The sequence below is a fragment of the Thioclava kandeliae genome (assembly GCF_040297545.1).
Lineage (GTDB): Bacteria > Pseudomonadota > Alphaproteobacteria > Rhodobacterales > Rhodobacteraceae > Thioclava > Thioclava kandeliae.
Genome location: NZ_JAYWLC010000004.1, coordinates 1 through 57,671 on the forward strand (window position 1 = coordinate 1; position 57,671 = coordinate 57,671).

Below are 57,671 nucleotides of genomic sequence, written 5' to 3' on the forward strand. Positions count from 1 at the left end.
GGTCATTACCGCTATACCCACCGCATCTATGGCCATTTCATGCAGGAGCATATGCCCGAAGCCTAACGCGGGCTGTTTCTGGCCGGCGACGGTGTCAGCTGGACGCCCGATAGCCCCGGACCGGGGGAAATTCTATCCGCTCTATGGGCCCATACCCGTTGCAGAACAAGCGCCGCCAGTCATCGGAGTGAGCTATGACAGCTGAGTTTTCGTCATGGGGTGCCACGGCTAAACCGCATTCCAGTCAGGTTGAACATTTGCCAAGCTCGCGCGCAGGGCCAAAGACCCCAGTTGCAAAAGGCCGGATCATCTAACCAAGAGAGAGAAGGACATCCCATAACATCCCCGCTCGCAACCGCCCTTGGCCCGAGCATCGCCTTGGCTGGCATGGGCCGCGCCGAGACACGGGATAGACCGGTGGCCTATCCCGGGATATCTTATCAGACCCAGAATGGCGTCAGCTTTGCCGAGGATGTGCCCCCCGCATCGGCGGCGATCCCTCGATCAATATTCATGCTAAGGGCTCGCTCTTCAAAGACGACGGGATCAAACCTGCGGTGCAACCGGTCGAGCCACGGATCGGTGGGCGTCTCCGCTCGATCCATACCGAAGGCGCGAAATGCCGCGCCCGTAACATGACCACTGCGCGGGTGGCCGATATGTCCCGGACCTGCGGCTGCGACAAGGCCAAAGAGCTGTCGGGCGGCCTCGTGATCGGCCGTCCGTCGCGGAAGAAGGGCTATGGAGGCCGATCTGCTACTCTCTTCCGCCCGATGCGTGCCCTTGCAGGCCGGAGCGTTTTCGCGACAAGGAGGAGCCAGAGTTTCCCTGAGGTCGACCATGCCCCCGGCCCGGGGCAGAAGCAGGAGAGCAGCTTGATACGACGGGGTCTCGACCTGCTCTATTCGACCGCCACTCCCGGTGTCCCTGTCGCTCTGATCGCCATCTTATGTCTGATCGTTGCGCAGGTGGTCTGCCTCTGGCTGGGGCCGGTGTTTTTGCGATCCGCACAATATGCGGCTCATGCCATGGCGGCCGCCTCGCGGATGGCGCTGGCAGATATGTTCTGGCGAACCGTGCATGTCCGCGTCATCAAGGGGATCAGGACATACCGTCCGCTGCGCCGCAGCTCCGAGATCCGGGTCTCTGCGATGACCGTAGTCTTGGCGCTGTTCTTTGCAGGATATGCGATCCAGGCGCCGCTTTCGAGCCACAATATCCACGATATCTCGCAGGGGCAGGACCGCGCGCCGCTCGGGATCTTGAAGATTGCAATGGTGGCGGGCGCGCCCATTCTGTCGGCGGCGATGCTGGGCACGGTCGGCAGGAGGTCTCCATGCGCGAAACCTCGGCCCTCGGCCCTGCGGTTCCCCGCCATCGCCCCGATCCCGATGGGTGCCGGCTTCCTGACGCTTGCGATGGGCTTTACCGGCGCGCCCGAGGCACTGGCGCAGATTACGGCATTGGAGGGGGGCATCCTCTTGCTGCAAGGGTGGACGCAGTATGGTCCGGGCTATATTGCCTGCACGAGGCATCCGATATGTGCCATCATGATCGCGATGCTCGCCAGTCTCGCGCTCTTGCCCGAGCACGCCACATCGCGACCCACTCTTAGAAAGGGCGAGCCATGATCCTTCTTACTTGGTTGGGCCGACATGCGCGGGCCCTGCTCTTTACGGGGTTCTGTGTCATCCCGTTCCTGCCCGTCTCGCCCGAGGCCCTGCGGCCTGTGCTGGCGCCTCTGGTCATCTCGGTTACGGCGCTCGGTATCATGCGCCAGCCCTTTACCCGCGTCGAGATTGCGCGGGTCTTTGGGTGGATGGCGGTGCTGCGCGGCGTGCTGTTTCTGGCGACAAGCCAGCTGGGGTTGGCGCTGCTCTTCCGGCTCACGGGGCTGTGGGTGGCGTGGCCGTTGGCCATCGCCCTGCCGGTTGCGGCCTTCTGCGCTGCCCCGCCGCTCAGTTCCGCGCCGAACCTCGCGCTGATGCTGCGCTACGACTTTCCGCAGGCATTGCGGATCACGCTGCTGGGTACGCTTCTGGCTCCGCTCACCATGCCGCTCAGCCTCTGGCTTTCGGGGCTCGACTTTACCGGCTCCATCAGCGAGGTCGCCCTGCGTCTTCTGGGAATGCTGGCCGGTGGCATCGCGCTTGGCGCCGCCCTTCAGGCATGGCTCGGCATGGAACGCATCCGGCAGGGAGCAGATGCGCTTAACGGGATTGCCGCGCTGTTCATGTTGGCCTTCCTGATCCCGCTGATTGGCGGGATGGCGCATCTGGTCGCGCAGGACCCTGCGCGTGCCGCGATCTATCTGGCGCTGGCACTGATCCTGAATATCGGCGGCAATCTGGCGCTGCGCTGGGTCGCAGGACAGCTGAGCGGCGGGGGCCGCGCGCTTGGTCTGGTCTTTGGCAACCGCAATACGGGACTGGTTCTGGCGGCCCTGCCCTTCGACCCGCATCTGGCGCTTTTTGTGGCCGCGATGCAGGCCCCGATCTATCTGGGACCGGCGGTCTTTTCCCATTTCGAACGCAGGCCGACGCCCGGCGAGATCTCGGAGGTCTCCTGAGCCTCGATACCCGTTTCCACGGATCATGGGAGGATGCGGGCAATCCCCGAAGCCACCATCTGCCCGCTGGCGCAAAGGTGGTGGGGGCTGCGGTTGCTCGCGACGATTGGTCGGGCAATCGCGCGGCTAGAGCGTCACCCAGGTTGCATCCTGCGCGGAAGAGGTGACGCAGGCGGTAATGAAGCGCATCCCTGCGAGCCCTTCCTCAAGCCCGGGGAGCAGCCCGAGATCGCGGCTGCCATGGCGCGCGGCGCGGATCGCGGTGGCGGCTTCCGTATAGAGATTGGCAAATCCCTCGAGATAGCCTTCGGGATGGCCGCCCGGTACGCGGCTGATCGCCCGTGCCGCAGCGGTGGCACCGGCGCCGCCCCGCGTCAGCAGACGCTTGGGCTGGCCGTAGGGGGTGAACCAGAGCCGGTCAGGCTCTTCCTGCGACCAGTCGAGCCCGCCCGCATCGCCATAGATCTTCAGGCTTAATCCGTTCTCGTGGCCAACCGCCACCTGACTGCACCAGAGCATCCCCCGCACCCCACCCGCAAACCGCAGCAGGACATGGCCGTTATCATCCACCGCCCGTCCGGGCACGAAAGCCTGCAGGTCAGCGGCGAGCCGCTCTACCGGCAGACCGGAAACGAAACAGGCGAGGTTATGGGCATGGGTGCCGATATCGCCGACCGCGCCGCCAAGCCCCGCCCGGGCCGGATCTCCGCGCCACTCGGCCTGTTTGCTGTCGCCCGCCCGGGCCAGCCAGTCCTGCGCGTAATGCACCTGCACGACCCGCAGCGCCCCCAATTCTCCGGCCGCGATCATCTCCCTTGCCTGCCGGATCATCGGATAGGCGGTGTAGTTATGGGTCAGGATGAACAGGGCCTGCGAGGCCCGCACGGCCCGCTCGAGCGCCTGCGCCTGTTCCATCGTCGCCGTCAGCGGCTTGTCGCAGATCACATGGATGCCACGCTCCAGAAAGGCTGCCGCGGCAGGCCCGTGCACATGGTTGGGCGTGACGATCGCCACCGCCTCGATGCCGTCTTCGCGGGCGGCCTCCGCCTCGGCCATCTCCGCATAGGAGCCATAGCAGCGCTCTGCCGCCAGCCCCAGCGCCCGCCCGCTCGCGCGGGATTTCTCGGGGGTGGAGGAGAGCGCACCGGCCACCAGATCGAACGCTCCGTCAAGCCATGCCGCATGGCGGTGCACCCGACCGATATTGGCATCGATCCCGCCGCCGACCATTCCCAGCCTGATCCGCTCCATCATGCAAGCCCCAGCATCTTGGCATTGGCGGCCTCATCAAGGCCCGCCGCTGCGAAATCGTCGAATGCGCGTTCGGTCACGCGGATGATATGGTCTTTCACGAATTGCGCTCCCTCGCGCGCCCCATCCTCGGGGTGTTTCAGGCAGCATTCCCATTCGACCACGGCCCAGCCCTCGAAATCCATCGCGGCCAGTCGCGAGAAGATGGCCCCGAAATCCACCTGACCGTCGCCCGGACTGCGGAAACGCCCCGCGCGGTCGAGCCAGGACTGGAAGCCGCCATAGATACCTTGACGGCCGGTCGGGTTGAATTCGGCATCCTTGATATGGACCATGCGGATCCGGTCGCGATAGATATCCAGATATTGTAGATAATCGAGACATTGCAGCACGAAATGCGAGGGATCATAGAGCAGGCAGGCGCGCTTATGCCCGCCCACACGCTCGAGAAACATCTCGTAGCTGGCCCCGTCATGAAGGTCCTCGCCCGGATGGATCTCGTAGCAGACATCCACGCCACACTCCTCGGCATGATCGAGGATGGGACGCCAGCGTGCAGCCAGCTCATCGAAGGCGCGCTCGATCAGTCCTGCGGGACGTTGCGGCCACGGATAGAGATAGGGCCATGCCAGCGCCCCCGAAAAAGTGGCCATCGCTGTCAGCCCGAGATGTCTCGAGGCGGTCAGGGTTTTCATCACCTGATCGACGGCCCATGCCTGACGCGCGCGGGAGTTGCCGCGCAGCGGCACCGGCGCAAAACCGTTAAAGGCCAGATCATAGGCTGGATGCACCGCCACCAGCTGGCCCTGGATATGCGCGGACAGTTCGGTGACTGTCACGCCATTTTCTTCGGCCTGTCCTTTCCAGTCGTCGCAATAGGTCCGGCTGGTTGCGGCAAGATCGAGATCGATCAGCCCCGCCTCGCCGCTGGGCACCTGCACGCCGTGATAGCCGGTCTGCGCAGCCCAGTTGGTGATGGCTGGCCAGTCGTTGAAGGGCGCATGCGACCCTACGAATTGTGCCAGAAAGAGGCCGGGCCCCTTGATCGTTTTCATGACTTCCGTCTCCTGTTCGGGGGCAGGCCCTGGCCGCGTTCTATAACCGTCAGGATGCCCCTGATCGCAGGCGCCGTGAACCTTGCTCGAGCATGCCGGCCGGCACCTGATGCGGGTCCCCGTATGGGACCATAAAGCGCAGCCCCGCGAGTGAAACAGAAAACCCGCCATTTGAAACGCGAGGTTATTTCATCTGCCGTCACAATTTTTCTCATTTGCGGTTCGGGGCTCTCGGGGCCGATCCTAAGGGCATCGCTACAAGATGCCCCGACAAACGGGGCCGATCCTTCCGGCCCGCCCTCCCTTCGCCGGACCACTGACCAAGTTCCATCAGGAGAACCAGATGCCCCATAAGGATTGCACCAAAGGCCACGGTGCCGCCGGACCGTCTCCCGCAGCCTCCGGTACAAAAGGGATCTCGCGCCGCGCCCTGCTGAAAACGGGCGCCGCTGCCGCCGTGGCCACGGGCTTCCCCGCGCCCATGATCTGGGCGCAGAATATCAAGGACATCACGATCACCCATATCGGCCAGTCCTACTCCACCATCCCCGAGATCGGCGCGCGCGCGAACGAGGAGTTGGGCTTCAGGGTCGAGATGCAGACCGCGCCGGATCAGACGACCCATATCAACCGGCTGCTCACCCAGCCCAATTCGGTCGATGTGACCGATATGCCCAATACCAACCTGAAATATTTTCAGGGCCGTGGCGTGCTGATGCCGGTGAAGACCTCGGATTACAAATGGTTCGACAAGACCATTCCGCTGCTGACCACGGGCAAATACCCCGATGGCACCTCCGCCACGATGGAGGGGATGGCGCCGATCAAGACCCAGTATTGGGCCACGCAGGACGCCAAAGACTATTCGCTGGCCCCCACCGAATGGCTGGTCGGCGTGCCGATGTATTACAATGCCGATACGCTGGGCGTCCGTCCCGATCTGATCGGGCGTCCGGTCGATAGCTGGGCGGAGTTGCTCAATCCCGAATTTGCCGGAAAGGTCGCGCTGCAGGATGGCACCGCCACCGGCATTGCCGATAGCGCCATGGCGCTTCAGGCGCTCGGCGAGATCGACTATGCCGATAAGGGCAATATGACCAGGGCCGAGATCGATGCCACGATCAAGAAACTGATCGACTACAAGAAATCCGGCCAGTTCCGCTCGTTCTGGACCAATTTCGACCAGTCGGTGCAGCTGATGGCCTCTGGTGAGGTGGTGCTGCAATCGATGTGGTCGCCCGCCGTGACCGAGGTGCGCACCCGCGGCATCGATTGTAAATATAACGGCATGAAGGAAGGCTATCGCGGCTGGTATATCATGATGACCGCCATGAGCCATCTGGACGGGCTCAAGCGCGATTGCGCGATCGAATATATGAACTGGGTCAATTCCGGCTGGGCGGGGGCGTTCATCTCGCGGCAGGGCTTCTACAACTCGGTGCCCGAGAATGTGAAAGCCTTCATGTCCGAGAACGAATATGGCTACTGGTACGAGGGCAAACCGGCGACCGAAGACATCCTCAACCCGTTCGGCAAGGTCATGGAGAAGGCCGGTATCACCCGTGATGGCGGCTCGCTCTGGGACCGGATGGGCAATATAGGCATCTGGAACACGGTGATGGACGAGGATCGTTACCTGACCCGCCAGTGGCAGAGCTTCCTCGCCGCCTGAGGCCTCGACAGCGGCGCGCAGGCCCCCCGCGCGCCCTGCGCCCTAGGTTCTGCCTCGGGCGCTCCTCGGGCCCTGCCTCGGGAATGTCTTTTGTAAATGCGCCTCATCGCCCCGCCACGGGACGATGCGTCTCCAAGCCAGAAGAGGCAGAGCCCTGCCATGTTTTCCAGTCCCCGTCTCCCCCGCATCCTCCCCTCGCGCGGGCTCTCGCCGAAGCTTGTCTCCGTGTTGCAGGTCACGCCGATGGCGCTCGTCTATATCACCCTCGTGCTGGTGCCACTCGGGCTGATCTTCGTGGTCAGCTTCCTCGATTACAATTTCGCGCAGGTCTTCCCCGAACTCTATCTCGAGACATGGATCGATACGCTGACCTCCGATCTGACGTTGTCGCTCTATCTCAAGACCTTCAAATTCCTGATCATCGTCTGGTGTATCTGTGCGCCGCTGGGCTTCGCGATCGCCTATTTCCTAGCCTATCACATCCGCACCAACTGGGTCCGCACCCTGCTGGTGGCGGCCATCGCCATCCCGTTCTGGACCTCGGGGCCGATCCGCATGGTGTCCTGGGTGCCGCTTCTGGGCCGTGAGGGTCTGGTGAACCAGGCGCTGATGGGGCTGGGCCTTGTGGACCAGCCGGTGAGCTGGCTGATGTATTCGGAATTTGCCGTGATCGTGGCCTATGTCCAGATGCTCACCATGCCGATGATCGCGACCTCGCTCAACTCCATGGCCAAGATCAAACCTTCGGTCATTCAGGCCGCCGAGGATGCCGGTGCCTCTGAATGGCAGATCGTGCGCGATGTGATCTTCCCGCTGGTGCGGCCCGGCCTTGCCATCGGGACGGTGATTATTGTGACCGCCGTGATGGGCGATGTGTTCATGGTCAAATATATGGGCGGCAGTCAGGTGAACACGGTGGGCATGTCGATCATCACCGATCTCAACGCCTTCATGTATCCGCCCGCTGCGGCCAAATCGGTGCTGCTACTGTTCGTGGTGCTGACCATCGTTCTGGCTCTGCTGCGCTTTGCCGATATCCGCAAGGAGCTGCGCCAATGACCCGACGCAGCAGACCGCTCTCCTTCTATATTCTGGGCGCGCTGACCGTCCTCTTCATCGCCTATGTCTACGCGCCGATGGCCTGCCTCTATATCCTGTCCTTCCAGGGGCCCGATGGCGGCATGTCCTTCCCGATGGTGGGCTGGTCGCTTGACTGGTTCCGTATGCTGTTCTCGGGCTCGGGTCAGGGGCTTGGCGATATCCCCACCGCGTTCGAGCGCTCGATCCGGCTGGCCGTCTGTGTGGGCGCGCTGACACTCGTGATTTCGGTCACCGCGGGACTGGCCTATCGGCGCCGCTTTCCGGGGGCGAATTTCGTCTTCTATTCGGCGATTGCCTCAATGGTCCTTCCAGGCATCTTCATCGGTTTCGGGATCGCGTTATCCTTCAACATGCTGGGCTGGCAGAGCAACTGGTTTACCTCCGGTATTGGCGCGCAGCTGACATGGACCCTGCCCTTCGGCCTGCTGATCATGTTCATCATCCTTGGCCGCTTCAACACCAGCTACGAGGAGGCCGCGACCGATCTGGGCGCGAGCGCGCGCCAGCGCTTCCAATGGGTGATCCTGCCGATCATCCTTCCCGGTGTGATCGGGATCGGCATGGCGGGTTTCACCTCATCCTATGAGGAGACCATGCGCACCTCGCTCAATGTCGGCACGGGAAACACCCTGCCGATGGAAGTCATGGGCCTTCTCAACGCTGCCTCCACGCCGGTGCTGTTCGCGATCGGCACGATGACGACACTGGTCTCCTTCTCCCTGATCATCATCTCGCTGCTTGTGATGTCGCATATTGCAAAACGCCGTAGCATGAGGAAACCCCTATGAGCCTTGCGCATGATCTCACCCCCGCCCGTCGTCCCGCACCCGCGCTCCGGCAGGTGACACAGGGCCATCGTTTCGACGCGGAGCTTGTGGCCGTCACCAAGCGATACGGCCATGGCGCACCGGCGGTCGATGCGATCTCGCTACGGATCCCGCGCGCCTCCTATTGCTGCCTTCTCGGTCCCTCGGGTTGCGGAAAATCCACCACGCTGCGGATGCTGGCGGGCCATGAGGAGGTTAGTGATGGCGCGATCCTCATCCATGGCGCCGAAATCACCAAGGCGGCCCCCGTGGCACGCGGAACCTCCATGATGTTTCAGGATTATGCGCTCTTTCCGCATCTGACGGCACTCGATAATGTGGCCTTCTCGCTCAAGGTGCAGGGCGTTTCCAAGCTGGAACGTCGCGCCCGCGCGCGGGAGTATCTGCAGCTTGTGCAGATGGACCATCTCGCCGACCGTCTGCCCAACCAGATGTCGGGCGGCCAGCAGCAGCGGGTGGCGCTCGCGCGCTCGCTGATTACACGCCCCAAGGTTCTGCTCCTCGACGAGCCACTCTCCGCGCTCGACCCGTTCCTGCGTATCCGGATGCGGGCCGAGTTGAAACGGATCCAGAAGGAACTGGGCATTTCCTTCATCCATGTCACCCATAGTCAGGACGAGGCGCTGGCACTGGCCGATCTGGTCGTGGTGATGAACAATGCGGTCATTATGCAGGCTGGCACCGCCCGAGAGGTATTCGAGACCCCGCAAAACGCTTTTGTCGCCAAGTTTCTGGGCGGGCACAATGTGGTGGAGACCGCGACGGGTCGGGCCTCGGTAAGGGCGGATCAATGCGTCATCGGTAAACGCGCTGGTATGCGCGCGCTCGACGGCAAGGTCGCGATGATCGAGTATCAGGGCACATCGGTGCGCATCACCCTCGAGGCTGCGGGCCATGACGATCTGACCGCGCTGGTCCCGACAGCCGTCTATTTCGACCATGCGCTCGAACTGGGCAGCGCCTGCACCCTCTCGTGGAATGCGGCAGACGAACATCCGCTTCAGGGCTGAACGGACGAGGGGCATATCAGTCGATGTGCCCCTCGTCAGGCATGAAGTGGTCCGGACCGCTCAGGCGACCCTGGCCAGTTCTTTGGATCGGACCTTTTCGGTGATCCATGTCCGGAATTGCACCAGCGGCTCGCTCTCCATCTGCTTCCACGAGGCATTGAGATAATAGGGCGAACGGATGTGATAGGGGTCGGCCACGGGCACGAGCCGTCCCTTCTCGAGCGCATCGGCGATCAGCAGCGAGCGGCCCAGAATAACCCCAAGCCCCGCGCTTGCCGCCTCCATCGCCGTGCCTGCCTGATTGAAGCGCGACCCGTGGGCGACACCTTTGCGGCTGATGCCGAAATCGGCAAGGTAGCGCGCCCAGTCCGGATAGGTCCCGTCCATGCCGCCCGTTGCGCGATCGACATGGGCCAGCGGTGCACTTTGCAATATGGTGCGGCTGTCATTGCCAAATCGCGCGGCAAGCTCGGGCGAGCAGACGGGAATGATCTCTTCTTCGAGCAACGGCTCGCTATGGCAGTCAAGCTGGCTCAACCAGTTGACAATCCGCAGATCGCTTTCCTGCTCCTCGGCCTCCTTGCGGGTGAGGAAGGTTTTGATCGTCACATCCACCTCCTCCGATTGCCGTGTGAATTCCGACAGGATCGGGATCAGCCAGAAGGTGGCCACCGAGGTCGAGGCCGAGACCGTCAAACGGCGGCGCTCGTCATAATCGGAGGCCTCCAGCGCGAGGATGGCGTCATTGATCAGATCGAGCCCGCGACCGATACGGTGCACATTGGCGCGCGCCTCGGTCGTGAGTTCGATCCGGCTGTTCTTGCGGATGAAGAGCCGCACCTGCAGGAACTCCTCGAGCTGGCGGATCTGGTGGCTGACGGCGGTGGGCGTCACGCACAGCTCGTCTGCAGCCTTCACAACGGAGGAATTGCGAGCGGTCGCCTCGAAGGCCCGGATCGCGTTGAGTGGAATTCTTTTGCGCATATTGATCACCTCAATGACGTTTCCCTCTCCTGCATTAGGCGCCCGTTTCGGGCCTCGGTAAAGCCTGCCGCCGCGCCTGTGGGCGGCCTTTGCGCCCGTAGTCCGGACTATGCCCGCAATCCGGCAGAATAGTCGGAAATCGCATGATTTTTTGGCCTTTTATGGGCGGGGTCAGGCGCGTTTTCGGGCCTGTCCCAGGGGGCTGTCGCACAGCCCTTTCCGGCCGCGGGCAGAGGCTTTCGCAGGCGGGAGGGGCCAGTATGGAAAAGGGCGCCCGGAGGCGCCCTCTTGCATGTCGGTCCTGCGGCTCATGCGGCGCCGCGGGTTTCGGCGGCGGCCGCCCGATCCAGCCTGTAGGATCCCGGCATCCGGTTCTCGATAAAGGCCCAGCGGTCGCGGATCTTTGTCTGCTGCGCCATATCCACCTCGGCCAACACGACCTCGTCTCCCATGGTCGCGGCTTGCGCCACGATCACTCCGTCAGGGCCGCAGATGAAGCTCGCGCCGATGAAGGTGGTGCCGTTCTCCTCGCCGGCTTTGCCGCAGGCAATGGTCCATGTCGCGTTGGAATAGGCGCCACCGGTGATTGCCAGCTGGCTGGCATGGCGCGCGGCCTCGAGCGTGCCGCCATTCATCACCGGCGTATTATACGAACAGCAGAAAAGTTCGGCCCCGTTCAGCAGAAGGCTCCGCCAGCTCTCGGGAAACCGCCTGTCATAGCAGATCAGCCCGCCCGCCGCACAGCGCGCCCCGCCCCGAAGTTCCAGCGGATAGGCCGGAAAGCCCAGATCGCCCGGCTGGAAATAGCGCTTCTCGAGGATGGTGATCTCCTTCTCCGGATCGGGGTCCAACTGGCCGGGGATATGCACCTTGCGGAACACGCCCTTGGTGGCACCATCCGGTCCGAGGAAACTCATGGAGTTATAGAGCCCGTTCTTCGTGGGCTCCTGATGCGATACGACGATGGCCAATTCCGTCTCGCGCGCCTTTTGCCCGATCCGGCCCATCGCAGCAGTGACGGATCGGACATCGTCCCATTCGGAGATGTCCTGCACCTTTGCCGCGAAATAGGGCGAGAGGGCCAGCTCGGGCAGGACCGCAATCTCGGCGCCCTGCTCTGCCGCGGCGCCCATGAGCGACAGGATACGCCCGACCGTCTCGTCGAGCGTGGCACTTGCGGGACCCATCTGCAGGGCTGCGGCCTTGAACGTGGTCATGGCAGGCCTCAGGCCGATTTTCTCAGCGCGTCGGGCCCCGCGATGATCTCCATCGCCGAGGTCTCGTCGATCACATCGCAGATCTTGAACTGCATGTCGAACAGGGCTGCGGCATGGCTCATCTCGATCCGGTCGAAGACGCCCTCCTCGATCACCTGCATCTTGTAGCCCATCGCCTCGCCATCCACGCAGGTGGCGCGCACGCAGCCGGAGGTGGAGTTGCCGACAACCAGGAAACCGTCGATGCCCTTCTCCTGCGCGATCAGGTGCAGATTGGTGAAGGCAAAGCAGGACGGCGTCTGTTTCTCGACGAGGATGTCGCCTTCGACCATCGCTACCTCGGCCGGAATCTCGGAGCGGAAATCGGTTGCGGCAAATGTCCCGCTTTCGGCGCGTGCCATGCCGGTATAGCCGTGGAAGACATGTTTGGAGTAGATTACCGGCATGCCGGATGCGCGCGCCGCCGCCAGCAGACGTTGCTGCACCGGAATGGATTTCCACGCATGCGGGCCGCACGCGCCGGGGAAGCGGTCGATCTGCTCGTGGATCGGACGGTCCTCGCCGATTGCGGTCACCTGCATGTCGATCACAAGCAACGCATTGACTTTGCCCGGCCCGTGCGGCTGGCGTAGATTATGGCGCGCGGCGAGAAGTTTCCTGTCATCCTCGGTCAGAAAATTTTCCCAGACCTTGTTCATGTCGCTCTCCTTTTCGGGCCCCTCAACGGGCATTGCACAAAGCCTAGGCGCGGCGCGACCCGGACAGATAGTGCGGATTTCTGTTCCGCGGGCTGAGAAACACTCAGCCCGTGGCCTGCTGGTCTGTCGGGCGGGCCTCCGAGGGGCTCATCGGCGGGGCTGCCAGCTCCGGCATGAGAAAACCTTGCGCCGTGCCAAAGTTTAACTCCTTTGACCCGGTGGGCGGTTGGGCGGATCTAGATCCTATGACCCATCCAGATCCCCATGCGGTGCCGACACGATCGGAACGTCACCGTATCGCCATTGCCTGTACCGTCTCGCTTGTCTTTCTTATGCAGGGCATCGACACGACGATCCTGACCGTCGCAATTCCCGGAATTGCCGCCGACCTGCAGCGCTCGCCATTGTCGCTGCATCTTCTGGTAAGCGCCTATCTGCTGGCGCTTGCGGTGTTCATGCCGGTGGCCAGCTGGTTCTCCGACCGGCTCGGGCCGAGGCGGTTGTTCTGCCTGTCCGTGCTGATCTTCATGGCGGGCTCGGTCCTGACCGCCTTCATGCCCACGCTCGGGCTGATGATCCCGTGCCGGATGCTTCAGGGGTTCGGCGGGGCGCTCATGACACCTGTGGGGCGGCTGATCGTGCTGCGGGCCTTCGGGCCCGGGCGCACGATCGATGCGATGACATGGCTTGCGATCCCGACGATGGTCGGGCCGCTCATCGGGCCGCTTTTGGGGGCGGTGCTTGTCGAGATGTTCGACTGGCGGCTCCTGTTTGTGGTGAACACGCCGCTTGCCATCGCGGCCATTCTCGGCGTGCTCCGGCTCGTTCCGCCTTTGCCTGCTGTTGCCGCAGGCCGCTTCGACACGCGTGGCTTCCTGCTGGCGGGGCTCGCGCTGGTGACCTTCCAGCTGGCCATCGAGGCGCTCGGGCTGTGGGGCGGGATCGGTCTAACGCTATTGCCGGTCTCCGCTCTCGTGTTCTGGGTCTATACCCGCCATGCGCGGACGCGCGAGAAACCGGCGCTCGATATTTCCCTCTTCCACTTCGAGAATTTCCGCATCGGTGTGCTTGCGGGCGGCCTGGGCCGCGCGGGGCTGAACGCGATGGCGTTCCTGCTGCCGCTTTTCCTGCAGCTCGGTCTGGGCTTCCGTCCGCTGCAGGCGGGGCTGATCTCGGCGCTCGCGGCCTTCAGTTCTCTGGCCTCGAAGCCGGTGCTCAAACATGTGATCCGCAGGCTGGGGTTCCGTCGCACTCTGGTGGCGCTGACAGTCGCGGGTAGTCTCTCTCTGGCCGCCTATGCCACCGTCAGCACCGGCTGGCCGGTCATGGCGCTGGTGGGCATGTCCTTCCTCGCGGGGGCGGTGCGCATCCTTTATTTCAACTCGGTGCAATCGATCACCTTCACCGGACTTCCCGCAGAGCGGCTGTCTTCGGCCACCGCGACAGCAGGTGTCATCCAGCAGCTCTGCATGGGGCTCGGGATCTCGCTCTCCGCCGCCCTTCTGAGCGCGCTTCAGGGAGAGGCCGCGGAGGTGGGTATGCGCGATTTCAACCATGCCTTCCTGATCATGGCCGTGCTGCCGCTGCTGTCACTGCCATTGCTGATGACACGCGCGGGGGGCAGGCAGGAGCCCGCCGCAGCGCCGCTGAGAAAAACTAACCCCGAGAAGGAGAACAAGTCGATTGGCGCGATTGCGCGATCGATAGAGACTACGACCAAGGCCGGTGAGCGCGCCCCCGAGCGTGCCTCCGATACGGCCGCCTGACGCCGGACAACGCGTGCCGGCCCATCCGACACAGAGCGAAAGGACCCTCCCCATGACCCAGATCGGTGTCTTCCTTCCCATCGGCGGCAAAGGCTGGCTGATTTCCACCACCTCGCCCGCCACGCGCCCCAGCTTCGATTTCAATAAGGCGATCGCGCAAAGGGCCGAGCATTTCGGTCTGGACTTCGCGCTCTCCATGATCAAGTTCCGCGGCTATAACGGGCCGTCACGCTACTGGAACGAGGCGCTGGAGAGTTTCACCATGATGTCGGGCATCGCGGCGGTGACGCAGAGGATCAACCTCTTTGCCTCCTGCGCGATGCTGACCCTGCCGCCCGCGATTACCGCGCGGATGGCCGTGACGATGGACAGTATCGCTCCGGGCCGTGTGGGGGTGAATATGGTCACCGGCTGGCAGCCCAAGGAATATTCGCAGATGGGACTGGAGCTGACCCCCGAGCATTTCTCGCGCCGCTATGATTATGCGGGGGAATATGTGCAGGTCATGCAGGAGCTGTGGGCCACCGGTCGGTCAGATTTCAAAGGCGATTTCTTCCAGATGGATGATTGCGTCCTCGAGCCGCTGCCGACCAATAATCGCATCCCCATCGTAGGGGCGGGCCAATCCGAGGCCGGCATGGATTTCGTGGCCAAATATGGCGATTACAATTTCGTGGGCTCGGGTGGCGATCTGAACAATACCACCGCCTCGCGTGACACCGTGGCCCGCGTGAATGCCGCAGCCCAGCGTCATGGCCGCGATACCGGAGCCTTCCTGCTGCTGATGATCATCGCCGACCGCACCGAGAAGCTCGCCTTCGACAAATGGGAGCTCTACAAACAGGGCACCGATATCGAGGCGCTGCAATGGCAGGCCTCGCAGGCCGGCCAAGACAAGGTCGCCAAGGACGGCTCGACGGCAGCCGCGCTCGTGCGCGCCATCGACAACCCGCAACCCACCGGCATGCTCAAGCTCATCGGCTCCTACGAGCAGGTGGCCGCGATGCTGGACGAGATCGCCAGCGTACCGGGCCTCAAGGGGATCATGCTGACCTTCGACGATTTCATCATCGGGATGGAACAGTTCGGACAGTATATCCAGCCCCTGATGAAGACCCGCAATGGCGCCGCGCGCAAAGCGTCTTTCGCCGCCTGATCTTTGCCCTTGCTACGAGACCGCGTAACCGCCGGAGCCTTTGCCCGGCGGTTACGCCTTTCGGCGCAAGATCCTAAGCGGCGCCTTACAGGAGTATTCCATGAAAGATCTCTCGTTTTCCTTGCCTTCGGCCACTGAGATCCGTCACCAGATCCGTTCAGGTCAACGCACAGCGCTTGAAATTACCCGCGCCTGTCTTGGCCGGATCGCGCAGCGTGATCCGATGGTGAGAGCATGGATCAGCCTCAATCCCGAGGCCGAGGCACAGGCTGCGGCGATTACCGCAGATGACCCGCGCCCTCTGGCGGGGGTTCCGGTGGCGGTGAAGGATATGATCGAGACGCGCGATCTGCCCACGACCCATAACTCGCCGCTCTATGGCGGCTTCCGCCCTGCTGCCGATGCGCCCTGTGTCGAGCTGTTGCGGGCCGCAGGCGCGATTATTCTGGGCAAGACCGACACCACCGAATTTGGCGCCTGTGGGCGCGATGCGATGACCGCAAATCCCTTTGATCCCGCGCGCACCCCGGGCGGCTCCTCGGCTGGCACCGCCGCCGCGGTCGCCGATTTCCATGTGCCGCTGGGACTTGGCACGCAGACCGGAGGTAGCACGATCCGTCCTGCCGCGTTTTGTGGCATCCCAGCGCTCAAACCCTCTTGGGGGCTTATCTCGACCGAAGGAGTCAAACGCTATGCGGTGAGCTTCGATACGGTCGGTCTGTTTGCCCGCGAGATCACCGATCTGGTGCTTCTGGCCGATGTCTACAATCTTCCCGAGGCCGCGCCGTTGCGCGAAGGCCGGTTGAGGCTCGGCCTATGCCCCACCCCCTATGCCGATCAACTGGCCCCCGAGATGCGCGCGGTGCTTGATGGTCTGGCCAAAGATCTGGCACCGGTTGCCGATATCACTCCCTTCGACCTTCCGGCAGACATGGCGGAGCTGGATGCGTTGCACCGCTCTGTGCAGCATTGCGAGGGCGCATCGGCCTTTCTCAATCTGGCCCGCGCGCGTGGCACGCTTCTGCATGACGATTTCCACGCCCGGGTCGACTTGCGCGAGGGGTTTACCCAGCGCCAGAATTTCGAGGCCTATGATGCGCTGGCCCGTCACCGGATGACGGTCGAGACGATGCTCGAGGAGGTCGATTTCATCATCGCGCCCTCTGCGCCGGGCTTCGCCCCGCTCGGGCGCGGTGCGGGCAATCCGCGGTTCAACGCGCTCTGGACCGCGCTGCAGCTTCCGGTCCTGAACCTGCCCGTATCGGGTCAGACCTTGCCGCTTGGTGTGTCGCTGATCGCAAGGCGCGCCGATGACCGGCGTCTTCTGGAGGCTGCGCCGAAACTGCTTCCCTATCTGTGAAAGACGGGCCTGGGGCCGCGCCCGGTAAAGGCGCGGCCTGTCTGCTGTCAGTTGGCCTCCGCCAGTTCCGGCTCGGCCCGAAGGCTGTTGCTCGACTGCGCGAGATGGCGACAGGCACGCACGGTCTGGGCCATGATGGTCAGCGTGGTGCCGGTCACGCCCGAGCCGCAGAAGGTGCTGGCATCGGTCACCAGCACGTTGGGGGCCTCCCAGAGCTGGCCCATCGGGTTCACCACCGAGCTTGCAGGATCTGTCCCCATCCGCGCCCCGCCGGTTTCATGGATGGCCGCCCCCATGACCATGACATCCTTGAAATAGCGCCGGAAGAGGAAACGCGACAGGGGACCTGCCTCCGGATAGGCGCCCTTGCCCCATTCGCGAATGCGCTTGGCCGAGCCCAGAAACTGCACCTCGCCGCCCGCGCCGTTGATCGTCTCGAGGAAGAATGCCTCCTGCCGCTCTAAAAGCGCCTCGTCCTCGGCGGACATGCGGCAGACGATATGCGCCCCCGCCAGCCCCCAGCGATCTTTGACCTTGGGATCGAGCGTCACGCGGTTCCGGGCATTTGGTTGCATCTGACCGAAGCCGAAGAATAGCAGTTTCGCCGGATCATCGGCCCCCACGGGCGAGCGTCCGATACCGCCCTGGAAATCGAACTGGCCACGGGTTTTCGGATCACCGGAGGAACGGGTGATGAAGATCCCGCCTTGGGGCTCATAGAAGGCGTCCTTGGGCAGGCTGTCATCGCCCGTCCACTGCCCTTTCACCGGCGCGTAGTGGCCCATCGCGAGCATCGGCAGCTGGTCCATGAAATAGCGCCCGAGCTGATCATGGCGGTTGCCGAGCCCCGAATGCCAGAGCAGGCGGATACTCTCGATCGGCGAGGCGCTGATCACGATATGTGCGGCCTCGAGCACCAGCACCTCACCCGTGCGCGTGTCGGTGATCTCGACCCCCGTGGCGAGACCGTTCTCGGTCAGTACACGGCGGGCGACCGAGTTCCAGCGGATGGTCAGCAGGCCCGTGGCCTTGGCGGCCGCCAGAGGCGCGAAGACGCGCTCGGGCGTGGGCGCGACCGAGCGCCAGCTGATGATCTCGCGTTCGGGCCATTTGGCCTTCACACGCGCCTTGAAATCGATCTCGGCGGGGCTCATCTTCGCGGGGCCCTTCATGATGCCATCGGGGTTCTGGGGCAGGCCATCGATATCGCCATAGATCCCCAGAAGGCGTTCGACCTCGTCGTAATAGGGCGCCATATCGGCATAGCTGACGGGCCAGTCGCAGCCTTTGCCGGTGACCGATTTCGCCTTGAAATCGTCATCCGACCAGCGCATCAGCACCCGCCCGAATGTATGAGTGCGCCCACCTGCCTGACGGCCGCGGATCCACACGAAAGGCGCGTCCTTGGGGGTGGTATAGGGGTTGTCGCGGTCATTCACATAGAAGCGCGCGAGCATGCCGCGAAAGAAAGCCGCTTTGGCCTGCACACCCTGCCCGCCCAGCGTGGCGCGGGCGCGCTCCATGATGTTGATGGGCGGCACAGGCTTTTTCTTGGCGGGGTCGAACTCGGATCTGGTGACCTCGCGCCCCGCCTCCAGCAGGAGGACCCGCAGGCCCTGAGCGGTCAGCTCATGGGCGGCAAAACTTCCCGAGGCGCCCGAACCTACGACGATGGCATCATAGGGACGGCTCATGCGTGCACCCCTTCGGCGATGCGCTTGAGCCCATGGGCCGAGCGCGTGGCAAAGCGCCGCCAGTCCGAGGGCTGGTCATGCTCGACAATCATCAGCTGCGAACCGGCCGCGACACAGGCCTCCCAGAGGGGCTGCCAGTCCATCACGCCAGATCCGAAATCGGCAAAGCCCTTCTCGTCGAGCGCCTCGCCCTCGGGGGCGATATCCTTCACATGCACGGCAGGAATGCGCCCCGCATAGCGTTTGATCCACGCCATCGGGTCCGCGCCGCCCACGACCATCCATGCCAGATCGGGCTCGAAAGGGACACTCTCGCCCAGAAGATGCTCGATCGGATAGCTGCCATCTTCCAGAGGCACCATCTCGAACTCGTGGTTGTGATAGGCGAATGTCAGGCCGCGCGCCTTCATATCCTCGGTATGGGCGGCAAGCCTCTCGCCAAGCGCGCGCCATCCTTGAGAGGTCGTCGGGCGATCCTCGGGGTTGATATAGGGCACCACCACCAGCCACATGCCGTAAAGTTTGGCGATCCGTTCCACCAGATCGGGATCGGTGTCGAAGATATCGAGTGTGAAATGGCCGGTTTTGGCGGTCAGCCCGTGGTCCCTGATCGCCTGCGCCGCCTGCGCGACCTCGGCCATATCCTCGGGGGGACCGAAGAAGAACGGCTGCACATCGGTATAGCCAAGCTCTTTCAGAAGCATCAGTTGCTCATCGAAGCTCTCCGCCTCGCGCGAGGAGAAGAGTTGGAATGACATATCACCATTGGGAAACATAAGAAGTCCTTTCGCGGATCAGCCGATCCGGAGTTCGGTTTCGGGATCAAAGAGATGGGCGCGCAGGGGGTCGGGCAGCACTTTCAGGGTCGCGCCCTCGGCATCCGCCACACGCTCGCGGAAGACGCCGGTGATGGCGGTGCCGCCCATCGCCAGAAAGACCATCGTTTCCGAGCCGGTGGGCTCGACCAGCTTCACCCCGCAGGGGATGCCGGTATCCGACAGCACCATATGTTCGGGGCGGAAACCGTAGATGACCGGCCTGCCTTGGGCGACCGTGCAGCCCGCGGCAAGCGGCAGCACGATGCCGTCTTCGCTCACAAAGATCGGGGTGCCCTCGCGGTGCTCGACCCGGCCCTTTACGAAATTCATCGAGGGCGAGCCGATGAAAGCCGCCACGAACATATTGGCGGGCGCATCATAGAGGTTGAGCGGCGTGTCGCATTGTTCGACCAGCCCGTCACGCATGACCACGATCTTGTCGGCCATGGTCATCGCCTCGACCTGATCATGGGTGACATAGATCGTCGTCGTCTTCAGACGGTGCTGGAGCGCCTTGATCTCGGAGCGCATCTCGACGCGCAGCTTGGCATCGAGATTGGACAGCGGCTCATCGAACAGGAACACCTGCGGGTTGCGCACGATGGCGCGGCCCATGGCCACCCGCTGGCGCTGCCCGCCCGAGAGCTGGCGGGGATAGCGGCCAAGCATAGGTCCGAGGCCGAGGATCTCGGCCGCCTTGCCAATCCGCGCGGCCCGATCCGATTTCGACAGTTTCGCCAGTTTCAGCGCGAATCCCATATTCTCGGCCACGGTCATATGCGGATAAAGCGCATAGCTCTGGAACACCATGGCGATGTCACGGTCGCGCGCGACCACATCATTGACGACGCGAGGCCCGATAGCCACCTCGCCGCCCGAGATCTCCTCGAGCCCCGCGATCATGCGTAACAGGGTGGATTTGCCACAGCCCGAGGGGCCGACCAGCACGACAAACTCGCCGTCCTCGATCTCGATATCGACGCCATGGATCACCTGCTGGGTGCCATAGGTCTTTGTGACGTCGCGAATGGTTACAGTGGACATATCAGTCTCCTTCATGCAGGCGCGGGGCGCTCAGCCCTTCACAGCGCCGCCAAGAATGCCGCGGACGAAATATCGCTGGGCGGACAGGATGAGGATCAGCGGCACGAGCACCGACAGGAAGGTGGCGGCCATCAGCGGCCCCTGCCCCTGTGTCGTCTGCCCGACCAGCCCTGCGAGGTTTACGGTGATCGGCGGTGACATCGCCGAGCCGCCCATGAACAGAAGCGGGATCAGGAGGTCGTTCCAGCTCCACAGGAAGGCCATGATCCCTAGCGAGGCCATGATCGGGCGCGAGAGCGGCAGCACGATGGAGATGAAGGTGCGCAGTTCGGTCGCGCCGTCGAGGCTGGCACTTTCGTAAAGATCGCGCGGGATGGACGCGATGAAGCCGCGCATCAGGAAAATGCCGAAGGGCAGCGTGAAGCCCACCTGATAGAGCCAGATCCCGGGGATGGTTCCCGAAAGGCTGACGCTATTGTAGAATTTCAGAAGCGGGACCAGCGTAATCTGCGGCGGTGTGACCAGCAGCGCCACGAGGATCAGCGATAGAGTGGTGCGGCCCGCGAAATTCATCCGTACCAAAGCATAGGCGCCGATCACCGATAAAAGCACCGTCAGCACCGTTGTCGGGATCGCGATGGCCACCGAGGTTGCGAGGCTTGCGCCCACATTCAGCTGGTCGATGGCCATGGCGTAATTCTGCGCGCTCAGCAAAGGCCGCACGAAGGCCATCCACCAGCCCGAGGTCGCGGTATCGGCCTGCGGGCGGACCGAGCTGACAAAGAGCGCCAGCACCGGCATGAACCAGAATATGAGAAAACCGATGATCAGCACGTGGAGCGCCAGACTTTTCAGCTGCCGGGTCCGGCGCGCGGCCTGTCCCTGCACACGGCTTTCGGAGAGGTGGTCGATCTCGGGTGTGGCCATGCTCATCGGGCGGCCTCCGCTTTGAACTGGAAGATATTGATGAAGGCGATGGGCAGCGCGCAGAACAGCAAGATCACTGCGATCGCGCTGGCATGGCCGAGGTCATTGACCGAGAACAACTCGTAATAGAGCCGGTTGGCGATGACATCGGTGCCGAAATTGCCGTTCGTCATGACATAGACAATGTCGAAGACCTTCAGCGCCGCGATGATCATGGTGGTGAAGACCACAAGGATCGAGGGCAGGATATTGGGCAGGATGATCGAGAAGAAGATCCGCACTTCGCCCGCCCCATCGAGCCGCGCGGCCTCGACCATATCGGTGCCGATATTCTTGATCGCCGCCGATAGGATCAGCGTGGCGATCCCGAGTTGCAGCCAGACCGCAATGAAGATCAGCGCGAGATTGTTGACCACGGGCTGGATCAGCCATGGCACAGGCGCGATCCCGAAGAGTTTCAGCACCGCATTGAACGTGCCGATCTGCGCCATCATCGCGGGCTGGTAGGAATACATCTGCGTCCAGATCACCGCACCGGCGGTGAAGGAGATCGCGGTGGGCAGGATGACGACGGTCATCGCCAGCGGCTCGTAGGAGATCTTGTCGAACAGGACCGCACTGAGCAGCGCCAGCACCAGCACCGCCAGCGGAAAGCCGATAAGCCAAATCACGTTGTTCCAGACCACATCGACCATCTCGCCCGAAAAAGCCCAGACATAATTGGCCCCGCCTACCCATTCGGTGCCGCGCGCGCCCTTGAGCGAGGTAATGAGCGTCACGATCACCGGATAGACGAGGATCAGCAGCACCAGAAGGATCGGCAACGAGAGCCAGACCCAGGGGCGCAACCCGCGGCCCGTGCGCATGGGCAGTATCGACAGGATCGCCTCGCCCATGCCGAGCCCCGCATAGACGAGGACCGGCAGGCCGATCGCCCCTATGGCGATCAGCAGGGGGATATAGGACAGGCTCTCCATCACTCGACGGTCGCCTGAACCGATTGCAGAAGGCTATCGAGCTTCTTGGGGTTCTGCATATAGCCCACGACCGCCTTGTAATAGGCCGAGGAGGTGGCCGGCGCGTTCAGCGTGTTGGGGCCTGCGACGAATTCCACATCGGGATTGGCGAAGAATTTTTGGGCGACCTCATGCAGGGTCACACTGGAATAGGCATCGACAGGCACGTTTTTGTTTGCCACAGGCCAGCGGTTTTGCGAGGCCAGATAGCTCTGCGCCGCATCGGAGGCCATGAATTCGAGGAAGGCGCGGGTTGTGGGTGTGTCGGTCAGGCCGACCGAGATCGAGGCCTGATAGAGCTCGTAATTGGCGAAGGCCGGATCGGCGGCGGGCACACGGAAGAAATCGATATTCTCGCCCGGTTTGGCGGTTTCACCGATCAGCCCCGGCACCCATGCGGCCCAGAGCGCCAGCTGGCAGGTGGGCGGCGTGGAGGTCAGGCCGTTATAGCCCACCGAGATCGGGGTCGAAATCGCGCCGATCGGTCCACCGGAGAGATGATCGGCCGCGCCAATGGTGCGCCCGAATTCCTCGAACGCCCCTTTGACCTCCGGCGAGGTCCAGGCCAGCTCGCCCTTGCCCCATTGGGCATAGAGTTCGGGGCCATAGGTCTTGAGGAAAATATTGTCGACCATCTGCGCGCCCGGAAAGCCCGACGAGCCTCCCGCGCCTTGCGCCGCACACCAGACCGGATTGCCCTTGGCGGCCTCCCCGTCGGCCCAGTCCGAGAGCGCCTGCCAGCTTTCGGGCGGGTTCGGACCGGTATAGGTCTCGGGATTATACCAGACCATGAAGGTGTTCATATGCTGGAAAATCCCGAAGGTCTTGCCCTCATAGGTGGCGGTATCGAGGAGCATCGAATTGTAATTCGCCAACAGCTCGTCACCCATGAAAGATGACAGATCGAGTGTCACGCCCTCCTTAGCGTAGTTCAGTGCGGCCCCCAGAGCGATGTCGGCGACATCCGGTGGATTGCCGGCCTGAACGCGGCTTTGCACCACGGTGGCCGTATCGGGCGATCCGGTATAGCGCACATCAACGCCCGTGCCTGCCTTGAAGGCATCATAGACGGTCTGCAGCGTCTGGCCCTCGGCACCCGAGGCCTGCCCGATCATTTCAAGACTGCCGGCAAGATCCTTGCCCGCGGCGATCTTTTTGGCCTCGGCGACGGCGGCATCGTAATAGGGATTGTCCTGGGCAAAAGCGGGAGCGATGCCGGTCAGGACCAGCAGCGAGGTGGTTGCAAGATAACGGGTTGGCTTAATCACGGTCAGTCACTCCAGTGAAGATGGACCCCTCGTCGGGGCGCATGGACCCGGGCGTTTAGAACCGGGCTTGCGGATCCGGGAAATCGGACGATACTTGAATTATGACCTCGATTGACATTAATGCGTCAATATTGAACATTTATCGTTAGGGCTGAAAAAACCTCAGTAGGAGCGTCTATGGCCAAGCATGCAGAGCCTCTCGCACGGCTCGATTCAGGACACCGGCAGCTGGCTCGCGCGCTGCGCGATCAGGCCAAGGATCGCGCCCAGCTGGTGGTCGAAACCGGCTGGTCGCGCAATACCGTCGCAGCCCGTTTGCAGGATCTCGAAAATCAGGGTTGGCTTGCCCGCCGTGACGCGCCGCGTGCGGAACGTGGACGCCCTTCAAACCTCTATGAACTCAATCCGAACGGGCGATTTTTCTTTATCGTCCGGTTCGGACCGGATGCGCTGATGGGAGTGATCTCGACCCTGCGCGGCAAAGTTCTGGGGGAGGCTCGCTCGGCCCTGCCGCATGGTTTTACGGCAGAAGGAACAGTGCGCGAGATCGAGACCATGCTGGCGCGGCTCGTTGCCGAAACCGGCATAGACCGTTCCTGTATCGCCGCGCTCGTGCTGGGTGTTCCGGGGCCGGTTCACGGGCGCTCGCGGACCGTGCCGTGGTCGAAAGTCGGCGTGCTGCCGGAAAATCTTGCCGAAATAATGGGCATGGAGGTGCTGATCGAGAATGACGCGAATCTCATGGCGCTGGGGGCACGCCTGCAGGCGAGGCCCGACGAGAGCCTGCTTTATGTTTTTATTGATATCGGGATCGGTGCGGGACTGGCGCTCTCGGGTGAGCTGCACCGTGGCGCGCAGGGATGGGCGGGAGAAATAGGCCATATACCGGTGGCCGCTGCGGCGGGGATGCCTTGTGTCTGCGGCAGTGAGGGCTGCGTCGCAGCGGTGGCCTCGAACCCCGCGCTTGTCCGGCAGGTCTCGACGGTGGCGCGCCCCGTAGCGGATCCCCTTGCCCTGGCAAAGCTGGTCGAGCACGGGGATCTCGAGGCGATCATTGCCCTGCGCGAGGCCGGACGCAATCTCGGGGAGGCGCTGACCGGTCCGGTCATTGCGCTTGCCCCTGATGTAGTGATGGTCGGCGGGGTGTTGGGACGTGCGGGCGGGCATTTGCAGGCAGGGATACGGGAAAGCCTGACCAGACGCATGCCGCCTGCCCTCGCGGCGCTCCTGCGTATCGAGGACGGCCCGCTGGAGGAGATTGCGGCCATACGCGGTGCGGCCGATCTGGGATTCGATCTGCTGTTCGGGGAGGATCCGGTCATGCCCTCCGGCCTGCGTCTGCAGCGGTGAGCGGCGGCCCCTCGGGGCCGCCTACAGTGCCTGCTTATGCAAGAACCGGCGGACCGGCCTATCTCAGGACATAGCGGACCGTCGCGGGCATCTCCGGCAGCTCCGTCTCCCCCAAAGCGCGGCGCAATGCGATCTCGATCGCTGTGGCATAGGCGCTGAGCGGCAAGGCATTCGGACGGTCGGAAAACGGCTGTTCCAGCTCTTCGGCCAGCGCATCCAGACCGAAGAAGGCATAGGCCACCAATGCCGCGACGAAAGGCGCCATCGCGCCGAGCGTATCCACGAAGCCGAAGGGCAGGATGATACAGTAGATATAGGCCGTGCGATGGAGCAGAAGCGAATAGGCGAAGGGCACCGGCGTATTGGCCAGCCGCTCGCAGGCCAGAATGGACGCGGCAATCCGCGCGATGCTTTCATGCAGCACCAAGGCTTCGACATGGGTCAGATGCCCTGCCCGTTCCATCCGCCCGATCGCCTGTTCCGCCTCGGCCAGAGCGGCGTCGGTTTCCCAATAGGGGTTGCGCCCGCGCAGCTGTCCCTCGGCGAGATGGCCGAAACGGATAAGTGCGTGGAACAGCGCGCGCCTGTCGTCATTATCGGGCAGATGGCAGGTCTGGCGCTGGATGTCGCGGCAGGACTGGATCATGACGCCCCAATGTCTGCGCGCCTCCCACCAGCGGTCGTAGCAGGCGCCATTGCGGAAGCTCAGGAAGATCGAGAGCGCGATCCCGATCAGCGCGAAAGGCGACGGATCGAGCCCCGTCACATACGACGGAAAGTAGTCGTGGCCCGCGATAACCCCGATACCGATAAGAAATACAAGCAGGATCTGGGGCCAGATGATCTGGATTACCGAACCTTGCAGAATAAAGAACAACCCCAGAAATGTGGGGCGTTTGCGGACGATCACGATGATCCCCTTTTGCCTGAATGAGTGATCACGCGCCGGCATGGCGTGGACTATGCGCGTTGCGGTAAATAGCTGCGCGTCCGTTCACAAGGCTCGGGATGTCTACGAAGGCAGGGCAAATTGTCTCAGGGGGGGGCGTGGCGCGCCGAACCAGCGTGCGAGGGCGCCTCGGGTAACGGCGCGGCGAGGCAGAACGGGGGCGAGGCGCATCCCGTAGACTTCCTCGACCGGACGATTGCCCAGCAGGGCCGCGGCAAGATCAGGACGGGCCCCCAGAAGGGCTATCTGGTCCCTGCGCGACAGGGCGCGGAAACCGATAGGGCCCGGCCAGAAGCTTTCCACCCAGACACCATTGGCAAGGATCGCCGCGTGGCGCTCGAGAAGAAGATGGACATAGGTGATCTGGCGTTTGCCATTCATGATCCGCGCGCCGTTCCAGCCGCTCTCGGCCAGATGGCGGGCGCGGATCAGGCACGACGTGCCATCGACCCGAAGCCAGAGACAATGCAGTCCCGACACGACCAACGGCGCGCTTTGCCCCAGAGCCTGCGCGCGCAGCTCGACAGGACGCAGTCTGCGATCGGCAAGCTCCGCAGGGCCAAGGCTTCGTTGACCGCACCATGCCAAACGCGCGCAGCCGTCATGCGTGATGATTTCCTCACCTGCCATGAGGGTCTCGATCGGGCGCGGACCGGCAGGTGTGGCCACAAGAGTGCCGGCGGCGATACAGGGGATGCCCACCGAGTAGAGCTGCGGCGCGGTGGACAGCAAGGCAGGGTCGACCGATTGCAGCCTCAGCGTCTCGCCGTTGGGGAAGGTCAGGATCGAGCCGCCTGCCCCGTCCGAGGTAATCACCACATCCCATGCATTGACCGGATTACCCTCGGCATCCGTCAGCGCCGAAACATCGAGCTGGTCGATCGAGCGGCCTGCGCCATCATCGGTCATGTCGAAATCGGTGACGACATCGTTGCCGAAACCATCATCGAGGATCAACCGGTCCGCACCGGTGCCGGTGGTGATCGTATCATCACCGGCATTGCCGGTGATGCTGTCATTTCCGGTGCCGCCAGACAGTGTGTCACTGCCGGCAGAGCCAGTTATCGTATCGTCACCCGCTCCGGCGAGGATATGGACGGGGCTACCCGCGAGAGCGGCATTGAAATTGTCGCTATAGCTCGAGCCGTCGATCTGCTCGATTTCCCAGAAATAGGTGGTGGTGACCCCGCCATCATAGGAGATCGTGCCGACGCCGCCGGTATCGGAGGTCCATGTGATATTCGCCGCCGCCCCCGAGAGGGAAACCGTGTCATAGTCGGTGCCGCCGAAGATGCTGCTGCCACCATCGGTCGAGCGCAGGTCGAAGAGGTCGTTGCCCGCCTCGCCCCAGAGGGTGTTCTGGCCCGCACCGCCCCAGAGCGTATCATTGCCGTTCCAGCCGTTCAGGCCGTCATTGCCGTCACCGCCTTCGATATAGTCGTTGCCATCGCCCCCGAAGAGGCTGTCATTGCCGGCACCACCATAGATCGTATCATCACCGGAGCCGCCGCCGACGGTGTCATCGCCCGCGCCCATATCGGCATAGAAGCCCGATCCATCGGCATCGCCGCGCAGTGAGTCGTTATATTCCGAGCCGCGATATCCCTCGATATTGTCATAGGTCAGCGAGCTGGTGCCATCAGTTGCCGTACCGTCTTCCCAGTCGGTTGCGGTGATGGTGACGCCATGCGTCATGTAGTAGAAGTTCAGACTGTCGTTATCGGAGCCTGTGGTCGTCGTGTTGTCCCCGAGGATCGTATCGACGCCCCAGTTATCGCTCAGATAGAAGGTATCGGCATCGGCGCCACCGAGCAGGCTGTCATTCCCATTGCCACCTGCGATATGGTCGCTGCCATCCCCGCCATAGATCGTGTCATTGCCATCATCGCCGAGGATGGTGTCACTGCCCGCCTCGCCATAGATGAGGTCGTTGCCCGCGCCGCCGCCGATCCAGTCATTACCGCTGCCACCGTAAACGGTGTCATTTCCACCTTCCGCATAGAGGCGGTCATCGCCCGTGCCACCGAGGATCGAGTCGTTGCCGCTGCCCGACCAGACGGTATCGTTGCCCGCACCCGCATCGATCGTGTCGTTATAGACCCAGTTCGGATCGCCGCTCACATCATCGATGGAATCGTTCCCGTCGCCGCCCGAGACACTGTCACCATCGAGCGAGGTGGCACCGCCCTGCCCGTAGAGAATGGTATCGTTGCCGGTGCCGCCGGAGATGGTATCGGCCCCCGCACCCGACGAGATGGAATCGTCACCCGCGCCGCCGGCCAGAGAGTCACCGTAGGAGGCGCCGGTGATCGTGTTATTGCCGGTCGAGCTGTAGGTGGCGGAATGGATCGCGGAATAGTTGACGCCCGCGGTATTGATCGTGGAGCTGGGCGACATGACAACGCCGGGCTGGATCTCGGAGCTTGCGAGATACCCAACGACCGTATTGCCGATCTTGATCGTATAGAAGGTCTGCGGATTGCCCTGTGCGTCGGTATAGTTATACGCATCCTCGATATAGGCCGTGCCGGAATTGACGATCGTCCCGCTGGAATCGCGGATGACAACGGTCTGCTGGCTGGTATCGTTACTGACGTTATCGGTGACGGTATCGCCCGAGATCTGCGTGTCATCATCGGTGAAGGTATAGGTCAGGCCGTTGGTCGCAGCTTCCCAATCCGGCCGCAGCCGGTAACCGCCGCTGACCAGTTGGAAATCGCTCGTGCTATATCCAACGAATGTATAAGTGGCCATACCATCTCACTTCGAGTCAAACTGGCGCAGATTGCCCTGCGGCCATTGTTCCCCAAATGTTCGAAAGTCTGGTTAACTTATTCTGTCAAATTCTGCCTAGTTTCCAAAATTTTGCCTTTATTTCAAAGCGGAGGCGCGGGTTGGTGGCCCATTTCCGCGTCAATCCAGGTCATCAAGGTAATGACCAGCCGGCTCTGCTCATCGGGCCCGAGCGGAATTCCCGCAGCAATCTGGTGCCATTTGGCGATACAGCCACGGCAGCAGCAGGCGGTGGCGTGCTGGGCGATGAAGACCGGATGTCCGCGCATGGGCGTCTGCTTGCCGTCATTTCTCGGCTGGGCCGGCGCGATACGCTGTGCGATGAAGTCGCGGGCATGGCGCTCTATCGTGCTCCGCCCTTTCGCGTTGCAATAGGCCCGCTCGCGCGGGCCTAGATGAAAACGGGATCTGAAGGCTGAACGGGCCAGCCGTGCGAAGAGATCCGCCTGCGCGGGCACGGGATCAGGCGCGGCCGAGCTTGGCCAGACGCGCGGCACGCAGCTGCGCGAAATCATCGCCCGCGTGATAGCTCGAGCGCGTGAGAGGCGTCGCCGAAACCATGAGGAAGTTCTTGGAATAGGCGGATTTCTCGTAGGATTTGAACTCGTCGGGCGTGACGAATTTGGCCACCGCATGGTGCTTCGGCGTGGGTTGCAGATATTGGCCGATGGTCAGGAAATCGATATCGGCGGAGCGCATATCATCCATCACCTGGCGCACTTCCTGCGCTTCCTCGCCCAGACCCACCATGATGCCGGATTTGGTGAACATCGCCGGATCAAGCTCTTTCACCCGCTGCAGAAGGCGCAGCGAGTGGAAATAGCGCGCGCCCGGACGCACGGTCGGATAGAGCGAGGGCACGGTCTCGAGGTTGTGGTTGAACACATCGGGGCGCGCCTCCACGACCTTCTCGAGCACGTCGGGCGTGCATTTCAGGAAGTCGGGCGTCAGGATCTCGATCGTGGTCGAGGGGCTGCGGTGCCGGATGGCACGGATGGTCTGGGCGAAATGTTCGGCCCCGCCATCTTCCAGATCATCACGGTCCACCGAGGTGATCACGACATGGTTAAGACCCAGCTTCTCGACCGCATGCGCGACCCGGCCCGGCTCGAAGACATCGAGCGCATCGGGACGACCGGTCGCGACATTGCAGAAGGAACAGCCACGGGTGCAGATATCCCCCATGATCATCATCGTCGCGTGACCCTGGCTCCAGCACTCGCCGACATTCGGGCAGCCCGCTTCCTCGCAAACGGTGACGAGCTTGTTCTCGCGCATCAGGTCGCGGGTCTGCTTGTAGCCGGCCGAGGTGGGGGCCTTCACGCGGATCCAGTCCGGTTTCTTCGGCTGGGCGTTATCGGGCCGGTGTGCCTTTTCCGGGTGGCGCTGGTCGGGGATTTTGAGATCGCGCATGGGATGGGTATCCTTTCGGCTTTGCCCACCCCCATATTCCGAAACGGGACCGAATGCAACGGAGAGTGCGACAGTTTGCCTCTCCCTCGTGGAAAGGCACGGTTGCGTCTGTGGCATGCCGGAAAAGGCTCCGGCATGCCGGTTATGCGAGGTTATTGTGCGGCTTGCATCTTCATGCGCGGCGCGGCGGGTTGCACCGGAATATCGCGGCGCGCATCATCCAGAACGCTTTGACCCGCCTCGCGCAGGATGTTCGCCACGGACTCGAACCATTCACCATCATCGACCGCATCAGCGCGGCGCACCAGCCGCAACACGCGACCGGGCTCCTTCGCAAAGCGCGTCACCGCAAGTTTCGGGCTGGCATGCTGTTCTGCCACAGCCGAGATTTCGGGGATGAGCGTCACGCCCATGCCGCCCGAGGCCAGCGCACAGAGCGTCGTGAGCGAGGCAGCGCCCAGATCGACCGATCGCGCATCGCGATTCACATTGCAGATCTTCAACGTCTGGTCGGCAAGGCAATGTCCCTCTTCGAGCAGCAACAACTCGCCCGGATCGAGCGCATCGGGACTGATCCCCTCGAGCCGTTCGAGCGCCTCTGGCAGGCCCGCCAGCAGGAAATGGTCCTCGAAGAGCGTGATTTCCTCCGTATCGGGCGCAGGGGTCGCGATGACAGCCGCATCCAGACGCCCCTTGCGCAGGTCTTCCAGCAACTCGTGGGTCTGCGCCTCGCGCAGCCGGAAGCCCGATTGCACCGCCTGCAGCTTGGGCAATGCGCGCGGCATCAGATAGGGCGCAACCGTCGGAATGACGCCGAGATTCACCTGTCCCTGCCCGCGGCGCAGATCGGCCTCGAGCGATTTCAGCTCGGCATCGATGCGGAGTGCATGGTCGATCACCATCCGCCCTGCCCGCGTCAGCCGTATGTCGCGTGGCCGCCGCTCGACCAATGTCAGTCCAAGGGATTGTTCCAGCTCGCGAATCTGCATCGACAGCGCGGGCTGCGTTACATGCACGGATTCAGCGGCCCTGGAAAAATTCCGGAATTTTTCCAGGGCTAACATGTATTGCAGTTGGCGCAGGGTGATGTTCATAAGGGTGCCTTATCATTACTCATAGTATTACCGATTTCCCTTTATCACGCGACCGCTACATAGTTCCGTCGTAGGAAGCCAAATAAAAACCGCTGATGGAGTAAAAAAATGTCAGACCGCACAAAACTTACCACAAGTGCCGGCGCGCCTTGGGTGTCCAACGAGACCTCGGAGACCGCAGGCCCGCGCGGTCCTGTCCTGATGCAGGATTACCAGCTGATCGAGAAACTGGCCCATCAGAACCGTGAGCGGATCCCCGAACGCACCGTCCATGCCAAGGGCTGGGGCGCGCAGGGCACCTTCACGGTTACCAATGACATCACGAAATATAGCTGCGCCAAGCTTTTCTCCGAAATCGGTAAACAGACCGAGGTTCTTTCGCGCTGGTCGACGGTGGCCGGCGAGATGGGCGCGGCCGATGCCGAGCGTGACGTGCGTGGCTTCAGCCTGAAATTCTACACTGAAGACGGCAACTGGGACATGGTGGGGAATAACACCCCCGTTTTCTTCGTCCGCGACGCCTATAAGTTCCCCGATTTCATCCATACCCAGAAACGCCATCCGCGCACGAATCTGCGCTCGCCCGAGGCGATGTTCGATTTCTGGGGCCGTAGCCCTGAATGTATCCATCAGGTGACGATCCTGATGTCGGACCGTGGTATTCCCAAGAACCCCGCCCATATGAACGGTTATGGTTCGCATACCTATTCCATGTGGAATGCGGATGGCGAGCGCTTCTGGGTGAAATTCCACTTCAAGACCCTGCAGGGCCATAAGCATTATACCAATGCCGAGGCAGAGGCGCTGATCGGCAAGACGCGCGAGAGCTATCAGGAAGACCTCTTCAACATGATCGAAGAAGGTAACTTCCCGAAATGGCGCTTCATGATCCAGGTGATGCCCGAGAAAGAAGCCGAGAACCTCGATTTCAATCCTTTCGATCTGACCAAGGTCTGGCCGCATAAGGATTATCCGCTGATCGAGGTCGGTATTCTGGAGATGAACCGCAACCCCGACAACTATTTCCAGATGGTCGAGAATGCGGCCTATTCGCCCTCGAACAAGGTGTTGGGCATCGGCTACAGCCCCGACAAGATGCTGCAGGCGCGGGTGTTCTCCTATGCCGATGCACATCGCTACCGTCTGGGCACGCATTACGAGGCTCTGCCTGCGAATGCGCCCAAATGTCCGGTGCATCACTACCATAAGGATGGTCCGATGCGGTTCTTCCCCGCCGAGACCGGCCATCCCGATGCCTACTATTCGCCCAACCAGTATGAAAGCGCGGCCGTTGCCGATCCGGCAGCTGCCGAGCCGCCGCTGCGGATCAATGGCGATGCCGACCGCTATGTGCAGGAGGATGCCGACGCCGATTATATCCAGCCGCGCGCGCTCTATGCCGAGGTGATGGATGATGCCGAACGTGACCGCCTGCATCACAACATGGCAGAGGCGATGGGCCCCTGTTCGGAAGCTGTGACCGAGCGTTGGCTGGCCGTGCTGGGCCGTGTCCATCCCGATTACGAGGCAGGCGTGCGCAAGGCGCTGGCGACAGATGGCAGCGACGTGAACGCGGTGCCAGTCACCAATGACAGTCCCGTGCCGACCAAGTAAGGGCGCGAGAAAAGGAAAAGGCCGCCGGATCCTCCGGCGGCCTTTTTTATCCGATCAGCGGGCTTTTTCCGCCATAGCGTTCCTCGTAATGGCGGTGCAACCGGATCAACGCGATGCGCAGCACGATCTTGCCGGAGCGCGCGGACCACCCCATATCGCGCTCGGTCGTCTCCAGCCCTTCGAGAAAACAGCAGCAGCGCAGCACAATATCTCCAAGCCCCGGCCCCAGATCCTGAAGCGCCGCGCCGACCCGCAGCTTGGCCGCCTCGGATCCCGCCTCTAGATTGCCCTGCACCGAGAACCCGCCCGAAACGCCTGCCGTGAGGAACCGGTCCCAATTCTGCGTGACGCGGGGTCCCATCTGCGCCAGTTCGAAATCCTCGCGCAACCTCTCGCCCGCCGCCACAAGCTGGGGCTCCAGAAACAGCTTGCCATCCCGATCACGGCGGCGTGCCAGAACTGCCAGCGGGCTTTCGGAAGTATTCACGACCGGCTTGCGGTCCACGCCCTCCGGCCCGTCGCGGCGGCGGCCTCTCGGGGTATCGTCCGCCAAGCTGCGCAGTGCGTCCCGTCCGCTGCGGGTGATCTCGTAGCTGGTGACCCTACCCTTGTGCTTGATCGCGATCCAGCCCCGAAGCGCGAAGGTCTCGGCCTGCGCGACGTCCACCACAAGGAGGCGCACCGTGCCACGCAGCACGACCGCCTTCTCCATATTCGGGGCCATGATCAGCAATGCACCAAGTTCGGTCAACCGCTGCAGAACGCGCCGCGCCTCAGCCAGAAACGCCGGTGTGTCGGGGCGCTCCGGATCCCTGACTTCGGGCGTTGCGACCGGCGCGCCTTCGCGGATGTGGTCAAGCGCCTGATCGACGAGCGGATCTTCCCGCCGCTCCTCTATGCGGCGGATCCGGCGAAGAATCGTAGATGCATGGCAGCCCTCCTCGCGTGCGAGTTGACGGCTGGAGACGCCTTCCTCGACATGGGTGAGATAAAGCTTTGCGTAAGTCGTTAGCCAATTCGGTATCGAGCCATGACGCAGGTCAGAATGCATTTCGGTTCTCCCAAAACTGGATGGCACGCGCAGGTTGAATGAGTGCTAGAAAATAATCGCAAAGCCATCTAGTTAACTATGTTTCGAGAGAATGTTCGTCGTGAATAGTATAAAGATTACCAATGCCTGCGAACGGTCCTTCACAATAATACGCAAAACTACCTAGAGTTGTATTCAGACTGCTTTATCTTTGGATGGAGGTAAAAGTGACAGAATTCGACAATCGGCTGGAGAAGCTCAAACGCCCGAAACTTCTGGTGCGCGCAGCTCGCATAGGTGCGGCTTTGTATAAACCGGAGCGCGATCTGCGCAGGATCATGGTTCTCTACCAGATCACAAATACAGCAGACATTCTGACGCAACTCCTCGAGAAAGAGGCCGAAATTGACAGTGTCCGTCGCCGCGTTGCCACCCAGTGGCGCAAATACGACCCTGCGCGCCATATCGAACTACTTGCCGCGATCATATGGGAAGCGCGGGACACGGCGCAATTGCGCGCGCTCTAGCGGTTACTTGCGGAAAAGCGAGCCCAATATCCCGCGCACGATGGCCTTTCCGCCTTGGGTGCCGATCTGGCGGACAATGCTTTTTCCAAAGGTTTCCATGAGCGTATCGGAACTGCTCCGGCGTTGGGGTTTTGCCTCGGGAGAATTTGCACCCCTGTAGCGGCGGCCACGGCTCAGGCTCTCCGGGGCACTCCGGGGCGCTTGCGGATCATCCGCGACCATACGCGCCTGCAGGAGTTCGGCTGCGGACTCACGGTCGAGCGCCGTCCGGTATTTGGCATAAAGCGCGCTTTGATCGATCACGCGCTCACGGGTTGCCGCAGGCACCGGACCGAGCAGCGAAACGGGTGGGCGGATCAGACTACGCTCCACCTGTCCCGGAACGGCTTTTGAATCGAGAAACGACGTCACCGCCTCGCCTGTGCCGACATCTCGAATGGCTTCGATAATCCCGAAATCAGGATTCGCCCGATAGGTTTTGGCCGCCTGCTCCAGCTCTTTCTGGTCCTTGGCCGTAAAGGCGCGTAACGCATGCTGCACGCGGTTGCCGAGTTGGGACAACACATCCTCCGGAATGTCGGTCGGGTTCTGCGTCACGAAATAGACGCCAACCCCTTTCGAGCGGATCAGTCGGACAACCTGCTCGACCTTGTCGAGAAGCGGCTTCGGCGCGTCATCGAACAGAAGATGCGCCTCGTCGAAAAACAGTACGAAGACCGGCTTCTCGGGGTTCCCGATTTCGGGCAGGGTCTCGAAAAGCTCCGAAAGCAACCATAACAGGAAGGTTGCATATGTTTTGGGCGTATTGATCACTTTGTCTGCCGCCAGAATATTCACCTGCCCGCGCCCATCTTCTGCAATGCGGATCATATCTGCCAGCTCGAGTGCCGGCTCGCCCAGAAATCCGGTGGCCCCTTCGCTTTCCAGCATCAGGAGCTGCCGCTGGATCGCGCCAATCGAACGCTTGTCGACAGTGCCATAACGCATGGTCAGCTCGCTCGCGCGCTCGCCCACATGGTGAAGCATGGCGCGTAGATCCGAGAGATCGAGAAGCGCCAGCTTCTCTTCATCGGCCAGATGGAAGGCGATATGCAGCACCCCTTCCTGAGCAGGAGACAGATCCAGCAGCCGCGATAGCAGAACTGGCCCGAGCTCGGACACTGTCATCCGCACAGGTATGCCCTTAGCACCTGTGATATCCCAGAACTCGACCGGATAGCTCCGATAACAGAGATCGAAGCCGATCTGCGCTGCGCGTGCCTCGAATGCCGATTTCAGCTTGTCCACGGGAGCACCGGCCGCCGCAAGCCCCGACAGATCCCCCTTCACATCGGTCAGAAAGACCGGAACGCCCGCATCGCTGAACCCTTCGGCAAGGGTCTGCAATGTCACGGTCTTTCCCGTTCCCGTGGCTCCCGCGATCAACCCGTGACGGTTGGCCTTGTCGAGCCGCAGCGATTGCACGACCCCGTAATCCGGTCCGCCACCGCCGATGAAAAGGGCGTCACCAACGAGCGTGTTTATGGCAGTCTCTGGGCGGGATGCAGTCATTACAGGGCCTCCGGCGAAAAATCTTAATTGAAAATATGTCGTGCGCTCCTGTGCAACAACGGAAAATTAGCCAATTCGGGGCAATGTCATATTTGTCGGATCAGCTGCGCATCGCGCCAGTTTCCGACTTTTCCTCCCTGTCAGACTGGCCGCGCTTTCAAAGTGCGGCTTTTTTTTGTGCAATCGACCAAAAAATCGAAGCCATGTCGCGCGAATGACACAAACCCTGTTGACGACATTGTGTCCGCCTCGTAGCGTCCAATCAAAGAACGAAGTCGGCCAAGTCCGACAGGGGGAACCTATTGAAAAGGGCACCGAAATATCGGGCCCTTTTCTTCATTTAAACAACACCTTACCCAGATCACATCTCTGTCGTCCGCAGGTGATCACAAGGTTTTTGCCCTGACAGTCCCAACGCACCGTGATATGCGTGAGCCGACGGCCCCGAACCGGCCAGAATGAAGGATTGAAAGGCAGTATGACCAATCTCAACAAGACATTGATGTTCGCCGCCGCGCTGAGCATGTCCGCCTCTTTCGCTATGGCACAGGATACGACTGCGCCAGCAGCCGATGCTCCTGCAACTCCGACCGCGCCTGCGGCCGATGCGCCTGCGGCGAGTGCGCCCGATACAGCGGCTCCGGCCGCTCAAGCCCCTGCCAAGGATGGCCCTGGCACGACCTATATCGCCTCGACCCATGGCGACTGGAAAGTGCAATGTGTCCATACCGAAGACGGCTCCGACCCCTGCCAGCTCTACCAACTCCTGAAAGACCAGAGCGGCAATAATGTCGCCGATATCTCGATGTTCCCCCTGCCCGAGAATAATCGCGCGGCTGTCGGTGCGACCATCATGGTGCCGCTCGAAACGCTGCTGACGCAGAATATGGTGATGAAGCTCGATAGTAACGAGCCCAAGGTCTACCCCTTCACCTTCTGCGCGCAGGCGGGCTGTTTTGCCCGTATCGGTCTGACTGCCGACGAGCTGACGCAATATAAAAAGGGCAGCAAGATCGAGATGACTATCGTTCCGGTCGCCGCACCGAACCAGAAAGTCAATGTGGCGATCTCGCTTGCAGGCTTCACGGCCGCCTATGACGAGGTGAAAGCCTCGAACACCAAGGCGCAGGCCAAAGACAAGCCTGCGGCAGCTCAGTAAGCCAGGAAAATCCCCGTGAAGGCCGCCCGTCCGTGGCGGCCTTTTTCATATCCGCTTGAGCGCGAGCACCGCGTTCATACCGCCAAAGGCGAAAGCGTTGGAGAGTGCGATATCGATCGATGCCTCACGGGCTTCGTTCGGCACGACATCGAGGTCGCAATCGGGATCGGGTGTATCATGATTGATTGTCGGCGCGATCACGCCTTCGTTCAGCGCCATGAGGCAGGCCAGCACTTCGATCGCGCCAGTGCCACCTATGCAGTGACCATGCATGGCCTTTGTCGAACTCACCAGAACATGATCCGCCTGTGCTCCCAAAGCGCTTCGGATGGCTGCGGATTCGGTTTTGTCATTGGCTGCAGTGCCGGTACCATGCGCGTTGATATAGCCCACGCGATCGGCCGCTATACCGCCATCGGCAAGTGCACCACTTATGGCACGCGTGGCCCCTTCGAGCGAGGGCATGACGATGTCGCCTGCATCCGACGTCATGGAGAAACCACAGATCTCGGCTAAAATCGAGGCATCACGGGCCTTGGCGCTCTCGAGGCTTTCGAGCACGAAGACGGCGCCGCCCTCGCCCTGCACCATCCCGTCGCGGGACTTCGCAAATGGCCGGCACCCGGTTCTGGACATCACGCGGAGCCCTTCCCACGCTTTGAGCCCGCCAAAATTCAGCATGGATTCAGAGCCGCCTGCCAACATTCCCTCCGCCATACCCGAGCGGATCATCTGATAGGCCAGCCCGATGGCGTGGTTGGAGCTGGCACAGGCAGTGGCGACCGAGAAGCACGGGCCCTGCAGGTTCCACGTCATCGACAGATGCGAGGCGGCGGCATTATTCATCAAACGAGGCACGGTAAACGGATGAACACGGCTTTTGCCTTCAGCGAAAACCGTGTGGAACGCGTCGTTCACGGTGCTGTTCCCACCACCAGCCGTTCCCATAATACACCCCCATTTCAGAGGATTGCTGACCGATCTTAAACCAGCTTGCGACATCGCTTCCTGCCCTGCCACCAACGCAAACTGGGTGAAGCGGTCATAGAGGCCGAGCTGCGCGCGGCTGAAACGGGCTTCCGCATCCCACCCGTTGATCTGCGCCCCGATCCGCACCTGCAACCGGTCGAGATCAGGAATATAGAGCGGCCCTATCCCGCAGCGCCCCTCTCGCATGGCGCGCAATGTTCCGGGAACATCCAAGGCAAGCGCGTTGACAGTGCCAGCGCCGGTAATGACAACGCGCTGCATGGCTTACACGAAGGCCTCGCCCTTCTGGCCGCAAATCATCCGCTCAACGGCGTTGACGATCGCACCGACCGAAGAGATATCGAACTCGGACTGGCTCGGCTCGTTGGCGTTAAAAGGCACTGAGATATCGAAAGTCTCCTCGATCGCGAAAATCATTTCGACGAGCCCGAGGCTGTCGAGCCCCAGATCCTCAAGCGTCATATCCGGCTGCACATCGGCGGGTGCCATGACAGCTTCGCGCGCGATAATGGAGATGATTTGCTCTTGCACGTCAGACCTCATGAGATGATTACTCGGTGCCCTTGTTGTCTCTCAGCTCTGCAACAGTTTTACGAAGATCGGCGAATTGTGCAAACAATCTCGGTAGCCGACGGATGGATTTCTGGATCTCGACCTGTGTCTCCATCTTGACCGCAGGAGAGCCGAGCAACACCCGCCCTGCCGGTGCATTGGTGAAGATCTTGGTTGAACCTCCGGCAATAACATCATCACCGATAAAGATATTATCCGATACGCCGGTCTGCCCGCCAAGCACCACACGGTTCCCAATCTTTACCGATCCTGCGATCCCCACCTGACCACACATCATACAGTCATCGCCAATCTGGACGTTATGACCAACACAAACGAGGTTATCGAGTTTTGTCCCGTTTCCGATTTTGGTGGCGCGCACCGTTCCGCGATCGACCGTCGCATTGGCGCCGATTTCCACATCATCGCCAATGATCACGGTTCCCAGAGAATGGATGCGGGTCCAGTGTTGCGCGTGGATCTCCTCGCGCTTGCCAACCGTATTGCGGATTTCCTCGACGCCGGATTTTTCGGGCGTCACGAAGGAAAAGCCATCCCCGCCCAAGACAGCATTCGGATTGCAGATGAACCGGTCGCCGATCCTGACATAGGACATGATCCGCGCACCTGAATGGATCAGCGCATCGTCGCCAATCTGCACCCCTTCAGCAATGAAAACCTGAGCGGAAATACGGGCTTGCGCGCCAATCTTCACGCCGCGCCCGATATAGGTGAAGGGACCGATTGCCGCGCCCTCGCCGATCTCGGCACTCGGGTCGATCACTGCCGAAGGATGGATACCCGGGGCGATTTCCGGACCCGGATCGAAGACTTTCGACAGGCCAGCCATCGCAAGACGTGGGCGCGGCACAAAAATGGCCGCATCGAGGTCGAATGCAGAAAAATCCGCATCTTCCCAGAGCATTGCGACGCGAGCTTCACCTTCGGCCAAGCCCGCTGCATATTTCGGATCCATAGCCAAAGCGATTTGACCCGCTTTCGCGCTGGACGGCTCGGAGGCGCCCGACACGGCCAGCGTCCCGTCACCCTCGAATCTTGCCCCGAGTGCTTGCGCGATTGCGTCAACGCGATGTGCCATAACTCTGCCTTTCCATCTTGCGGGCCGTCCTGCGGCCCTTTGCCCTGACTTAATTCGTCAGCGCGGCAGATTCCACCCCGGCCTTGTGCAAGGCGGCGTAAAGGCGTGCATCGCGGCCATAGACGTCGCGGCGATACTCGATCTTGCCCTTCGCATTCGGCCATGCAGTGAAATAGACCAAATGCACGGGCACCGGCGGTGTCAGCTTCACGGTTGTCTCGTTGCCACTCTCAAGAATGCGCTGGAAATAGGCCTTGGGGTTGTCGGTCTGGGGCGCGAGCAGCGTATAGGCCAGTTCAAATGGCTCGCCCACACGCACACAGCCGTGGCTGAAAGCGCGCTGCTCTTTCGAGAAAAGAGATTTCGACGGCGTATCATGGAGATAGATGTTATACTTGTTCGGGAACAAGAACTTCACCAATCCAAGAGCGTTATGCTGCGAGGGCGGCTGGCGCATGGCGAAGGGGAAACTACTGGCGGTATACTGGCCAAAATTCACCGCGCTACGCGGCACCACCTGCCCGCGCGAATCCACCAGCTGCAGCTGTGCCGCCGCATTCGGATTGCGCTGCATCATCGGAAGATATTCCTTGGTCACGATAGACCGCGGCACATGCCATGCCGGATTGATCACCATACGGTCCATCATATCGGAAAATTCCGGCGTCTGGCGGTCTGGCGTGCTCTGGCCGACGACCGTTACCGATTTGAACGTGGTTTTGTCGTCATCTACAACCCTGACCGAGAAATCGGCGATATTGATCCAGATATGGCGCTTGCCAAGATCAGTGCCGTTCATCCAGCGCATCCGTTCAAGCGCCACAAGTACGGATTTCAGCCGCTCTTGAGGGGCCGCGTTCAACGCCTCCAGCGTGGAGCTTCCGGCCACGCCATCGGTGATCAGCCCCTGATCCTCCTGAAACTGCTGGACAGCCTTCTGCATCGCGCCGTCATAGCTGGCCGTCGGATGGGAGCCGAGATACCCCATATTCTGAAGCCGGTTGCGTAGCGCAATGACCGCATCCCCTTGGGCGCCAGGTCGCAGGATGCCGGCATGGACCTCGGGCCCCCAGCCACCATCGGCAATCGTGGTCTCGAGATCGAGCTTGGCTTTGACGAGCTGTGCATAGGCCGGACTGCGGGGCGCGAGCGCATGCAGCCATGCCAGAGGCGTCTGGCTCTGGCTGAATGCGCGGATCAGGGTAAGATTATCGGGCCGGTCGATCTCGCGCACGATCGTCGGGTCGACCTTCTTGGGCGTTAATATGCCGCGCGAGAGATCCTGTGCGTAGCGTAGGAAAGTTTCCGACATCCGGATCTCGAGCTGCCCGCGCTGGCCTTCCGAGCGCAGCTCGCCAAAGGCCTGACGCAGCCCCTGCGCGTCATAGCGTTCACTCGGAAGCCCCTGAGCGCCAGCTTGATCCAGCACGCGGAAAAAGGCGGCGCGGCGGGAGGCATCGCCTGCGCCGGTCCATATCGGCTGGTAGTCGCGTGCGGAATAGAACTGTGCAAGCGCCGGATGGTCGGTCGCCCCTTCGGCCACGGCCTGCATGAAGCCGGAGATGGTTATCTGCGATGCGGGCACCGCACCGGCCACTGTTGCGAGATTGGTCTGGGCATGGAGGCTGCTGCCGAAGGACGCCGCCAATAAGCCGGCCAGACCCGCATATCTGAGAGAATCGATCATCGTCCGCCTGCTGAAAGTCATCTGCACATTCTACATGAGGGATCGCGCGCAGCATCACGAATGTCCAGCATCAAGGCTTTGTTAACCATTTTCATGGCAACTATGTCGCATTACCTCAACAATCGTCCCCTTATGGCGCCATGAGTGGCAATTTTCCGCCTAAATCCTAGTTGACCATTCGTTAACCAGAGAATTCACAGTTGATCGCGAAGACGTGGGGGACCTAACGTGATCGCGATCTGACGAGAGGCATGCGTAAAGTCGCAGATAAGCGGCGCGCAAAAAAACTTAGGCAGGCATAAAAATGGCAAGCAACCTATTGTTCACCCGCCGTGGTCTTCTCGGGGCTTTTGCAGCTACCGCAGTCGTCGCAGCGCCTACCATGTCCAATGCGTTCGGGTTTTTGCGCGGCGCGGGCGATGTGCGTCGTATCCGCATGTATTCGGGCCGCACAGGTGAGAGCATCAATACAGTCTACTGGATTGATGGTGAATATATCGACGATGCGCTCAACGAGATCACCCATTTCATGCGGGACTGGCGTACCGGCACAAAGAAAACGATCGACCGCCGCACGATCGATATCGCCGCGGCCTCGCATAATCTGATGGATATCCAAGAGCCCTATATCATGCTTTCGGGGTATCGTTCTCCAAAGACCAATGCGATGTTGCGCTCGCGGTCCGGCGGCGTGGCCCGGAACTCCCTCCATATGCGCGGTCAGGCAGCAGATCTGCGGCTCAAGTCGCGTTCGGTCAACCAGATGTATAAAGCGGCCATGGCTTGCCATGCGGGTGGCGTCGGCAAATACAGTCGCTCGAACTTCGTGCATATGGATTGCGGTCCGGTCCGGTCTTGGGGCGCCTGAGCACCCGCGCCTCATCAGCCTTTGAGAGAGATCCTGTGGAGAAGCCGGAAACGTTTGCTATGCGGTTCCTCGCCCATAATACACAGCGAATTGATGGCTAGATGGTCATTCAAAGCGCTTTGGAACCAATCTGTCGCGGCGGACTCCAAGGTGTCAAGCTGCGTTTTCCCCAGCTTCTCAGTCAGCGTGAAATGCAGTTTGAACCGGTCCATGACATGCGCATAGCCCCAGCGTCTCAGATAGTCCCGATCAGAACTCCCGAAGCGATCCGAGCTTCGTCTTTCGATTTCCTCTTCCGAAAGAGGCTTGCGGATGTCGTTGGTTCTGCGCACGATCTCTGAGGCAAAAGCGGTAATTTCCGGTTGTGGCTCAGGAATGAGGGCAAGAAACCGTCCGAGCCGAACGAGCTGTAGCGGCCCGATGCTCAGAGCGGGCAAGCTCCGGCCGAGATTTTCGCACAGTGTTACAAGGTCTTCATAGCTGACCCCGTCTTGCAGGACGAAGGGCGCACGAAGCGTTGCGTGAAACCCGTAACGTGCAGGCCGTGCCGTCACTTCCGGCGATAGACCCGCCAGCGCGGGTTGCGCGATGTCCCTGCCCGCCGCGCTGTCCCAACCCAACCATGCCGCCCCCCGTGCGTAAAACACGCCTTCGGGGACGGCATAGATCGCATAGCGCGGGACTGCCATCAGGCGTCGGGCGCTTTCGGCGTGTAGTTCAGGATCGGCGCAAGCCAGCGCTCGGCCTCGGTCAGGTCCATGCCCTTACGCTGGGCATAATCCTCGACCTGATCTTTCTCGACCCGTGCAACCCCGAAATAATAGGCTTCCGGATGGCCGATATAGATCCCCGACACGGACGAACCGGGCCACATCGCATAGCTTTCGGTCAGCTCGACCCCCGTCTGAGAAGTCGCGTCCAGAAGCTTGAAAAGCGTCTCTTTTTCGGTGTGATCGGGCTGTGCCGGATAGCCCGGTGCCGGGCGGATACCGTCATATTTATCGGCAATCAGAGCGGCGTTGTCGCAGGCCTCGTCAGGAGCATAGCCCCAGAGTTCCTTGCGGACAAACTCGTGCAGGCGCTCGGCGAAGGCTTCGGCAAAACGGTCAGCCAATGCCTTCACGAGGATCGAGTTATAGTCATCATGCGCGGCCTCGAACTTCTCCGCAATCGCCTGCTCCTCGGGGCCTGCGGTCACCACGAAGCCACCCAGATAATCGGCCTTGCTGCCTTCGGGTGCGACAAAATCCGACAGCGCCACGTTGGGGCGGCCCTCGCGTTTGGTCACCTGCTGGCGCAGCGTGTGCATGGTCGCCAATTCGGTGCCGCGGTCCTCGCCGGTATAAAGACGGATGTCATCCCCCACCGTATTGGCGGGCCAGAAGCCCACAACCGCTTTGGGCGTGAACCATTTCTCGTCAATGATCCTGGCCAGCATCGCCTGTGCATCGGCAAAGAGTGCCCGCGCTGCCTCGCCCTGTTTCTCGTCCTCGAGGATCTTCGGATAGACGCCTTTCAGCTCCCATGTCTGGAAGAATGGCGTCCAGTCGATATAGCGGGCCAGCTCGGCCAGATCCCAGTTTTCAAAGGTCTTGGTGCCAAGGAAACTGGGCGCTTTCGGCGTGTAGTCCGCGAAATCCGCCTTATAGGCATTAGCGCGGGCATCCGCCAATGGCAGCCGCTTCTTGGCCAGTTCGGCACGGGCGTGTTTCTCGGCCGTCTCGGCGTAATCCGCCTGAATACTCGCGACATAATCGGTTTTTTGCGTCTTGGACAGCAGTTGCGAGACCACACCTACCGCGCGCGAGGCATCAGTGACATAGATGGCCTGCCCCTTGTTATAGCGCGGATTGATCTTCACGGCGGTATGCACCTTGGAGGTGGTCGCCCCGCCGATCAGCAGCGGCAGATCCATGCCGAGCCGCTCCATCTCGGAGGCCACATGCACCATCTCGTCAAGCGAGGGCGTGATGAGCCCCGAGAGCCCGATGATATCTACCTTTTCGCGCTTGGCCGTCTCGAGGATCTTCTCGGCGGGCACCATCACGCCCAGATCGATGATCTCATAATTGTTGCAGGCCAACACGACGCCCACGATGTTCTTGCCGATATCATGCACATCGCCCTTTACGGTCGCCATCAGGACCTTACCGGCCGCCTCGCTTTCCGTGGTGCCGTTCTGGCGCTTCTCTTCTTCCATATAGGGCAAAAGCACGGCCACGGCCTGTTTCATCACACGGGCCGATTTCACCACCTGTGGCAGGAACATCTTGCCCGCGCCAAAGAGATCACCCACCACGTTCATCCCCGCCATCAGCGGGCCTTCGATCACATGCAGAGGACGCTCGGCGCTCTGACGGGCTTCTTCGGTATCCTCGTCGATGAATTCGGTGATGCCATTGACCAGCGCATGCTCGAGGCGCTTCTCGACGCCCCATGTGCGCCACGTCATATCCTTCTCACGGCCCTTGGCACCGCCCTGACCACGATATTTCTCGGCGATCTCGAGTATGTTCTCGGTGGCCGAGCCGCCATTGGCAGGCGTGCGGTTGAGAACCACATCCTCGCAGGCCTCGCGCAAATCGGCATCGATCTGGTCATAGACCGCAAGCTGCCCCGCATTGACGATCCCCATATCCATACCGTTTTGAATGGCGTGGTAGAGGAAGACCGCGTGCATCGCCTCACGCACGGGCTCGTTGCCGCGGAAGGAGAAAGACAGGTTCGAGACGCCGCCCGAGATATGCACATGCGGGCAGGTTTCGGTGATGATCTTGGTGGCCTCGATGAAATCGACGCCGTAATTGTCGTGCTCCTCGATGCCGGTCGCCACAGCAAAGACGTTGGGATCGAAGATGATGTCTTCGGGGGCAAAGCCCACGTCCTCGGTGAGGATCTTATAGGCGCGCTGGCAGATCTCGACCTTGCGGGCACAGGTATCGGCCTGCCCCTGCTCGTCGAAGGCCATCACCACCACGGCGGCACCGTATGCCTTGCAGAGGCGCGCGTGATGGACAAAGGCCTCGACGCCCTCCTTCATCGAGATCGAGTTGACGATCGCCTTGCCCTGCACACATTTCAGACCGGCCTCGATCACCTCCCATTTGGAGCTGTCGATCATGATCGGCACGCGGGCGATATCGGGCTCGGCAGCAATTAGGTTCAGGAACTCGACCATCGCGGCCTTCGAGTCGATCAAACCCTCGTCCATGTTGATGTCGATGATCTGCGCGCCGTTCTCGACTTGTTGGCGGGCCACATCCAAAGCGCTTGCATAATCGCCGGCGGTGATCAGTTTACGGAATTTGGCGGAGCCCGTGACATTGGTCCGCTCGCCCACATTGACGAAGGGAATATCCGAGGTCAGCGTGAAGGGCTCGAGCCCCGACAGGCGCATCAGGACCGCAGGCTCGGGGATTTCGCGCGGGGCGATATCCTTCACGGCTTGGGCGATGGCGCGGATATGATCAAAAGTCGAGCCGCAGCAGCCGCCCACGATATTGACAAGGCCATCACGCGCGAAGCTGGCGACCTGCTCGGCCATATGCTCGGGCGTCTCGTCATACTCGCCCATCTCGTTGGGCAGACCGGCGTTGGGATAGGCACAGATCAGCGTGTTGGCCACGCCAGAGAGTTCGGAGATATGCGCGCGCATCGCCTCGGCACCTAGCGCACAGTTCAGGCCGATGGTCAGCGGGCTGGCATGACGAACCGAGTTCCAGAAAGCCGTGGGCGTCTGCCCCGAGAGCGTGCGCCCCGAAAGGTCGGTGATCGTGCCGGAGATCATCACTGGCATCTCGATCCCGCGCTCGACGAAGACCTCCTCGCAGGCAAAGATCGCAGCTTTGGCGTTAAGCGTGTCGAAGATCGTTTCGATCAGAAGGATATCGACGCCACCATCAATGAGCGCATTGATCTGCTGCGTATAGGCGATGCGCAAATCATCAAAGGTAACAGCACGGTAGCCGGGATTATTCACATCTGGACTGATCGATGCGGTGCGGTTGGTCGGTCCAAGAGCGCCTGCGACAAATCGCTTCCGGCCATCCTCGGCCTCGGCGCGATCCATCGCCTTGCGGGCCAGACGCGCGCCCTGGAAGTTCAGGTCATAGACCGCGCCTTCGAGCGCATAATCGGCCTGTGCGATCGTGGTGGACGAGAAGGTATTCGTCTCGGCGATATCGGCGCCCGCCATCGCGTATTTGTAATGGATTTCCTCGATCGCTTCGGGCAGCGTCAGGTTGAGGAGGTCGTTATTGCCCTGCTGCGGATGGCTATTGCCCTCGAGATGCGCCTCGAAAGGACCACTGCGTTCGGAGATCTGGAAATCGGGTTCCGACAGATGGAGCTTCTGGATCTGCGTGCCCATCGCCCCGTCGAGGATCAGGATACGGTCTTTGGCGGCGGATCTGATCTGGTCGAAAACGGCAGAACGGGTCATGGCTTTACGGGACACGGCTGACAGCACTCCTTTGGTTCCAGAGTGGGTTACATAGCCCGTCGCGAAATGTAAATCCAACTCATATTGGTCAAGAACTATATGAGTTGGATTCAAAAACCCCACCGCGATGGGTGGGGTCTGATATCAGCCACGATGGACGTTCTGGATGAAGCCATAGACCGGATATTCGCTGCCAAAAGCGGCTTTGGTGGATTTGACCCGCACCTCGGACCAGTCGTTCTTGGCGGAGACATCGATCACTTCCATGCCGAGCGAGACCTGATTGCGCTTCCAATTGGCGTGATCGACAAGGATCTTGCGGCTATCGACGACCTTGGACACCACGGCCACATGACCCATCGGCAGACGCTTGGTGCCCTTGAACACCATCACCGCGCCGGGTGCCGGGCTGTGGCGGCGCAGGTAGGACCCGTCGGCCTGCCCCCACCAGGTGCGTGCATTGCCGCGAAGCTCGATGCCGCTCGCATTGCGGGCGAAGGGCACGCACCAGACGCGTTCGCCCTTGGCTCGCATTGCTGCCGCGATCTGCACGGCTGCGTCGCGGCGGGCCGGATCGAGGCCGATCGTTGCCTGACGATCCATCCGCGCCGAAGCAAAATTCATCGAACTCATCTGGCCCAGATCGCCTTTTGACGAGCAAGCCGCAAGAGATAGTAGGGCTGCGGCAGCAAGTGCCGGCCCACGCAAAGTGGAAAGAACGCCTGTCACGCTCGGGACCTCGACTGTTTTTTTATGGGCACGCCTAGCCGGTTCGGATCTGGCTCGGAGCACGGAAGTTTTGTGCCCAAAAACATCGTTAAGGGAAAGTGAGGAGAACCAGGCTCGGCGAAAATCTGCTCATTGTGCAAAATGTGATGGAACCGCCCTGATGCGAAAACTCAGGAATAGGATGCATGGCTTTGGTTAAATTGAGAAATCTTTCAGAAGTGACTTTTCTGCAAGGGGTGCTTGGCAAAATTGCCGCACTCCCTTGCGGGCATGGCTCTTGATGAGCGTGATCACGTTTCAAGAACGGAATGTGAACCTAAGAGAGGAAACCAAATCAATCCGGTAGTCCCTCGCGCGACAGAAGAATCGCCAGCGGGCGAAGCGTCGGCGAATGGGCGCAGGAAATCATCAGAGCCACCATGATCGGGACCGCCAGAAACATCCCCGGCAGACCCCAGACGGCTCCCCAGAACGCCAGAGAGATGATGATGCCAAAACTCGAGAGCCGCAGCGCATGTCCCATCAGCATCGGATCGATAATATTGCCGATCACGAACTGGATGCCACCCGCAATCGCGAAGACAATAAAGGCCGAGGTGAGATCGCCGGTCAGAATATAGGCTGCAAGTCCCGCAATGACGGTCGCGATGATCGAGCCGATCGAGGGAATGAAATTCAGGAAGAAGGTCAGAATCGCCACCGGCAGTGCCAGCTCTAGCCCGCCGAAGAAGAAGACCGCATAGACCGCCAGTGCCGTGGCGGCGGAGACGATGGCTTTCACCAGCAGGTAATGGTTCACCAGTTGCATGATACGCTCGACCATGGCCGCGATCCGGTCCGCCCGCGCCCCTTCACCGCCCAGAAGGCTCAGGAGCTTCGAGCGGAACCAGATCCGCTCGACAAAGAGAAAGCCCACGAACAGTGTGATCAGGATCGCGCCGGAAAGCAGCGAGGAAGCCTGCCCCGCAAGTGCTGTCAGGTAACCGCCGATCTTGATATTCTGCATATATTGCAACACCGCCTGCTCCACATCGGCCCCCATCCAGCTGAAGATCTGGGCGATGGCGCGTTGTGCGGGTTCGGTATAGGTCAGCGCGAGGGTCAGCACCTGATTGGCCTGCGCCAAAATAAAGGCCGATGCCGAAATCAAACCGGTCGCGATCAGCACCATGGCAAAGATCGAGGCCAGCCACATCGGGATTCGCACGGGCCCGATCCTGAGCCGCGCGATGGCATTGATTGCCTCGGAGGTCAGAGAAAACAGGATGATCGCGATCGCCAGCGAGATCAGCACGAAACGCGCCTGCGTCAGCAGGAACAGCATCAATACGAAGGCGATGATTCCCAGAAGAGTATTGGTCAGCTGGCGCGGTTCGCGGCGCAAACCAAGCCGCGGTTGGGGGGAGATATCGTCTGGCATGGCAATCCCGTCGGCTAGATACTGCGTGGTTCAACAGGGGTATCCCATGATCCCATTCGCTGTTTTCCCACCCTAAATTCCCGCGCATGGCAAAACAAGAACGCGTGCAGGATTGCTTTCTAAGGGCTTGAAAAAAAGAAATGACATTTTTGAAAAAACCTTCTTGCACGCCCCGTTCGTTTTAATTAGACACCCCCTCGGACAGGTGGCCGAGTGGTCGAAGGCGCACGCCTGGAAAGTGTGTAGGCGGGGAACCGTCTCGAGGGTTCGAATCCCTTCCTGTCCGCCACCACCCCCCCCATTTCACAGATATCTCAACTTGCCTCTCGCAAGCTCGCGGGTCTTTCTGGCCGACGATGCGGTCACGGCCCGTCATGGTGAGATAGTCGGGAAAACCCGGACTGCGACTGTCGAGCATAGGGGTGCCGAGCAACTTCGTAGTGGCAGTGTATTTCTCCGGATCAGCGAAAAACAATGCCTGCCGCTGGCTATGGCGGACCAGTGCAACCTGCTGCTGCTGCCTTGAAAGATCGAATCGTGGATCTGCGGTAGATGTGTGCGGGCCTGGCGCGCGATCAGCCCTGCGCCCTATTGCTGGCGGCATGACGCCCTTCAGGATTCGCCACAGCCAAGTAAACGAGGGCTAAACAATCATCCAAACCGATTTGGAAACTGGTCTGGAGCGCACGCCCCATGTCGATCCGCTTTCCTGCGAGGCAACTAAGTATGTTGCAATCTCGATCAGCGGGAGCTGCCCGCTGCAGCAAGAGGCATAGCGGCTGCGCGGTTTCTTACTCACGGCTAACTTCAGGAAATCCAGCAATCGCCCATTAGAGGGCGCGATAGAAAGCGTTCGGATATTTCGCATGGCAAGATGCCACATGCGAGCTGCGCATGACACAAGGCAAAAAACTACTTGCCACATATTCAAAGGAAGGGATGGTGGGCGATGAGGGATTTGAACCCCCGACATCATCGATGTGAACGATGCGCTCTACCACTGAGCTAATCGCCCTCCGTGGCGCGGTGTTTAGCCTCCCGCGCTCGGGGGCGCAAGAGGCTATGTGAAGTTTTTCACACTTCTTTTTCGTCGTCGCCTGCACCATGGGAGGCCGGTGCGGAGCGGCGCAGTTTGAGCACCAGAACCTCGCCCTGCCCCTTGGCGTCACGCCGCGTCACGCGCAGCTTGCCCAGAGGCGGCAGGATCAGCGGCGTATCTTCGGCCAGCTGCTCGCCCAGTTCCTCGAGCAGGGCATCGAGCGCGGCTTTGACTTGTGGCTTTTTCAGCCCGCTGCGCTCGACCACGCGATCGACCAGATCCTTCTTGCGAAGCGCCAGCTGGGCCTGCGGCGGCGTCGCGGCATCGGCATCGACGGGCATCGCCGCAATACCTTCGGCGGTTTGAGTGTCGTCTGAGGACATATCCAGAATCCTTTTCTGCCGGCCACGCTGAATCAGCACCGGCACCTTTCAGGCTAGCGGGAATTGCTGCAGTGGCAAATGGAAAAGGCGCGGGAAGCCCCGCGCCTTTCCAGCATCCGTTCAAGGTTCAGTGTGCGATGGCGCCCTGCCCCGATGTGGCCTCCGAGGCGGCCTTGGCGGCAGCGGCGGCCTCCTCGGCTTCCTCGTCCCATTCGACAGGCTCGGGCTTGCGCACCAGCGCCTGTTCCAGAACCTCGCGCACATGGGTCACGGGAATGATCTTCAGCCCTTCCTTCACATTGTCAGGAATATCGGCCAGATCCTTCTCGTTCTCCTCGGGAATGAACACGGTCTTGATGCCACCGCGCAGCGCGGCGAGGAGTTTCTCTTTCAGGCCACCGATCGGCATCGCATTCCCGCGAAGGGACACCTCACCTGTCATCGCGATATCCTTGCGGATCGGGATCTGGGTGAGCACCGAAACGATGGAGGTCACCATCGCCAGACCGGCCGATGGGCCATCCTTCGGCGTTGCGCCATCGGGGACGTGGACGTGGATATCCCATTTCTCGAAGCGCGGCGGTTTGACCCCGATCTCCGGCGCGATCGAGCGGACATAGCTCGACGCGGCATCGATCGATTCCTTCATCACATCGCCCAGCTTACCGGTGGTCTTCATCCGGCCCTTACCGGGCAGACGCAGCGCCTCGATATGCAGGAGATCGCCCCCCACGGAGGTCCAGGCAAGGCCGGTCACAACCCCCACCTGATCTTCCTTCTCGGCGAGTCCGTAACGGAATTTCTTCACGCCCAGATACTCTTCCAGTTTGGCGCTATCGACATCGATATGCTTGGTCTGGCCTTTGGACTTGATGATCTCTGTCACGGCTTTACGCGCCACCTTGGCCATCTCGCGCTCGAGGCTCCGAACACCGGCCTCGCGCGTATAGTAACGCACGATATCGGTGATCGCCTCATCCTCGATCTCGAACTCGGATTTCTTCAGCCCGTGCGCCTTCACCTGCTTGGGCAGCAGGTGACGTTTGGAAATCTCGAGCTTCTCGTCCTCGGTATAGCCCGACAGCGAGATGATCTCCATCCGGTCCAGAAGCGGGCCCGGCATGTTGTAGCTATTGGCCGTGGTCAGGAACATGACATCCGAGAGGTCATATTCGACCTCCAGATAATGGTCCACGAAGGTGCCGTTCTGTTCGGGATCGAGCACCTCGAGCATGGCCGAGGCTGGATCGCCACGGAAGTCCTGACCCATCTTGTCGATTTCATCGAGCAGGATGAGCGGGTTCGTGGTTTTCGCCTTTTTGAGCGCCTGGATGATCTTGCCCGGCATGGAGCCGATATAGGTCCGGCGGTGACCGCGGATCTCGGATTCGTCGCGCACGCCGCCCAGCGAGATGCGGATGAACTCGCGTCCCGTGGCTTTGGCAACGGACCGGCCCAGCGAGGTCTTACCCACACCCGGAGGGCCGACAAGGCACATGATCGGGCCTTTCAGCTTGGCCGAACGGGCCTGTACCGCGAGATACTCGACGATGCGCTCCTTGACCTTTTCCAGACCGTAGTGATCGGCGTTGAGGATGTCCTCGGCACGGCCAAGATCCTTCTTGACGCGCGATTTGGTGCCCCATGGGATCGAGAGCATCCAGTCGAGATAGTTGCGCACAACGGTCGCCTCGGCCGACATCGGGCTCATATTCTTGAGCTTCTTGACCTCGGCATCAGCCTTCTCGCGCGCCTCTTTCGAGAGCTTGGTATTGGCGATCTTCTCTTCCAGCTCGGCGATCTCGTTCTGACCCTCCTCGCCGTCACCCAGCTCCTTCTGAATGGCCTTCATCTGCTCATTCAGGTAGTATTCGCGCTGGGTCTTCTCCATCTGGTTCTTGACGCGGGTCTTGATCTTTTTCTCGACCTGCAGAACCGAGACCTCGCCCTGCATCAGACCATAGACTTTTTCCAGGCGCGCCGAGATGTCGAGCGTCTCCAGAAGCTCCTGCTTGCGCCCGACCTCAAGGCCTAGATGACCTGAAACAAGGTCTGCCAGTTCGGCAGGCTCATGCGTGTCGGAGACAGCCGTCAGCGCCTCCTCGGGGATGTTCTTCTTGATCTTGGCATAACGCTCGAACTCTTCGGCGACCGAGCCAAGAAGCGCGGAGATCGTCTCCTCATCGCCGCGCACTTCCTCAAGCGCCTCGGCATGGACTTCGAAGAATTCTTCGTTCTCGACGAATTCGGTGATCCGCACGCGCGTTTTACCCTCGACGAGCACCTTTACGGTGCCATCGGGCAGCTTGAGGAGCTGGAGCACATTTGCCAGAACGCCGATGCGGAAGATGCCATCGGTATCGGGTTCGTCGACGCTGGGATCGACTTGGCTGGCCAGAAGGATCTGACGATCTTCGGCCATCACCTCTTCCAGCGCACGCACCGATTTTTCACGGCCCACAAACAGCGGCACGATCATATGCGGGAACACAACGATATCGCGCAGCGGCAGGACCGGATGGGTTTGCGAGGAGATTTCGGTCATGGTCATTCCTTATATGGCGAAAGAGCACCGGCCCCGGATAGGCAGCCCCGTCTCTTCCCTAGTCCAGCAATAGATAGGCGGCGTCCCGTGCCGGTTCAACCACCTCTGCGTTACGCAAATGTTACGCCACCCATACGCGGATGGCGATATATGGAACGCATCGGGGCGAAGATTATTTCACCACCGCGCCCGCAACAATATTGCCAATAACTAAATTATATGGTAATTATAATTCACAAATCCGCTCCCCGCATAAAATCTGAAAGGACCGACAGAATGACCCCGCAGCGCCTCCATAACCGGCAAAGCCAACGCATGGCACCGCGCAGCATGGCGGTCGCCAAGGTCCTTCCGCAGCAGCAGCCTCAAGGATGGTGGATCCTGCCGGGCGCGGCACTGGGCCTTGCGGCCTATTCGCTCGCGGCTCTCGCGCTTCTGCGTCTGGTCTGAGCGCCGCTCAGAGTGGCAGGACGATCTCGGCCTGAAGGCCGCCAAGAGACTCGCTTTTGCGCAGATTCAGCGAGCCTCCATGCGCGCGCACGATGTCTGACGCAATCGACAGCCCCAGCCCGACGCCCTGCCCCAGATCCTGATTGCGCGCGGGATCGAGTCGCGTGAAGGGCCGCAAGGCCTCATCGCGGCGTTCGGGCGGAATGCCCGGCCCCGGATCCTCCACCGAAATCTTCAGCACTTTCCCGCCGAGCGTCACCGTAACCTCGGCCTGCCCGCCATAGCGCAGCGCATTGCCGATGAGGTTGTCCAGCGCGCGGCGGATCGCTTCGCTGCGCAGTTTCACGATCACCTCGCCATCGGGTGGACAATTGCCCAGAATGACCGGCTTGCCGCTACGCTGTGCATATTGCACCGCATCGCGCACCAGAGCGCCGATATCTGTATCATCCGGCGCAGAAGCCTGTGCCTGATTGCGCGAGAATTCGAGAAACGCATCGATCAACCGTCCCATCTCGGCCACATCCATCTCCATATCCTCGATATCCTTGGCATCCTCCTCGTTCCGCGGCAGCATCGACAATCCGAGCCTGAGCCGTGTCAAGGGCGTGCGCAGGTCATGGCTGATCGCCGAGAGCATCATGGTCCGCTGCTCGATATGGCGCTCGATCCGGTTGCGCATATCCAGAAAGGCCGCGCCCGCCGAGCGGACCTCGGTGGCCCCCGATATCCTGTAGGGCACTGATTGCCCGCGCCCGAACGCCTCGGCCATCATCGACAGATGCCGGATCGGCTTGAGCTGGTTGCGCAGGAAAAGATAGGCGATGACGCTCATCAGAAGCCCCACCACCATCATCAGCACCAGAAGCTGGTGTGGATTGGACGCCGAGGCCCGCCCGCGCGCGAAGTCGATTTTCATCAGACCTTTATCGGTCATTACCCAGAGAACGACCCGATCCCCGTCGGTCAGGTCGATGGCCTGCACCGGACGCACCAGTTGATGGAGCACATCCATGACCACGAGCCCTGTCAGGTCATAGAACCGCCGGTGATCGCCACGGGTCTCGTCAAGCACGGCCGGCAGATCGGTCCGGATCTGTAGCGGTTTTCCAAGCGCCGACAGCTTGGTCTGCGCCTCCCCCAGATCGACCGCGTCATCAACGGTATCGATCATGAGATCGATCTCGAGCAGCATCGACCCCGTCATCTGCTCTGTCACCCGCTCGAAGTGGCGCTGGATGAATACGACAGAGACGACCAGCTGGATCGTCACGATCGGCAGCAGGAGGATGAGGGCGCCGCGACCATAAAGCCCGCGCGGCATCAGTTGTTTCAGCCAGTGGAATTTCATGGCAGAACCGTAGCGAGGCCCTGTGGAAAGGAAAAGCCACGATGCACATGTCAGATGAAAATTCCGCGCCAGGTCAGCGTCGCGGGCAGATTTCCCTGCCCGATGGAATCCGGCATGTGCTGGCCCCGAACCCCTCGCCGATGACCCATCAGGGCACCAACAGCTATATCCTCGGCCGAGGCGATGTGGCGGTCGTCGATCCGGGACCGATGGAGGCAAGCCATCTGGCCGCACTCCAGTCTTGCCTCGCGCCGGGGGAGCGGATCGCAGCCGTGCTGGTGACGCATTCCCATGTCGATCACAGTGCCTCCGCCCGCGCCCTCGCCGTTGCACATAACGCCCCGGTCTATGGCTTCGGCGGGGTCACCGCAGGGCGCAGCGCGCTAATGGAACAGCTGGCCGAGGAGGGGCATCTGGGCGGCGGCGAAGGGGTGGATCATGGATTTACCCCTGATATCACCCTCGCTGATGGCGACTGTCTGGATTTGGGCGGGATGTCTGTATCCGCACATCATACACCGGGCCATTTCGGCAACCATCTGAGCTTTGAGATTGGCGATACGGTGCTGACCGGCGATATCGTGATGGGCTGGACTTCTACCGTCATCTCGCCTCCCGATGGGGATCTCGGATCGTATTTCCGCGCCCTCGACAGGCTGCAGGCCTGCAAGGCCACGCTTTTCCTGCCCGGTCATGGCGATCCGGTGCGCGAGCCTGCAAAACGGATTGACGATCTGCGCGCGCACCGGCTTGCTCGTCATGCACAGATCCTCAATGTGCTTACCGCCGGTCCTGCCTCGGCTCAGGGCATTGCCATGCAGGTCTATGGCGATCTGCCGCCGCGTGTGATGGCCGCAGCAACCCGTAACTGCCTCGCCCATCTTATTGACATGATGGAAAAAGATCAGGTTTCCGTTGACGGTGTCATCACCGATCGGGCAATTTTCGGGCTGCGATGATTTTCTGCCAAAAAAACGTCATTTAGGCTCTTGCATGCCCGAAAACCCGTCGCTATACAGCGCCACATGTTCCGGCGTAGCTCAGCGGTAGAGCAGTTGACTGTTAATCAATTGGTCGTAGGTTCGATCCCTACCGCCGGAGCCAACATCCTTTCCCCGATCGGGGATGTTGGTGAACATGACCGAGAGAGGGAGCCAGTTCCGGCGTAGCTCAGCGGTAGAGCAGTTGACTGTTAATCAATTGGTCGTAGGTTCGATCCCTACCGCCGGAGCCACATTTACAGACATTTGCGTTACAGTCGTTCAAAACGGTTTGAAAAGCGCGTCTCCTTTGGTTTTAAAACCCGAGTGCCACCGCGCCGTAAATGACTGCCGCAGTGCCCATCTGGACCGGACGCAGGCGCGCAAAATAGAGCGGCGCCTCGCCGCGGCGTGCCGCGATCGGATCGATCAATGCGATCGCCGCGTAGCCAAGACACAGCATCCAGAGTGAAACGGAGAGCGGTGCAAGAAGGCTCGCAAGCCCCCACAGAAAATAGACCAGCATCGTCAGCAGCTGGACAGCTCTGACCCCGCCCGGCGTGCGGAAACTGAGCCCCCTGCGGACACCTGCCAGAAAGAGCAGAATCGCACTGCCCCAGACCGCAGTTGCCGCGGTGCAGACCCCCTGCCATGCTCCGGGCAAAAAGAACATCCCCAGCATACCGAGTGCCATCGGCATAACCGGAAGCCAGCCGAAAACTTCTCCATCGAACGGTATTCCCGCTGTTTCCCGAATGGTAAAGATACGCTGCGTTTGTGTCATGGGAACTCTCCTCAGGATCATGGCCGGTCACTGGTGAAAGCTTTGCTTTGGCAAGCGGTTCCACGAAAGCGCGCTCACCCCCACACACAATCAGAAGAAAATATCGTCAGCGGGTGGCGGCGAGGCCGCTGCATCCTCTTTGCCGAACAGCGCACGGTGAAGCGCGCGCTCCTCTTCCATGCTGTAGATCTCCATGATCTTGGCATCGAGCGCGTCGGGCAGTGCCTGGAGCGACTGCGATGGCTGTGCCTTGCGCGCCTCCTCTGCAAGACGGCGCTTGAGCTGATCCAGTTCGCGGCGCGCTTTCGGAAGACCCTCACCTACTTCGGTGACCGCAGCGACCAGCCCCGCCCGCAACTGCTGGCCCGACCGGACCAACTTGCCGCTTTCGTCGATGATCGCGCGCGTCTCGGTCTCGATCCTGTCCACCAGTTCCGCGGGCTGTTCCATCATCGTTATGAACTTGCCGATATGGGTCTCGATCCCGTTCAATGCGGCCTTTACATCATTATAGATCCGGGAGTTCTCGGCTGCGAGCTGCCCGAGTTGACGGGCGATCTCCTTCAGTGCCATGCCGTCATCGCCCAGTTGGCCACAGCCGATAATCGCGTTCATCCCGACGATCCGCATCTGCTCCTCCAGTGCGCCTATATCGCGTAGGCGATCCGAGAGTTGCCCGAATTCTGAGAAAAGCGTGGAGGATTGCCGCCCCGTCTCCAGTAGGACCATACGGATCAGGCCAAGCTGTGTCTCTGCTGCTGCGGTAATATCGCCAACCTGCGAGAAAAGAGTCCCCTTGCTCTGGCGCCCGCCACCCTTGCCCGCGAGCTCCTGCGAGATCCGAAGCGCTTCGACAAGCTTCTCCGACAGCCGGTCGGCCTCGATCGTGAATGTATCGCTCGCCACCCGCAGCTGCGCACAGGCCAGATCCTCGATCTGGGAATGACCGGCAGGATCCGGCAGCGAAAGGATCTGCTCGCAATGTTCAAGCCTCTGGCGCGTGGCATCGCCCACCTGCAACGCGACCAGCCCCTCGCCCAACGCCGCCGCGAGATCGGCATTGCGCTGTAAAAGCGCCCCGCCAAGCTGTAACTGCGCCTCATTGCCGTTTGTCAGTCCTTCGAACATCTCCGCCAATGCCACGAGATTCTGGGTGAACTGGCGCATATCCTCCAGCTGGCGCCCGAAGCCCGATGTCGCCAGTCGGGCGATCCGGTCACGGATCTTCTCGACCAGCGTATCCGCATCGGTCAGCACCTGTTCGGAATTCTGCACGATCTCGCCCGTTGCCGTGGTAAAGACGCTCAACCCCTTGTGGCGCCCTGCAAGCTCCGAGGCCGAAACCTTGGCGTTCAGGCCCACGATCTTCATCGTGCGCACGGAGCGCCAAAGGCATTTAAGCTCGCGCGCAAGGATTTCCACCTGCGTATCAAGCGTCTT

47 protein-coding genes and 4 tRNA genes (1 of these 51 running past the window's edge) are annotated in these 57,671 nt (G+C 61.2%); 19 read left to right on the plus strand and 32 right to left on the minus strand.

What is annotated here, in order from left to right; genetic code table 11:
- Positions 1-557 precede the first annotated feature (557 nt).
- A complete protein-coding gene (locus VSX56_RS06170) occupies positions 558-1,631 on the plus strand; it encodes a hypothetical protein (protein ID WP_350935645.1) in 1,074 nt (357 codons plus the stop codon).
- The gene (locus tag VSX56_RS06175; protein ID WP_350935647.1) at positions 1,628-2,569 is read left to right on the plus strand and encodes a hypothetical protein; all 942 of its coding nucleotides are present in this window, start codon (positions 1,628-1,630) and stop codon (positions 2,567-2,569) included. Before VSX56_RS06170 ends, VSX56_RS06175 begins: the two co-directional genes overlap by 4 nt.
- 126 nt (positions 2,570-2,695) lie before the next feature.
- Here the strand turns inward: VSX56_RS06175 and VSX56_RS06180 are convergent, their stop codons facing one another.
- Together VSX56_RS06180 and VSX56_RS06185 are read right to left on the minus strand one after the other, a co-directional pair.
- On the minus strand, positions 2,696-3,820 hold the full coding sequence (locus VSX56_RS06180) for a Gfo/Idh/MocA family protein (RefSeq protein ID WP_350936150.1): 1,125 nt from the start codon (positions 3,818-3,820) through the stop codon (positions 2,696-2,698).
- Positions 3,820-4,875 carry a sugar phosphate isomerase/epimerase family protein gene (locus VSX56_RS06185; RefSeq protein ID WP_350935649.1) on the minus strand — a complete coding sequence of 352 codons (1,056 nt, stop codon included), beginning with the start codon at positions 4,873-4,875 and terminating at the stop codon, positions 3,820-3,822. The genes VSX56_RS06180 and VSX56_RS06185 overlap by 1 nt, the downstream gene beginning before the upstream one ends.
- A gap of 343 nt (positions 4,876-5,218) precedes the next feature.
- Here VSX56_RS06185 and VSX56_RS06190 point away from each other — a divergent pair, with 343 nt between their 5' ends.
- From VSX56_RS06190 to VSX56_RS06205, 4 genes are all read left to right on the plus strand, one after another.
- Positions 5,219-6,547 carry an ABC transporter substrate-binding protein gene (locus VSX56_RS06190; RefSeq protein ID WP_350935652.1) on the plus strand — a complete coding sequence of 443 codons (1,329 nt, stop codon included), beginning with the start codon at positions 5,219-5,221 and terminating at the stop codon, positions 6,545-6,547.
- Positions 6,548-6,706: 159 nt separating this feature from the next.
- Complete coding sequence (locus VSX56_RS06195; protein WP_350935654.1) at positions 6,707-7,606, plus strand: ABC transporter permease; 900 nt, start codon at positions 6,707-6,709, stop codon at positions 7,604-7,606.
- Positions 7,603-8,436 (plus strand): ABC transporter permease, encoded by an 834-nt coding sequence (locus tag VSX56_RS06200; protein WP_350935656.1) that lies wholly within the window; start codon positions 7,603-7,605, stop codon positions 8,434-8,436. The genes VSX56_RS06195 and VSX56_RS06200 overlap by 4 nt, the downstream gene beginning before the upstream one ends.
- 53 nt (positions 8,437-8,489) lie before the next feature.
- Positions 8,490-9,485 (plus strand): ABC transporter ATP-binding protein, encoded by a 996-nt coding sequence (locus VSX56_RS06205; protein WP_350936152.1) that lies wholly within the window; start codon positions 8,490-8,492, stop codon positions 9,483-9,485.
- Between the two features lie 60 nt (positions 9,486-9,545).
- On the opposite strand, the gene VSX56_RS06210 is transcribed toward VSX56_RS06205, so the two are convergent.
- From VSX56_RS06210 to VSX56_RS06220, 3 genes are all read right to left on the minus strand, one after another.
- Positions 9,546-10,469, minus strand: coding sequence for a LysR substrate-binding domain-containing protein (locus VSX56_RS06210; RefSeq protein WP_350935659.1), 924 nt, complete (start codon positions 10,467-10,469; stop codon positions 9,546-9,548).
- Between the two features lie 308 nt (positions 10,470-10,777).
- Positions 10,778-11,686, minus strand: coding sequence for a nitrilase-related carbon-nitrogen hydrolase (locus tag VSX56_RS06215; RefSeq protein ID WP_350935661.1), 909 nt, complete (start codon positions 11,684-11,686; stop codon positions 10,778-10,780).
- 8 nt (positions 11,687-11,694) lie between these two features.
- Positions 11,695-12,384 carry a cysteine hydrolase family protein gene (locus VSX56_RS06220; protein ID WP_350935663.1) on the minus strand — a complete coding sequence of 230 codons (690 nt, stop codon included), beginning with the start codon at positions 12,382-12,384 and terminating at the stop codon, positions 11,695-11,697.
- Between the two features lie 245 nt (positions 12,385-12,629).
- On the opposite strand from VSX56_RS06220, the gene VSX56_RS06225 reads away from it, so the two are divergent.
- From VSX56_RS06225 to VSX56_RS06235, 3 genes are all read left to right on the plus strand, one after another.
- A complete protein-coding gene (locus VSX56_RS06225) occupies positions 12,630-14,150 on the plus strand; it encodes an MFS transporter (protein WP_339112575.1) in 1,521 nt (506 codons plus the stop codon).
- Between the two features lie 52 nt (positions 14,151-14,202).
- Positions 14,203-15,306 carry an LLM class flavin-dependent oxidoreductase gene (locus tag VSX56_RS06230; RefSeq protein WP_350935666.1) on the plus strand — a complete coding sequence of 368 codons (1,104 nt, stop codon included), beginning with the start codon at positions 14,203-14,205 and terminating at the stop codon, positions 15,304-15,306.
- Between the two features lie 100 nt (positions 15,307-15,406).
- Positions 15,407-16,666, plus strand: a complete 1,260-nt coding sequence (locus tag VSX56_RS06235) for an amidase (RefSeq protein WP_350935668.1) — start codon at positions 15,407-15,409, stop codon at positions 16,664-16,666.
- Positions 16,667-16,713: 47 nt separating this feature from the next.
- On the opposite strand, the gene VSX56_RS06240 is transcribed toward VSX56_RS06235, so the two are convergent.
- From VSX56_RS06240 to VSX56_RS06265, 6 genes are read right to left on the minus strand one after another with little or no spacing between them, the layout of a single operon-like run.
- A complete protein-coding gene (locus VSX56_RS06240; protein ID WP_350935671.1) occupies positions 16,714-18,360 on the minus strand; it encodes a GMC oxidoreductase in 1,647 nt (548 codons plus the stop codon).
- A complete protein-coding gene (locus VSX56_RS06245) occupies positions 18,357-19,136 on the minus strand; it encodes a sugar phosphate isomerase/epimerase family protein (RefSeq protein ID WP_350935673.1) in 780 nt (259 codons plus the stop codon). The genes VSX56_RS06240 and VSX56_RS06245 overlap by 4 nt, the downstream gene beginning before the upstream one ends.
- A gap of 18 nt (positions 19,137-19,154) precedes the next feature.
- A complete protein-coding gene (locus tag VSX56_RS06250) occupies positions 19,155-20,222 on the minus strand; it encodes an ABC transporter ATP-binding protein (RefSeq protein WP_350935675.1) in 1,068 nt (355 codons plus the stop codon).
- Positions 20,223-20,252: 30 nt separating this feature from the next.
- Positions 20,253-21,155, minus strand: coding sequence for a carbohydrate ABC transporter permease (locus VSX56_RS06255; RefSeq protein ID WP_350935677.1), 903 nt, complete (start codon positions 21,153-21,155; stop codon positions 20,253-20,255).
- Complete coding sequence (locus VSX56_RS06260; RefSeq protein ID WP_350936154.1) at positions 21,152-22,126, minus strand: carbohydrate ABC transporter permease; 975 nt, start codon at positions 22,124-22,126, stop codon at positions 21,152-21,154. Before VSX56_RS06260 ends, VSX56_RS06255 begins: the two co-directional genes overlap by 4 nt.
- Positions 22,126-23,433, minus strand: a complete 1,308-nt coding sequence (locus VSX56_RS06265) for an ABC transporter substrate-binding protein (protein ID WP_350935680.1) — start codon at positions 23,431-23,433, stop codon at positions 22,126-22,128. Before VSX56_RS06265 ends, VSX56_RS06260 begins: the two co-directional genes overlap by 1 nt.
- Before the next feature lie 177 nt (positions 23,434-23,610).
- Between VSX56_RS06265 and VSX56_RS06270 the strand changes: the two genes are divergently transcribed.
- Positions 23,611-24,783, plus strand: a complete 1,173-nt coding sequence (locus tag VSX56_RS06270) for an ROK family transcriptional regulator (RefSeq protein WP_350935682.1) — start codon at positions 23,611-23,613, stop codon at positions 24,781-24,783.
- A 58-nt stretch (positions 24,784-24,841) separates the two neighbouring features.
- On the opposite strand, the gene VSX56_RS06275 is transcribed toward VSX56_RS06270, so the two are convergent.
- From VSX56_RS06275 to VSX56_RS06295, 5 genes are all read right to left on the minus strand, one after another.
- Positions 24,842-25,693, minus strand: a complete 852-nt coding sequence (locus VSX56_RS06275) for a bestrophin family protein (protein WP_350935684.1) — start codon at positions 25,691-25,693, stop codon at positions 24,842-24,844.
- Between the two features lie 102 nt (positions 25,694-25,795).
- Positions 25,796-28,486, minus strand: a complete 2,691-nt coding sequence (locus VSX56_RS06280) for a Hint domain-containing protein (RefSeq protein ID WP_350935686.1) — start codon at positions 28,484-28,486, stop codon at positions 25,796-25,798.
- Between the two features lie 122 nt (positions 28,487-28,608).
- Positions 28,609-29,040 (minus strand): DUF4186 domain-containing protein, encoded by a 432-nt coding sequence (locus VSX56_RS06285; protein ID WP_350935688.1) that lies wholly within the window; start codon positions 29,038-29,040, stop codon positions 28,609-28,611.
- Complete coding sequence (gene lipA, locus VSX56_RS06290; protein ID WP_339112587.1) at positions 28,988-29,938, minus strand: lipoyl synthase; 951 nt, start codon at positions 29,936-29,938, stop codon at positions 28,988-28,990. Before lipA ends, VSX56_RS06285 begins: the two co-directional genes overlap by 53 nt.
- 152 nt (positions 29,939-30,090) lie before the next feature.
- Positions 30,091-31,032, minus strand: a complete 942-nt coding sequence (locus VSX56_RS06295) for a hydrogen peroxide-inducible genes activator (RefSeq protein ID WP_339112588.1) — start codon at positions 31,030-31,032, stop codon at positions 30,091-30,093.
- A 108-nt stretch (positions 31,033-31,140) separates the two neighbouring features.
- Between VSX56_RS06295 and VSX56_RS06300 the strand changes: the two genes are divergently transcribed.
- On the plus strand, positions 31,141-32,646 hold the full coding sequence (locus VSX56_RS06300; protein ID WP_350935691.1) for a catalase: 1,506 nt from the start codon (positions 31,141-31,143) through the stop codon (positions 32,644-32,646).
- Between the two features lie 46 nt (positions 32,647-32,692).
- On the opposite strand, the gene VSX56_RS06305 is transcribed toward VSX56_RS06300, so the two are convergent.
- Positions 32,693-33,697, minus strand: coding sequence for a DUF6456 domain-containing protein (locus tag VSX56_RS06305; protein ID WP_350935693.1), 1,005 nt, complete (start codon positions 33,695-33,697; stop codon positions 32,693-32,695).
- 206 nt (positions 33,698-33,903) lie between these two features.
- Here VSX56_RS06305 and VSX56_RS06310 point away from each other — a divergent pair, with 206 nt between their 5' ends.
- On the plus strand, positions 33,904-34,203 hold the full coding sequence (locus VSX56_RS06310; RefSeq protein WP_350935696.1) for a DUF6477 family protein: 300 nt from the start codon (positions 33,904-33,906) through the stop codon (positions 34,201-34,203).
- Between the two features lie 3 nt (positions 34,204-34,206).
- Here VSX56_RS06310 and VSX56_RS06315 read toward each other — a convergent pair whose 3' ends face one another.
- Positions 34,207-35,754, minus strand: coding sequence for a helicase HerA-like domain-containing protein (locus VSX56_RS06315; protein ID WP_350935698.1), 1,548 nt, complete (start codon positions 35,752-35,754; stop codon positions 34,207-34,209).
- Between the two features lie 478 nt (positions 35,755-36,232).
- On the opposite strand from VSX56_RS06315, the gene VSX56_RS06320 reads away from it, so the two are divergent.
- Positions 36,233-36,913, plus strand: coding sequence for an invasion associated locus B family protein (locus tag VSX56_RS06320; protein ID WP_434096010.1), 681 nt, complete (start codon positions 36,233-36,235; stop codon positions 36,911-36,913).
- A 45-nt stretch (positions 36,914-36,958) separates the two neighbouring features.
- Here VSX56_RS06320 and VSX56_RS06325 read toward each other — a convergent pair whose 3' ends face one another.
- From VSX56_RS06325 to VSX56_RS06340, 4 genes are read right to left on the minus strand one after another with little or no spacing between them, the layout of a single operon-like run.
- Positions 36,959-38,164 (minus strand): beta-ketoacyl-[acyl-carrier-protein] synthase family protein, encoded by a 1,206-nt coding sequence (locus VSX56_RS06325; RefSeq protein WP_350935700.1) that lies wholly within the window; start codon positions 38,162-38,164, stop codon positions 36,959-36,961.
- 3 nt (positions 38,165-38,167) lie between these two features.
- On the minus strand, positions 38,168-38,446 hold the full coding sequence (locus VSX56_RS06330; protein WP_339112594.1) for an acyl carrier protein: 279 nt from the start codon (positions 38,444-38,446) through the stop codon (positions 38,168-38,170).
- Between the two features lie 7 nt (positions 38,447-38,453).
- The gene (locus VSX56_RS06335) at positions 38,454-39,554 is read right to left on the minus strand and encodes a UDP-3-O-(3-hydroxymyristoyl)glucosamine N-acyltransferase (RefSeq protein ID WP_350935703.1); all 1,101 of its coding nucleotides are present in this window, start codon (positions 39,552-39,554) and stop codon (positions 38,454-38,456) included.
- 49 nt (positions 39,555-39,603) lie between these two features.
- Positions 39,604-41,241, minus strand: a complete 1,638-nt coding sequence (locus VSX56_RS06340) for a L,D-transpeptidase family protein (protein WP_350935705.1) — start codon at positions 41,239-41,241, stop codon at positions 39,604-39,606.
- A gap of 304 nt (positions 41,242-41,545) precedes the next feature.
- On the opposite strand from VSX56_RS06340, the gene mepK reads away from it, so the two are divergent.
- Positions 41,546-42,109, plus strand: a complete 564-nt coding sequence (gene mepK, locus VSX56_RS06345; RefSeq protein WP_339112597.1) for a peptidoglycan L,D-endopeptidase MepK — start codon at positions 41,546-41,548, stop codon at positions 42,107-42,109.
- Between the two features lie 14 nt (positions 42,110-42,123).
- On the opposite strand, the gene VSX56_RS06350 is transcribed toward mepK, so the two are convergent.
- The 4 genes from VSX56_RS06350 to VSX56_RS06365 all read right to left on the minus strand — a co-directional run bounded on the left by VSX56_RS06350 (position 42,124) and on the right by VSX56_RS06365 (position 48,699).
- The gene (locus tag VSX56_RS06350; protein ID WP_350935707.1) at positions 42,124-42,798 is read right to left on the minus strand and encodes a DUF1045 domain-containing protein; all 675 of its coding nucleotides are present in this window, start codon (positions 42,796-42,798) and stop codon (positions 42,124-42,126) included.
- Positions 42,798-46,550, minus strand: coding sequence for a methionine synthase (gene metH, locus VSX56_RS06355; protein WP_350936158.1), 3,753 nt, complete (start codon positions 46,548-46,550; stop codon positions 42,798-42,800). The genes VSX56_RS06350 and metH overlap by 1 nt, the downstream gene beginning before the upstream one ends.
- 144 nt (positions 46,551-46,694) lie before the next feature.
- Positions 46,695-47,183: a CHAP domain-containing protein gene (locus tag VSX56_RS06360; RefSeq protein WP_339112599.1), complete on the minus strand. Its 489-nt coding sequence runs from the start codon at positions 47,181-47,183 to the stop codon at positions 46,695-46,697.
- Between the two features lie 430 nt (positions 47,184-47,613).
- Positions 47,614-48,699 (minus strand): AI-2E family transporter, encoded by a 1,086-nt coding sequence (locus tag VSX56_RS06365; RefSeq protein ID WP_339112600.1) that lies wholly within the window; start codon positions 48,697-48,699, stop codon positions 47,614-47,616.
- 199 nt (positions 48,700-48,898) lie between these two features.
- On the opposite strand from VSX56_RS06365, the gene VSX56_RS06370 reads away from it, so the two are divergent.
- Positions 48,899-48,988, plus strand: a tRNA-Ser gene (locus VSX56_RS06370).
- Positions 48,989-49,639: 651 nt separating this feature from the next.
- Here VSX56_RS06370 and VSX56_RS06375 read toward each other — a convergent pair.
- The 3 genes from VSX56_RS06375 to lon form a co-directional block, all read right to left on the minus strand.
- Positions 49,640-49,714 (minus strand) — tRNA-Val (locus VSX56_RS06375).
- Positions 49,715-49,773: 59 nt separating this feature from the next.
- Positions 49,774-50,121, minus strand: coding sequence for an HU family DNA-binding protein (locus VSX56_RS06380; protein WP_350935710.1), 348 nt, complete (start codon positions 50,119-50,121; stop codon positions 49,774-49,776).
- A gap of 127 nt (positions 50,122-50,248) precedes the next feature.
- Positions 50,249-52,666 carry an endopeptidase La gene (lon, locus tag VSX56_RS06385; RefSeq protein WP_350935712.1) on the minus strand — a complete coding sequence of 806 codons (2,418 nt, stop codon included), beginning with the start codon at positions 52,664-52,666 and terminating at the stop codon, positions 50,249-50,251.
- A 276-nt stretch (positions 52,667-52,942) separates the two neighbouring features.
- On the opposite strand from lon, the gene VSX56_RS06390 reads away from it, so the two are divergent.
- Positions 52,943-53,116, plus strand: coding sequence for a hypothetical protein (locus VSX56_RS06390; RefSeq protein ID WP_350935714.1), 174 nt, complete (start codon positions 52,943-52,945; stop codon positions 53,114-53,116).
- A gap of 7 nt (positions 53,117-53,123) precedes the next feature.
- Here VSX56_RS06390 and VSX56_RS06395 read toward each other — a convergent pair whose 3' ends face one another.
- Positions 53,124-54,467 (minus strand): ATP-binding protein, encoded by a 1,344-nt coding sequence (locus VSX56_RS06395; RefSeq protein WP_350935716.1) that lies wholly within the window; start codon positions 54,465-54,467, stop codon positions 53,124-53,126.
- Between the two features lie 41 nt (positions 54,468-54,508).
- Here VSX56_RS06395 and VSX56_RS06400 point away from each other — a divergent pair, with 41 nt between their 5' ends.
- From VSX56_RS06400 to VSX56_RS06410, 3 genes are all read left to right on the plus strand, one after another.
- Positions 54,509-55,426 carry an MBL fold metallo-hydrolase gene (locus VSX56_RS06400; RefSeq protein WP_350935719.1) on the plus strand — a complete coding sequence of 306 codons (918 nt, stop codon included), beginning with the start codon at positions 54,509-54,511 and terminating at the stop codon, positions 55,424-55,426.
- 70 nt (positions 55,427-55,496) lie between these two features.
- Positions 55,497-55,571: transfer RNA gene (locus VSX56_RS06405), tRNA-Asn, on the plus strand.
- Positions 55,572-55,626: 55 nt separating this feature from the next.
- Positions 55,627-55,701: transfer RNA gene (locus tag VSX56_RS06410), tRNA-Asn, on the plus strand.
- Between the two features lie 62 nt (positions 55,702-55,763).
- Here VSX56_RS06410 and VSX56_RS06415 read toward each other — a convergent pair.
- On the minus strand, positions 55,764-56,231 hold the full coding sequence (locus VSX56_RS06415; protein WP_350935721.1) for a DUF3429 domain-containing protein: 468 nt from the start codon (positions 56,229-56,231) through the stop codon (positions 55,764-55,766).
- A gap of 90 nt (positions 56,232-56,321) precedes the next feature.
- Positions 56,322-57,671 carry the 3' portion of a hypothetical protein gene (locus tag VSX56_RS06420; RefSeq protein ID WP_350935723.1) on the minus strand. The gene runs 270 nt beyond the window's last position, so only the last 1,350 of its 1,620 coding nucleotides appear in the window; the start codon falls outside the window, past its right edge — the gene reads right to left on this strand; it ends in the stop codon at positions 56,322-56,324.

Coding starts and splice junctions, on each gene's coding strand:
- VSX56_RS06365 (WP_339112600.1), bottom strand. CDS start 48,699: ATGCCAGACGATATCTCCCCCCAACCGCGGCTTGGTTTGCGCCGCGAA.
- VSX56_RS06390 (WP_350935714.1), top strand. CDS start 52,943: ATGACCCCGCAGCGCCTCCATAACCGGCAAAGCCAACGCATGGCACCG.
- VSX56_RS06175 (WP_350935647.1), top strand. CDS start 1,628: ATGATCCTTCTTACTTGGTTGGGCCGACATGCGCGGGCCCTGCTCTTT.
- VSX56_RS06185 (WP_350935649.1), bottom strand. CDS start 4,875: ATGAAAACGATCAAGGGGCCCGGCCTCTTTCTGGCACAATTCGTAGGG.
- VSX56_RS06315 (WP_350935698.1), bottom strand. CDS start 35,754: ATGACTGCATCCCGCCCAGAGACTGCCATAAACACGCTCGTTGGTGAC.
- VSX56_RS06220 (WP_350935663.1), bottom strand. CDS start 12,384: ATGAACAAGGTCTGGGAAAATTTTCTGACCGAGGATGACAGGAAACTT.
- VSX56_RS06235 (WP_350935668.1), top strand. CDS start 15,407: ATGAAAGATCTCTCGTTTTCCTTGCCTTCGGCCACTGAGATCCGTCAC.
- VSX56_RS06260 (WP_350936154.1), bottom strand. CDS start 22,126: ATGGAGAGCCTGTCCTATATCCCCCTGCTGATCGCCATAGGGGCGATC.
- VSX56_RS06415 (WP_350935721.1), bottom strand. CDS start 56,231: ATGACACAAACGCAGCGTATCTTTACCATTCGGGAAACAGCGGGAATA.
- VSX56_RS06300 (WP_350935691.1), top strand. CDS start 31,141: ATGTCAGACCGCACAAAACTTACCACAAGTGCCGGCGCGCCTTGGGTG.
- VSX56_RS06215 (WP_350935661.1), bottom strand. CDS start 11,686: ATGACCACGTTCAAGGCCGCAGCCCTGCAGATGGGTCCCGCAAGTGCC.
- mepK (WP_339112597.1), top strand. CDS start 41,546: ATGGCAAGCAACCTATTGTTCACCCGCCGTGGTCTTCTCGGGGCTTTT.
- VSX56_RS06295 (WP_339112588.1), bottom strand. CDS start 31,032: ATGAACATCACCCTGCGCCAACTGCAATACATGTTAGCCCTGGAAAAA.
- VSX56_RS06380 (WP_350935710.1), bottom strand. CDS start 50,121: ATGTCCTCAGACGACACTCAAACCGCCGAAGGTATTGCGGCGATGCCC.
- VSX56_RS06395 (WP_350935716.1), bottom strand. CDS start 54,467: ATGAAATTCCACTGGCTGAAACAACTGATGCCGCGCGGGCTTTATGGT.
- VSX56_RS06255 (WP_350935677.1), bottom strand. CDS start 21,155: ATGAGCATGGCCACACCCGAGATCGACCACCTCTCCGAAAGCCGTGTG.
- VSX56_RS06210 (WP_350935659.1), bottom strand. CDS start 10,469: ATGCGCAAAAGAATTCCACTCAACGCGATCCGGGCCTTCGAGGCGACC.
- VSX56_RS06280 (WP_350935686.1), bottom strand. CDS start 28,486: ATGGCCACTTATACATTCGTTGGATATAGCACGAGCGATTTCCAACTG.
- metH (WP_350936158.1), bottom strand. CDS start 46,550: ATGACCCGTTCTGCCGTTTTCGACCAGATCAGATCCGCCGCCAAAGAC.
- VSX56_RS06250 (WP_350935675.1), bottom strand. CDS start 20,222: ATGTCCACTGTAACCATTCGCGACGTCACAAAGACCTATGGCACCCAG.
- VSX56_RS06270 (WP_350935682.1), top strand. CDS start 23,611: ATGGCCAAGCATGCAGAGCCTCTCGCACGGCTCGATTCAGGACACCGG.
- VSX56_RS06180 (WP_350936150.1), bottom strand. CDS start 3,820: ATGGAGCGGATCAGGCTGGGAATGGTCGGCGGCGGGATCGATGCCAAT.
- VSX56_RS06400 (WP_350935719.1), top strand. CDS start 54,509: ATGCACATGTCAGATGAAAATTCCGCGCCAGGTCAGCGTCGCGGGCAG.
- VSX56_RS06330 (WP_339112594.1), bottom strand. CDS start 38,446: ATGAGGTCTGACGTGCAAGAGCAAATCATCTCCATTATCGCGCGCGAA.
- VSX56_RS06320 (WP_434096010.1), top strand. CDS start 36,233: ATGACCAATCTCAACAAGACATTGATGTTCGCCGCCGCGCTGAGCATG.
- VSX56_RS06195 (WP_350935654.1), top strand. CDS start 6,707: ATGTTTTCCAGTCCCCGTCTCCCCCGCATCCTCCCCTCGCGCGGGCTC.
- lipA (WP_339112587.1), bottom strand. CDS start 29,938: ATGCGCGATCTCAAAATCCCCGACCAGCGCCACCCGGAAAAGGCACAC.
- VSX56_RS06200 (WP_350935656.1), top strand. CDS start 7,603: ATGACCCGACGCAGCAGACCGCTCTCCTTCTATATTCTGGGCGCGCTG.
- VSX56_RS06225 (WP_339112575.1), top strand. CDS start 12,630: ATGACCCATCCAGATCCCCATGCGGTGCCGACACGATCGGAACGTCAC.
- lon (WP_350935712.1), bottom strand. CDS start 52,666: ATGACCGAAATCTCCTCGCAAACCCATCCGGTCCTGCCGCTGCGCGAT.
- VSX56_RS06340 (WP_350935705.1), bottom strand. CDS start 41,241: ATGATCGATTCTCTCAGATATGCGGGTCTGGCCGGCTTATTGGCGGCG.
- VSX56_RS06350 (WP_350935707.1), bottom strand. CDS start 42,798: ATGGCAGTCCCGCGCTATGCGATCTATGCCGTCCCCGAAGGCGTGTTT.
- VSX56_RS06240 (WP_350935671.1), bottom strand. CDS start 18,360: ATGAGCCGTCCCTATGATGCCATCGTCGTAGGTTCGGGCGCCTCGGGA.
- VSX56_RS06335 (WP_350935703.1), bottom strand. CDS start 39,554: ATGGCACATCGCGTTGACGCAATCGCGCAAGCACTCGGGGCAAGATTC.
- VSX56_RS06190 (WP_350935652.1), top strand. CDS start 5,219: ATGCCCCATAAGGATTGCACCAAAGGCCACGGTGCCGCCGGACCGTCT.
- VSX56_RS06360 (WP_339112599.1), bottom strand. CDS start 47,183: ATGAGTTCGATGAATTTTGCTTCGGCGCGGATGGATCGTCAGGCAACG.
- VSX56_RS06325 (WP_350935700.1), bottom strand. CDS start 38,164: ATGCAGCGCGTTGTCATTACCGGCGCTGGCACTGTCAACGCGCTTGCC.
- VSX56_RS06285 (WP_350935688.1), bottom strand. CDS start 29,040: ATGATTTCGCGCAGCTGCGTGCCGCGCGTCTGGCCAAGCTCGGCCGCG.
- VSX56_RS06245 (WP_350935673.1), bottom strand. CDS start 19,136: ATGTTTCCCAATGGTGATATGTCATTCCAACTCTTCTCCTCGCGCGAG.
- VSX56_RS06305 (WP_350935693.1), bottom strand. CDS start 33,697: ATGCATTCTGACCTGCGTCATGGCTCGATACCGAATTGGCTAACGACT.
- VSX56_RS06230 (WP_350935666.1), top strand. CDS start 14,203: ATGACCCAGATCGGTGTCTTCCTTCCCATCGGCGGCAAAGGCTGGCTG.